This window comes from Nocardia sp., from assembly GCF_025465275.1.
Lineage (GTDB): Bacteria > Actinomycetota > Actinomycetes > Mycobacteriales > Mycobacteriaceae > Nocardia.
Genome location: NZ_JAODNK010000211.1, coordinates 1 through 50,174, shown reverse-complemented (window position 1 = coordinate 50,174; position 50,174 = coordinate 1). Strand labels below are relative to the sequence as shown.

General features: G+C 61.5%; 34 protein-coding genes and 1 pseudogene. 5 read left to right on the top strand and 30 right to left on the bottom strand.

Features of this window, described 5'->3' with window-relative positions; genetic code table 11:
- Positions 1-111: 111 nt before the first annotated feature.
- The 9 genes from JWN03_RS42260 to JWN03_RS42220 all read right to left on the bottom strand — a co-directional run bounded on the left by JWN03_RS42260 (position 112) and on the right by JWN03_RS42220 (position 11,537).
- The gene (locus JWN03_RS42260) at positions 112-939 is read right to left on the bottom strand and encodes an ESX secretion-associated protein EspG (protein WP_297628035.1); all 828 of its coding nucleotides are present in this window, start codon (positions 937-939) and stop codon (positions 112-114) included.
- A 12-nt stretch (positions 940-951) separates the two neighbouring features.
- Positions 952-1,254 carry a hypothetical protein gene (locus tag JWN03_RS42255; RefSeq protein ID WP_297628034.1) on the bottom strand — a complete coding sequence of 101 codons (303 nt, stop codon included), beginning with the start codon at positions 1,252-1,254 and terminating at the stop codon, positions 952-954.
- 33 nt (positions 1,255-1,287) lie between these two features.
- Complete coding sequence (locus tag JWN03_RS42250) at positions 1,288-1,665, bottom strand: WXG100 family type VII secretion target (RefSeq protein ID WP_297628033.1); 378 nt, start codon at positions 1,663-1,665, stop codon at positions 1,288-1,290.
- Positions 1,666-1,697: 32 nt separating this feature from the next.
- Positions 1,698-2,990 carry a PPE family protein gene (locus tag JWN03_RS42245; RefSeq protein WP_297628032.1) on the bottom strand — a complete coding sequence of 431 codons (1,293 nt, stop codon included), beginning with the start codon at positions 2,988-2,990 and terminating at the stop codon, positions 1,698-1,700.
- 65 nt (positions 2,991-3,055) lie between these two features.
- Complete coding sequence (locus JWN03_RS42240; RefSeq protein ID WP_297628031.1) at positions 3,056-3,373, bottom strand: PE domain-containing protein; 318 nt, start codon at positions 3,371-3,373, stop codon at positions 3,056-3,058.
- A 95-nt stretch (positions 3,374-3,468) separates the two neighbouring features.
- Positions 3,469-7,398 (bottom strand): type VII secretion protein EccCa, encoded by a 3,930-nt coding sequence (eccCa, locus tag JWN03_RS42235; protein WP_297628029.1) that lies wholly within the window; start codon positions 7,396-7,398, stop codon positions 3,469-3,471.
- 59 nt (positions 7,399-7,457) lie between these two features.
- Positions 7,458-8,987 (bottom strand): type VII secretion protein EccB, encoded by a 1,530-nt coding sequence (gene eccB, locus JWN03_RS42230; protein WP_297628027.1) that lies wholly within the window; start codon positions 8,985-8,987, stop codon positions 7,458-7,460.
- A 22-nt stretch (positions 8,988-9,009) separates the two neighbouring features.
- Positions 9,010-10,764, bottom strand: coding sequence for a type VII secretion AAA-ATPase EccA (gene eccA, locus JWN03_RS42225; protein WP_297628025.1), 1,755 nt, complete (start codon positions 10,762-10,764; stop codon positions 9,010-9,012).
- 377 nt (positions 10,765-11,141) lie between these two features.
- A complete protein-coding gene (locus JWN03_RS42220) occupies positions 11,142-11,537 on the bottom strand; it encodes a C40 family peptidase (RefSeq protein WP_297628036.1) in 396 nt (131 codons plus the stop codon).
- 42 nt (positions 11,538-11,579) lie between these two features.
- Here JWN03_RS42220 and JWN03_RS42215 point away from each other — a divergent pair, with 42 nt between their 5' ends.
- Positions 11,580-11,873: a hypothetical protein gene (locus tag JWN03_RS42215; protein ID WP_297628038.1), complete on the top strand. Its 294-nt coding sequence runs from the start codon at positions 11,580-11,582 to the stop codon at positions 11,871-11,873.
- A 600-nt stretch (positions 11,874-12,473) separates the two neighbouring features.
- Here JWN03_RS42215 and JWN03_RS42210 read toward each other — a convergent pair.
- The 17 genes and pseudogenes from JWN03_RS42210 to JWN03_RS42135 all read right to left on the bottom strand — a co-directional run bounded on the left by JWN03_RS42210 (position 12,474) and on the right by JWN03_RS42135 (position 36,000).
- On the bottom strand, positions 12,474-14,603 hold the full coding sequence (locus JWN03_RS42210) for a hypothetical protein (protein ID WP_297628024.1): 2,130 nt from the start codon (positions 14,601-14,603) through the stop codon (positions 12,474-12,476).
- 42 nt (positions 14,604-14,645) lie between these two features.
- Complete coding sequence (locus JWN03_RS42205; RefSeq protein ID WP_297628023.1) at positions 14,646-16,472, bottom strand: type VII secretion target; 1,827 nt, start codon at positions 16,470-16,472, stop codon at positions 14,646-14,648.
- A 172-nt stretch (positions 16,473-16,644) separates the two neighbouring features.
- A complete protein-coding gene (locus JWN03_RS42200) occupies positions 16,645-17,007 on the bottom strand; it encodes a hypothetical protein (RefSeq protein ID WP_297628022.1) in 363 nt (120 codons plus the stop codon).
- The gene (locus tag JWN03_RS42195; protein ID WP_297628020.1) at positions 17,007-17,693 is read right to left on the bottom strand and encodes a hypothetical protein; all 687 of its coding nucleotides are present in this window, start codon (positions 17,691-17,693) and stop codon (positions 17,007-17,009) included. Before JWN03_RS42195 ends, JWN03_RS42200 begins: the two co-directional genes overlap by 1 nt.
- The gene (locus JWN03_RS42190; protein WP_297628018.1) at positions 17,690-18,028 is read right to left on the bottom strand and encodes a YbaB/EbfC family nucleoid-associated protein; all 339 of its coding nucleotides are present in this window, start codon (positions 18,026-18,028) and stop codon (positions 17,690-17,692) included. Before JWN03_RS42190 ends, JWN03_RS42195 begins: the two co-directional genes overlap by 4 nt.
- A gap of 8 nt (positions 18,029-18,036) precedes the next feature.
- Positions 18,037-19,497, bottom strand: coding sequence for a PPE domain-containing protein (locus JWN03_RS42185; protein ID WP_297628016.1), 1,461 nt, complete (start codon positions 19,495-19,497; stop codon positions 18,037-18,039).
- A gap of 226 nt (positions 19,498-19,723) precedes the next feature.
- On the bottom strand, positions 19,724-20,863 hold the full coding sequence (locus tag JWN03_RS42180) for a hypothetical protein (RefSeq protein WP_297628014.1): 1,140 nt from the start codon (positions 20,861-20,863) through the stop codon (positions 19,724-19,726).
- Positions 20,864-21,268: 405 nt separating this feature from the next.
- Positions 21,269-21,553, bottom strand: a pseudogene (locus JWN03_RS45700) (type VII secretion target); the annotation flags it as partial.
- A 276-nt stretch (positions 21,554-21,829) separates the two neighbouring features.
- Positions 21,830-23,440: a hypothetical protein gene (locus tag JWN03_RS42175; RefSeq protein WP_297628012.1), complete on the bottom strand. Its 1,611-nt coding sequence runs from the start codon at positions 23,438-23,440 to the stop codon at positions 21,830-21,832.
- Positions 23,441-24,287: 847 nt separating this feature from the next.
- On the bottom strand, positions 24,288-25,595 hold the full coding sequence (locus tag JWN03_RS42170) for a C40 family peptidase (protein ID WP_297628011.1): 1,308 nt from the start codon (positions 25,593-25,595) through the stop codon (positions 24,288-24,290).
- A gap of 1,226 nt (positions 25,596-26,821) precedes the next feature.
- Positions 26,822-29,077 carry a hypothetical protein gene (locus tag JWN03_RS42165; protein ID WP_297628008.1) on the bottom strand — a complete coding sequence of 752 codons (2,256 nt, stop codon included), beginning with the start codon at positions 29,075-29,077 and terminating at the stop codon, positions 26,822-26,824.
- 227 nt (positions 29,078-29,304) lie between these two features.
- Positions 29,305-31,833: an ATP-binding protein gene (locus JWN03_RS42160; RefSeq protein ID WP_297628006.1), complete on the bottom strand. Its 2,529-nt coding sequence runs from the start codon at positions 31,831-31,833 to the stop codon at positions 29,305-29,307.
- On the bottom strand, positions 31,830-32,378 hold the full coding sequence (locus tag JWN03_RS42155; protein ID WP_297628004.1) for a hypothetical protein: 549 nt from the start codon (positions 32,376-32,378) through the stop codon (positions 31,830-31,832). The genes JWN03_RS42160 and JWN03_RS42155 overlap by 4 nt, the downstream gene beginning before the upstream one ends.
- The gene (locus JWN03_RS42150) at positions 32,375-32,641 is read right to left on the bottom strand and encodes a hypothetical protein (RefSeq protein ID WP_297628002.1); all 267 of its coding nucleotides are present in this window, start codon (positions 32,639-32,641) and stop codon (positions 32,375-32,377) included. Before JWN03_RS42150 ends, JWN03_RS42155 begins: the two co-directional genes overlap by 4 nt.
- A 23-nt stretch (positions 32,642-32,664) precedes the next feature.
- Positions 32,665-33,681 carry a conjugal transfer protein gene (locus tag JWN03_RS42145; protein WP_297628000.1) on the bottom strand — a complete coding sequence of 339 codons (1,017 nt, stop codon included), beginning with the start codon at positions 33,679-33,681 and terminating at the stop codon, positions 32,665-32,667.
- Positions 33,682-33,747: 66 nt separating this feature from the next.
- Complete coding sequence (locus tag JWN03_RS42140; protein ID WP_297627998.1) at positions 33,748-34,935, bottom strand: GAF domain-containing protein; 1,188 nt, start codon at positions 34,933-34,935, stop codon at positions 33,748-33,750.
- Positions 34,936-35,109: 174 nt separating this feature from the next.
- Positions 35,110-36,000, bottom strand: coding sequence for an ROK family protein (locus JWN03_RS42135; RefSeq protein WP_297627996.1), 891 nt, complete (start codon positions 35,998-36,000; stop codon positions 35,110-35,112).
- Between the two features lie 817 nt (positions 36,001-36,817).
- Here JWN03_RS42135 and JWN03_RS42130 point away from each other — a divergent pair.
- Positions 36,818-37,504, top strand: a complete 687-nt coding sequence (locus JWN03_RS42130) for a MerR family transcriptional regulator (RefSeq protein ID WP_297627994.1) — start codon at positions 36,818-36,820, stop codon at positions 37,502-37,504.
- A gap of 340 nt (positions 37,505-37,844) precedes the next feature.
- Here the strand turns inward: JWN03_RS42130 and JWN03_RS42125 are convergent, their stop codons facing one another.
- The gene (locus tag JWN03_RS42125; protein WP_297627992.1) at positions 37,845-38,774 is read right to left on the bottom strand and encodes a radical SAM protein; all 930 of its coding nucleotides are present in this window, start codon (positions 38,772-38,774) and stop codon (positions 37,845-37,847) included.
- Between the two features lie 702 nt (positions 38,775-39,476).
- Positions 39,477-40,997 carry a hypothetical protein gene (locus JWN03_RS42120; protein WP_297627990.1) on the bottom strand — a complete coding sequence of 507 codons (1,521 nt, stop codon included), beginning with the start codon at positions 40,995-40,997 and terminating at the stop codon, positions 39,477-39,479.
- A 426-nt stretch (positions 40,998-41,423) separates the two neighbouring features.
- On the opposite strand from JWN03_RS42120, the gene JWN03_RS42115 reads away from it, so the two are divergent.
- The 3 genes from JWN03_RS42115 to JWN03_RS42105 all read left to right on the top strand — a co-directional run bounded on the left by JWN03_RS42115 (position 41,424) and on the right by JWN03_RS42105 (position 44,254).
- Complete coding sequence (locus JWN03_RS42115; protein ID WP_297627988.1) at positions 41,424-42,506, top strand: helix-turn-helix domain-containing protein; 1,083 nt, start codon at positions 41,424-41,426, stop codon at positions 42,504-42,506.
- A 154-nt stretch (positions 42,507-42,660) separates the two neighbouring features.
- Positions 42,661-43,248, top strand: coding sequence for a hypothetical protein (locus JWN03_RS42110; protein WP_297627986.1), 588 nt, complete (start codon positions 42,661-42,663; stop codon positions 43,246-43,248).
- A gap of 196 nt (positions 43,249-43,444) precedes the next feature.
- Positions 43,445-44,254, top strand: coding sequence for a hypothetical protein (locus tag JWN03_RS42105; RefSeq protein WP_297627984.1), 810 nt, complete (start codon positions 43,445-43,447; stop codon positions 44,252-44,254).
- A gap of 101 nt (positions 44,255-44,355) precedes the next feature.
- Here JWN03_RS42105 and JWN03_RS42100 read toward each other — a convergent pair whose 3' ends face one another.
- Together JWN03_RS42100 and JWN03_RS42095 are read right to left on the bottom strand one after the other, a co-directional pair.
- On the bottom strand, positions 44,356-45,405 hold the full coding sequence (locus tag JWN03_RS42100) for a hypothetical protein (RefSeq protein WP_297627982.1): 1,050 nt from the start codon (positions 45,403-45,405) through the stop codon (positions 44,356-44,358).
- A gap of 17 nt (positions 45,406-45,422) precedes the next feature.
- Entirely contained in the window at positions 45,423-46,397 is a 975-nt protein-coding gene (locus JWN03_RS42095) for a hypothetical protein (protein ID WP_297627980.1), read from the bottom strand.
- Positions 46,398-50,174: the final 3,777 nt, after the last annotated feature.

The window sequence follows — 50,174 nt, the reverse complement described above, 5'->3', positions numbered from 1 at the left end:
GACCGGCCGACCGGATCGAAGAAGGCGTCGTAGCCCCGAGCCCGGTCGGACGCCCCGGATTCGCTCGGTGCTGCATCCATTTCTCATCCTCTCGAAATTCCTGCGGAACAATCAGTTCCGGGTCGGACCGAACCAGCTCCGGCCGGGCAACAACTCGACCAGTGCTTGCACACCTGCGCGCAGTGCGCTGTCGTCACCTGGCGCATAGGTCGACCGCACCTCGCCGTCCATCCCGAGCCGCGGTGTCACGACGATGCGTCCCGCGCTCGTGTCGAGCACGACCAAGCCGAGTTCCGGGTTCGCGGTGGCACCGTCGTGATGCTCGATAATCACCACTTCAGCCCTGCGTGTGATCTCGCCCAACGCCCGGCACAGCACTGCCACCGTCCGGGAGGTCGCACCCAATTCCGTGAGCGCCCTTCGCCTTTCGTCCTCTTCTGAGGGCACCTCGGTAAACTGCTCCAGTGTCGCGGTCATCGGCTCGAATCGCGCTGGAGGGCAAGAGCCGAGCGCCACCTTCAACGCGGCGCCGACGGCATTCAACTGGTTGTCTTCCTGATGCACCGACTGAATGACGACCTCGTCGTCGCAGCGCAAAGCGAGTACATGGTCATCTCCGCAACGCACAAGCGCCATCCGCAGCATCGTCTCCGGTATGCCGTCTGCCCTGGTGTCGACAACGCGCGCAGCCATCTCGACATCGGGCCTGTACAAGCACCGAAGCCAGTGTTCTATGGTCGGGTGCACCCTCCCATCGTCGAGGACACCCAGTTGGGTGAGTTGTTCCGCAACGACGGCGTCGACCCGCCCCTGGTCTGCAACCAGAAAGATGTTCGGCATCAGCGCAAGCACCAGCGGATACGAGTCGATGCCGACCAGTCGCAGGAGCAACAGGGCGGCATCGACGTTCAGGTCGACCGATACGGGAGTGCAAACCACCGATCAGCCCTACTAGATCCTAAAGAGGCCAGCCACAGCGTTATCGCCTTCCTGCACCCAGCCATCCGGTCCGCAAACGGTGTAGATGTTCCTGTTGAGAGAGTCGATGCTTTGAACATAGTTCGATATCATGCCTTCCCAATGGGATTGCACATCATCGAAGCCACTTACACCACTGCCCACCATCGTTTCGACGATAGACTGCTTCAAATTCTTAATAACCCCGGCCTCATCGGTCATCGATATCGTAACTGCATATGTTTGCTTACCAAGGTCGGCAACCATCGGATAGTCGTTGTGAATCTGCGAATCCATTATCTGACCCCTTCGATTTAAATATAGAATTGACTACTGCCAGCTATGGTTATCAACGAGCCCCTGCTCGACACCGCGCAGGCCTTGCAGGCTAGATGCCGAATCGGCATTGTCTGCCGCAAGTCGCCCACGGGCTTCCGCCGCGGTGGAATCGTATTGGATACCAGCCCTTTTGAGGCTATTCAAAATGTCCTCCAATTTCGTGGCTACATTATTTCCCGCCAATTCGGCTTTTTCAAAGGAACCCTGGATCGCGTTACCCGTACTTCCGCGTACGGCGCCGTTGAACTCAGCCTTCAACGTCGACAACCTTGTCAGGTGTGTCCTGATTTCAGTGAGGTGTGTGTCTATATTTCCTGCGGTTGTCTGCATAAATACAGTATCAACCTTAGTGATCGGCGTCGATGCCATTTCCGATTCCTTTCATTGGATCCTTCTCGGCCTCAGATATTCGCCGAGGAAGTTTCATAGCTTTCAGCGTCCTCGTATTCGATGACACCGATGACGGGCTGACTTTCGAATGTGGGGATCTCTTCCGGCGCGCCCGGGACGTAAACCTTCGACGGCCGTTTGTTGTCGCCGTTCCGACGGCGCCGCAACATATCCGGTGCACTGGTACCGCTCGCCGGCCCACGGACCACAGGAGCAGGCTCGGGCTCGCCGGCTGCTGCCCCGAACACTCCGCCCGGCCGTCGCGCCCAATTCGCCGGCATTCGGAACCCGTTCGAGGCACCAGACACCGATGCCAGCCCGCCACGACTCATGCCCAGGGCAACCGAGCTACCGACGCCGCCATTCAATCCCGCCAGAGTCGACGAGGACGGCGAGGTTCCGAAGAAGCCCTGGTGACTCCCCTGCCCGTCACTGGACTCATTGGCACCCGCGTCCGCAGGAGCCTGCTGATCGGAAGGACCCTGCGCCGCTTGGGGTTCGGTCTGCGAACCGGGATCCACAGCGCCCGTGCTCGGCAACTGAGAGCCGGGTTGAGCCACCGAGGTGGGTCCGGAAGTCGGTAGAGGCGCCGGAGCTGATGTGGGCGCAGCCGGCATCGGTGTAGCCACCCCCGTCATCGCTCCACCGATCGGATTTCCCACTGGCACAACCGACGTAGTCGCACCGCCCGAACGCGCCAGGTCGGCCAGCACCGCCGGCAGCGACTGGGCCGCGCCCCCCGGACTGGTAATGGAAGGGGCAGGCTGTGGTGACGAAATCGACTGCAGGGCCGTAGAAGTCGCGCCAGCATAGATCATCATGGTGCTGGCGGCCCGCGCCCAGAGGGCCCCGTAGTGGGCCTCGTTGAGAGCCAGGGGTATCGCATTCTGACCCATGTTCGTCGCAAGGAGCGCGGCCTGTGTCACATGATTCACGATCAATTCGGCGGATATCTCGACCATGCTCGCCTGTGCGGCCTGATAGGCACTGGCCGCCTCCTCCGCCGCTTTGGCGGCTTGAGCGGCGACAGCGGCTTGTTCACGAAGCCAGCCGGCATGGAGACGGAACCTTTCCTGCGGTTGTATCCCACTCGGCCATGCGGCCGATAAGACTGTCGTCGACCCATCCAAATTATCGGCTGCGGTCCCAAGCGCCCCGGCCATGGAAGCGTAGGCAACCGCGGTCTGCAGCATCGGCGCCATTCCCGGTCCGTTCAGAACCGAAGCAGCATTCGCCTCCGGTGGGGTGGCGATGAACGTCACAAATTCGACAACATTGGCCAGGAGACTGGTCCGCTTGGCCAATTCGGAGAGCCCTAGATCGAACGCCAACTCCAGCGACGACAGCGGCGCAGGCATGACAAATTCCTTTACGCCAGGACACTGGCAGCTCGGGAGCCGACTTCGGCACCCCCAAGCATATCTGCGGTCAGATAGGTCGCACTGATAGGGCAAAGCACCTGTGCACCTTCGGTCAGATAATCGATCCCGACCGATGTACTCATGTAATAGGGTATCGAATAGAACCCGAATGCCATTGAGGCAGTAGCGCTCACCAGATCCGCGGCCGCCGGGACAGGAACAGATCGAGCCCCGCAGGAGCCTGTCACCGACGCCAGACTTGCCGCGTTCGCAGTCTGATTCGCACTGACACCCGGAAGCTGATCTGGGATGATATCGAGGGCCATGGATCGTCTCCTCCCAAGAGCACGCTCGATGTGAGCGCTACACGAGAAACGCTAGGTTATTCCCAGCACTGGGGGTACCCGTTGATCGTCGTCCATCAGTCCTGAGACGGCAGCAAAGCCGCCTGAACCAAATCGCGGCGCGAAATCATTGGCTCGATGAAAATCCCCCGCCCGACCGGTTGTTTGGTCGGTTTCACATCACCCAGGAGCATCCCATCCGATCTCGACCCATCCATGATCAGACCCGACGAGTTCAGATTCTTCATCTGCCCGAGGACGTTGTCATACAGTGCGCTGTCGGCCTGGGCGATGTTCCGCGCGGCGATGATGTGTAATCCGGTGTCACGCGCATCGACAATGACATCCTTCAACGGTTCCAGAGGGCTCATCATGCTGCGCTGGACCACCATGTGATAGTCATCGATAACCACAAAGATCTCCGGGCCCGTCCACCACGAGCGCTGCTTGAGCTGTTGCGATGTGACACCCATCGGCGCGCGGCGGCTGCGCATCTTGTCCACGAACGACGGTAATCCCTCGGCTACGTCGCGCTCGCTCGTCAGATAACCGATCAACATATCGGCGGGCACGGCGTCCAGATGACGGCGCCGATAGTCGATCAGCAGTACACGGGCCTGATCCTTGTCGAACTGACGGCGAATGGATTCCAGCAAGGATGCCAGCACCGTCGACTTACCGCATCCGGAAGAACCGAGCACGATCATGTGGGTAGAGACTCCGAAATTCATCATGGCGGGGCTGAGGTCGGATTCGCGAATACCGAATGGGACAACCAGGCGTTGCGCCAGAGTCGTCGGCTGGTCTCGGCCGATGCGGATCTCGTCGAGACCGATCCGGTCAGGTAGCAGCTTCACCTCTGGCGCATTGCGACCGGAGAATGAGCGGTTGACCTCATCGATCGCTGCCGCGAGCCCCACACCGGCCGTCTCCGCATCGCGAACCCCATCGATTCGAGGCAACGACACCAACATGTGCAGCGCTTCGGTCGATACGCAACGGCCTGGACGATTCGCCGGAATCGCGGTGACCACACTCCGGTGCGCGGTGAAGACCGTATCGGTGAGGTCGCCCAGTCGCATCTCGACGCGGGTTTGCAGGAGATCTTTGATCGCCGACCGTATCGGGGCCCATCGGGAACTGCTGATCACCAGATGTACCCCATAGTTCAGCCCCTGCAGCGCAATCGACTCCACGACAGGCAGGTATTCGTCGAAAAACGGCCCGGTGACCGCAAACCCGAGGTCCCACCCATCGACTACCAGAAACACATCGCCGTGCCGATCCCCCCGCGCCGTCAGCTCAGCGGACTCGCGCGGTGAACTGCGCCGCCGCCGGAACTCTCGCATGCCATCGATACCCAACTCGGAGAACAAGACTTGGCGATGCGCAATGAGATTGGTGACCAATGCGAATGTGCGCCGGATCCGGTCAACCTCGCGGGCCGCCGCCACCGATCCCACATGAGCGAGGTCCCGCAATCCCGACAGGCCTCCGGAAAAGTCGAGACAGTAGAACTGCAACTGCTCAGGGGTGTGAGTCATTGCCGCAGCCAGAACCAGGGTCTGCAACGCTGTCGATTTCCCCGACTGCGGTCCGCCTACCACCGCGACGTGGCCACCCGCCCCGGACAGATCCACCGACCAGACGTCCTGACGTTGCTGGCGCGGCTTGTCGATGATCGCCAGCGGCACCTGCAACGCACCGGGTGTCACCCCGGGTATCAGCTGATCGAGTGTTGTAGGGGTGTTCAACGGTGGCAACCACATCCGGTGCGCCGGTTTGCCGTGCCCCGCCAGTTGCTGTAGCACCGTCTCCATCACGCTTACCGGTTCGGTCTCCGGAGTATCGGAAACCACCGGATCGGGCTCGGAGACCTCCACCGGCCGCATATCGGCGACCGGAGCGGCCGTGAACTCTTGCGGTGGGCGGTATCCCCCTCCGGCACGACGCGCCCGTGCCGCGCCCAGGGCTGACACCTGCGCCGGTGCGACATACGAAGATCCAACGTAACTTGCCTGGAACCGCTGCAATTCGCCGGATCCTACACGCAAGTATCCGGATCCCGGCTTCTTCGGCAGATGGTAGGCATCGGCGGTCCCGATAGCATCGCGGGAATCACTGGTTTGGTTGGTACGCAACGCAATTCGGTACGAAAGGTGCGCCTCCAGTTCGCCCATTCGGCTGGTCGGCACCTTCTGCGAGGCCAGGAGCAAGTGTATGCGCAGCGACCGGCCCAAGCGCCCGACAGCAACGAACAGCTTGGCGAAGTTCGAGTACTGCTCGAGCAGTTCGGCGAACTCGTCGAGGATGATCAGCAGCGTCGGCAACGGCTCGAACCTCGCGCCCTGTTCACGAGCTCGCTCGTAGTCTGCGACGCTGGCGAAGTTGCCGGCATCGCGCAAAATCCGTTGCCGCCGCGCCATTTCGCCGCTGATCACATCTTCCATGCGGCTGACCAGATCGGCCTCTTCCTCCATATTGGTGACCACGGCCGTGACGTGCGACAGTCGGTCGAACCCCAGGAACGTGGCACCGCCCTTGAAGTCGACGAGCAGCAGATTCAAATAGTCCGGCGCGTGCGTCGCCACGGCCGAGAGCACCAGCGTCCGGAGGAATTCCGACTTCCCGGATCCGGTGGCCCCGATGCACATACCGTGCGGACCCATCCCCTCTTCAGCGGACTCCTTGATGTCGAGATACACCACACCGCCGGCCGGGTCGTGTCCGAACGGAATATTGAGCCGTGTCCGGTCCACATCACGCAGCGGCCGCCACTGGCGGTCCACACGTACAGCGCCGGCATCAGGGATGCGCAGCATCTCTGCCCACGAGACGCCTCCGGCCTGTTCGGCCGCTACCACCTCGACCACACTGGAGAGGCGGTATGGGGAAATACTGCGCGCCAACGCTGTGATCGCCGGGACCGACATGTCATCCGCGACCCCGACCCGTCTCGTTCCACGCTGGGTGATCTCGGACAGAGAAAGATCGCTATCGACGATGAACCGTAATTCCCGTGGCAGGTTCTGCTCCATATGACCCAGCCGCAACCAGGTGCAGCCGTCGACGCCGGAAATATCCCGGTCGCTGGCCGGTCCGTCGACATCGACTATGAGGATGTAGTGCTTGCGATCCAGTGTCGGCTGATTGTTGGGTGAGAAGGGTCCGCGGTTGAGCCCCGCGAGCAGCTTGGTTCGCAATTCGGCAACGGTGCGGTACACCATCCGGCTGGTCCCAATTGCATCGGTATCGCTGGGATGCTGCGTGTGCGGCAACCATTTCAGCCAATTCCATTGCGGTGCATCGGGATCCGTCACGACTGCTGCGACCGCGACCTGATCGGACCCATGCAGGACCGCCACCTCGGCGATCATCGCCCGCACCAGACCTGCCACCACGTCAGCGGGACCGTCGAGACCCACCAGCGGCGCCGACAGCAGATTGATCGCTACCGGCATGCCGCCGACAGTCGAATATGCCTTCGCGAACCGCGTCAGTTCGACCACACCCACGGGGTCCAGATCCGAAAGCGGCGCCGCCTCCGGCACTATGACCCGCACCTGGTTCGCGATCCGGCCCCGGCCCACCCTTACCCGCAGAAATTGCTGGCTGGCGACCTGCACCTCCCACATCCGTTTGCCACCAACCAATCTCGCGAGTTCCGCGGGACCGGGGTGGGTGTGCCGAAGGTAGGCGTGGAGCTCGTTTTCCGACTTGTGCACGGTTTTGCGGTTCTCGGAGATGCTGCGCAGATAGTCTTTGCGCTCCTCGTTGAGCGCCGCGGCACCCGCACCGCCGAAAGCCCCGCCCACCATGCTGAACACCGAGACCAGCATCATCACCGGAAAAAACAGCATGGTCGGTGAAACCGACCCGCTTCGGAACATCAGCACCATCATCCCGGCCATGCCCGCGAACATCACCACCGGCATGATCATTTTCAGCCGCGAAGCGGGAACCGGCTTGGGCAGCTCGGTCGGGGGCTGCAGTCGTAGCTCGGTCACCGCAGGTGCCTTGGGCCCCTTCACCATTCGCGCCGGGCGTAGGAAACGCCGCATCACCGTCACGACCCACCACCCAACCCCGCGACAACCTTGTCCGGAGGAAGGCCGTCGTGCGCGACACGTGCCTCTCGCTGTGAGAGGGTCGGACCTATGGCGAACAGCGAAACGATGCTCCAGGGCGCGGTGATCGGCGCTTGTAGTGCCAATGCGGTCAATGTGCTGTCACTGCCAGATTGAGGTTGCGCATCGAGCCCGTACCGCACACCGCTGTCGGAGATCCAATACAGCGACTCCCGCAGCGGAGAACCCGGGTCCGTACCTGTGACCTGAACGAACCGGCCGGTATTACGAACCACGAAAGCCGAGTCGGCAGTATTTCCCTGCGAGGTCGCCGCGGTTACCAGATTCACGACCTGGCGCTGCTCCTGGCCGGTCAACGGTAGTTGCCGGCCGACCACGAGTCCCGTGAGCGCGCGGTGCTCGCCGCCGCTCGCCCACGTATAACAGGTGACGCCGAGCGCGTCGGGATTCACGATTCGAACCCCTCGCGTCGGGTAGGTCGCGGTTCCGGGCCAGTTGCCCGGGCGCAGATTCGCCGCGATCACGTCCGGCTCCACAGACGTCGCCGAAGTCGCTCCGTGGGAGTCGGCGTTGCGGAATATGGCTGCCAGCAACGGACTCACCTGCACGAACCCCGATTTCGATACCACATAGTAGGACTCGCCGCGATCGGGTGCGGTCGCAGTGAGCACCCCGCCGACCGCGACGGACAACCCTGATGCCACAGTGATCGCCGATCCGGCATCAGGAACGTCGGGCACATGAATCGGCGGCGCCTCGGGGATCGCATCGAGCAAGCCCTTGGAGGCTTGGACAACGGGTGCGGTGGCGTCGATACCCAGCGCGAGGATGACGGCCGAATCCCCCAGATTGACTGCGGCACGGACGATCCCCCCGTCATGTTCGGCGTAGACGAGCCACGTGGCGGTGTCGTCGCGCAGGAGCCGGGCCTCACCCTCAGCGAGCGGTCGCGTCGCGTCGCCGTCGATGGTCAGTGGGCTCCCGATCACGGTTGTCGATACCGCCGGATTGACCTTGGTCGGCAGCCCTGTCTGGGGATTCAACGGGGCGGTCGCGCCCGTTCGAGCGGTGTCACACACAGCCCACGACGAATTGCGGTCACCGGACTCGACGATCGCTCCGGGCGCCCCGGGTATCCCCACCAGCGGCCCGCGCGGATATTTCGCCAGCTCGTCACTCGACACCGGCACCGGATTGTCGGGGGAGCCGACGATCAATCGCGCCGAGGTCAGATTCAACGCCGGATACAAGCGGTCGCCGAGATGTACGTAGAGCGCTCCAGTGTCTTTCTCGGCGACGATTCGCGTTTCACCGATCTGCTTGGCCGGCTTGAAGAATGCCAGCACGGCGGCCCCCGCGAGAACCAGACAGGCCAGCGCGAGGCCGACCGACAGCGCAGTGGATCTTCCTCGCTGCGGATCGTCGATCATCGAGGCATCGCGGTGCACCACGGCATGCTCGATCCGCCGGAGCAGAAATCGCCACCCGGAGATCTGGTGTTTGGTCACAACCCGGAAGCGCGCCACAGCATTACGCCATCGGCGTCAGGCCCGCCAACGCGGCAGTCAGATCTGCCGCGGAGAGGGTCATCAGCTCTTCATCTGTCAACTGTGTGAGGTCGGCGTCTTCTCGGGTGAATCTGTAATCGCGTTCTGCCTCTGCGGCCTCGATCACGTTACGCACGAACCGTCCGTTGCCGACCAGATCGATCAGCCGACGACCATCACGGGACTGCTCTAGTAACTCGGCGCAGCGGGCGCGGAGCACCTCGATGGCCGATTCGGAAAGGATCGAATCCTTCTTGCCGGCAATATGATCGGCGATCTGCACCAGTTCGTCGGCGTTGTAGCTGGAGAACCGGACCCGTTTGGTGAACCTGGACGCCAGCCCGTCGTTCGAAGTCAGGAAGCGATCGATCTGATCCTCGTAGCCCGCGATGATGACCACCAACTTGTGGCGGTCGTTCTCCATGCGCGCCAACAGGGTGTCGACTGCTTCCTTACCGAAGGCATCCCCGCCCCCCAAGCCCTCCTGAATCAAGGTGTAGGCCTCATCGATGAACAGGACCCCGCCCAACGCGCTGTCGATCAGCGCATTGGTCTTCGGCGCGGTGTGACCCAGGTGAGTGCCCACCAGGTCGGTGCGAGACACCTCGACGACCTCGGCATTCTCCACGACACCGAGTCCCGCGAAGATCTTGGCGATCACCCGGGCAATGGTGGTCTTGCCCGTGCCCGGTGGTCCCGAGAAGATGAGATGGTGTGAACGCGAATCCACTGCCAGCCCACGCTGGGCCCGTACCTGATCCATGAGTACGCCCGATTTCAGGCGATCGATCTGCTCCTTGACCGACTCCATGCCGATCTGCGATCGAAGCAACTCGGATGCCTCCGCGAGGAGTGACTCGCGGCCGACGCGGGCGGCCGACGCGGCGGCCTCCGTCGGATCGTCGCCGGATCCGGGGTTCCATTGGTCGGTGCGTGAGGCGAGGATCGCGGCAGTAGTGATTTCGAGCCGATACGTCCGGTCTCGAACCGCACTCTGCCATTCCTCGCGCTGCGACCACAACGCCGAGCCCTGCAAGCCCGTCAAGATCCGGTCCGCCCCCTCCTGATCCCCGGTGTGCCGCAACAGCATTCCGAGCAAGAAGTGCGCATCGGCCCAGATATAGGAGAGATTCCCTGACGACGAGTCATCGACGATCCGCCGCGTAGTCGGCAGAGCTTCGTCGAAGCGCCCCAGGTGCGCCAACGAACGAGCCGCCATCAATTCGGCGGCGATGTCGAGCAGTCCGTCGGCGAGCACCGGCTTCGCGCCGCGAGCGGCGAGCACCTCGAACCATCGCTTGGTCCGGAAGAACAACGACATCCGAACGAACTCGGCTACATCATCGCGCGGTATCTGATCGAGAACCGCGACAGCCTCCTGCCATTCGCCGCCGTCGGCATACTGACATGCCTGGGCCACGGCGATCTGGTCGCGATCGGCCATGGTGACCCGCAACCCGTAGATGCCGATCTCGGCCTGAGACCACAGGGACCGGTCGACCAGTCCGGCACGCTGCTGGTCTCGATACAGGTTGTGCATCGACCGATAGGCCCCGTAGATCACCTCGCCGGTGACCTCACCCGCCATCGCCCGGCCCAACCACGCATCGCACATATCAGGATCCAGATCGGTCGCCGCACGAAACCCCGCCAGCGCATGCCGCTCGTTCCGTACTCCTCCAACGATCAATCCGAGACTTTGCACCCCGGTATAGAACGCGTCCTCGGCCGCTGACAACTCGGGCTTTCCTTCCGCCGATCTCGCCTGACGGAACGATAGACAGCGGCAGCAGGTCACTGACACAACGGTGTTCCCATCATTGGGGAACCGATTGCTGTCCGCAAGAAGACACCTCCAATTTGCCGCCAATTGTCGAGCCTCTCTTGAAAGAGCCGCTATCTAGCGTTACGTTACATACGGGTCGCCGGTCTCCTCATCCCGACAGCCCAACCCCACTGGCGGCGGTCACCGAGGTAAGCGGTACCCGCTGCCGCATCTAGCGAGCTGCGATCATCAGTGGTCACCGCGGTCACTCTGCGTGGTTCCGTGAAAAGTGGCCGGTGCTGTGCCATGCACCGGTCACTTTTCGATGCAACGAGAACAACCTCGAGCGCTCACAACACCCGCACCACAACTGCTTTGGCAGGCATAGGCGTCCACCGCACGGTCGCACCAGAATGCGGCGACTCGATGACCATGCCATGGCCGGCGGCGAGCTGGACATGCTCAGGCCCCCGGGCACTGAATGAACCGGCCGGGAACACCAGATCCCCGGGACGTACGTCTTGTATCGGCACCCGGATGCCGCTGTGGAGTTGATCGTAGGTAGTGCGAGGAAGTACTACACGGCCATCTGATGCTTGAGCGACCGCGTACTGAGTGAGTCCGGAGCAGTCGAAGCCACCACCGCTCGGACCGTGCGCTCCGCCGCCACCCCAGACATAGGGGCTACCGAGCCATGAGCTCGCAGCCTGAACAGCCTGACCGCCCGCAGTTCCGTCCGACGGCATTCGAAATCGGCGACGCGACTGGCTTCTACGGGGGGAGGCGACGTGTGCGATCGGTCGGATCGACTGTCGCACCTGGGCTACGGGCACGATCTGCGCCGCTCGCTGCCTCGATGCCATCGTGTCCGCATCGACCTGCCTGGTCGCGTTCGAGATCGCATTCCGGGCCGCATCCAACAGAGCACGCCCGCTGAATCGGGTATCAGCGATCGCGCCGATAGCCTGCGCACGCGTTTGAAAATCGGCGAGTTGATCGGCCATGAGCTTGCGGCCGGCCAGCACCCCTCCACCGGCCTCGGCTACGACCCCGTGCACGAGAACATCTCTGCCCGAATGTGATTCGGCGATCGATGCCTGCATGGAGCGTGCGTCACCGTAGCCATTCGTGGCGAACCCGCTGAGGCCGGGGAGAGTATCGGCGACCGTAGGGACCGTGGCCGGGGTGTGGACGGCATCGGGCAACCCTTCCCCATATAGTCCGAGAAGAGCCACGAGCACACCCCGCAAATTGTCCGTCACAATCGATGACATCCGATCGACCCCATCATTAGTTCACCACGCGTGCCATTCATCCAACTGCGTTCTATTACTCCGAAACACATCGACTATGCCGCAACGGCAAAGCGGCTGAACCGTACACTTCCCAGTCCGGGGAAGATTAGAAGATCGGGTACGAGAGCCAGAGGGCGGCAGTAATGGTCAGTGATTCCGCTGCCGGTAACGACAGCAATGCCGGGGAACCATTGACCGTACCGCCGGGTGCATCTCCCGCTCTGAAGATTTGCATCGGGCTGGCGCAAAGTTAAATTCGAACCGCGGTGGACCTATTGGAACGTGGAGTACCCATGCTGCCATCGAATGTCGACGACCCGCTGCAACCGATCGTGTACGAAGCCCTCAGTCAGAGCCAGGCCACCGCCGAATGCCAGCAGACGCTGATCAGGCCACAACGGACGCAGCGGAGTTCGGTGGCGGTGGCGACACCAGGGTGTTGTCGGTGAGGTCGGCGCCGGTGGGATGGCGGTAGCCCTGGAATGCGCCGTAGGAGCCATTGGGCGGGTTGTTCGGGTCCAGCGGAAGCAGATTTCCCTGGTAGATGATCCGTACACCGGTGTCGTCACAGATCACCAACGCTGAGCCCTTCGCCCACTGAACCACGTCACCGGTATGAAGTTGGTCTTGGCCGATCCAGGTCCATGGCTTACTGCCGGGCGATTCTGCACCGGCCGTGCCTCTGTAGGCGTCCACGGCATTCGATCCGTTCGAGTCGTTCCATTCCTTTTGACAAGCTTGGTTAACAGCCAGCGAAACGCGTTGCGTTCGTTTGACCGCACCGTCCTGGTAGGACATGTCGACTCCTGGCTTGGACCCAGTGGCCGGTTGAGGCGTCGGGTTGTCGGCCGACACGGCGTTGGGTGCATCGGGCTGAGTAGGCGTGCCGGCCTGCTGCGCCCCTGGGTCGGGTTGCTGTGCATTGTCGTTACGATTATCGGGCTTGTTCGGGTTGCCATTTTCGTTCGACGGCTGTTCGAGAGCCTTCGTCAATCCCGAGACGATCTGCGGCAGGATCATCGCCCCCATCATAAGAATCTGCGAAATTCCTGAATCCCCCGACGCTCCACTGTTGCTTGCAGTCGTACCACTCGAGCCGGTATTCGCTGCGCTTGTGCCACCACTGGTAGCCGCTCCGTTCGAGGGCGTGGCGCTAATTTTGTCCGCAAGCGATTGGAACACCGATGCGATGTCGCTCGCGGTTACTGGACTTGCACCGGAACTATCGGGACTAAGCCCGAGATCACCGGGTTGGAAAACAGGGCTCCCGTCGGCGGGCGGCGTAGGAGGCGTCGGCGTAGGAGGCGTCGGCGGCGTAGGAGGCGACGGCGGCGTAGGAGGCGACGGCGGCGTAGGAGGCGTAGGAGGCGACGGCGGCGTAGGAGGAGTCGGCGGCGTAGGAGGCGTAGCTTGTGCCGCGGCATGAATCCTCGCCATGAGTGCATTGACTTTGCTCTCGGTGTCCACCAGAAGCTTGCCAACGCCCTCGATCAAGTTGGTCTCGACAGCGGGCGGAAGCAGATTGTCCCATGTTTCGTTTCCTGTGTTCCCTACGGATTGATATTTCGGATGAACACTTGTCAATTGAGAAACCGTCAGGACTATGTTAAGGAGTGATCTCTGGAGATCAATTAACCCCACCGTTTTCCCTATATCGTCTCCAACGTTTTTCGCAGTAATAGCTACCAATTTGTTGTTATGTTGAATCTGGAGGACTACAGCCTTTATTGACGGTTCACTATCCTTGTAGCTATTCAGCATCACCGAATGGTCGTCCGGATTGAACATCCCCGCCGCCGTCAACATTTCTACGGGATTGGTAGCCGGCGTGTCTGGATTGACTGGAGGAGCCTCGGGGTCCTTCATCCTCAGCGGATGGATCATTTTGGCGCCCACGGCCTCCGCTGAGTGGATGATGAACCGCAGATTCTGGCTTGCCCCCAGCGGGGCAACGAGGTAAAAGTCCGTGGATTCTGGGTACTTCGAAGGATCATTGAGATATGAACCGGCATAACTTTCGCTGGGGTCGACAAGGACGTGACCGTCTTGCATGAGCGTTATACCTGGCGTCGTCGTCGGCGGCGAGCTTCCGTCCGCGTCTATCGGGTCTTTTAATGCCGGGTAGAAATCGGTCAGAATCGTAGCGATGTTGCTGCCATCCATTGTGCCCAGAATGCTGCCGTCCCTGCCGGCGATATAGAGCCGGCCCGCGGGATCGACGCGCAGTTCGCTGGCGTTACGGCCAAGAGCGGCGAAGTCTTTCTCGGATGCCAGTGTCGGTGTCCACGTTTGCAGGACCCCCCGATCGTTGCTCGATAACACCAACTGCCCCGATGGGTAGTAGGTCAATCTGTAGTCACCATTTTTCAGCCACTGCCCGGCGGCGAGCGATTGACCTGGTTGCAAGACCGAAGCGCCGGAAGCTGGATGCGTCTGCGCGTGCGAACCGAAGAACGGAACGGGCTCCGGATCAACGGGGGGCCATGGCATCGGATCCGGCGAATTCATCTCCGCCACTCACGTACTTGCCTCGATGGCATGATCGGATTCCTCACTCTTTCACCGTGACACGGTGCCTGGGTCCTCATTCGGTGAGATGGCCTTCTGCACCCCGTCGGCGGGCATCGCACCGAGCGGCGCAGACACCGCGCGGACACCAGAGACTGGCGGCGGCGCCGCGGCGGCGGAAACGCTCGGCGGTGCAGCCACGAACGCCGGGTGTCCTGTCACCTGGTCGTAGGCATAAACCGCATCGCGCAAACTCTGGCGCGTCGATTCTTCCTCCAGTGCCAGAACCAGTTCGTTGCAGCGTCGTTCGAAGACCAGTCCTCGCAATCTCGCCGCCTCGTCATTCGTGCGGACTACGCCGAGTTCGACCCGGCCCACGTCGACGCGAAGAGCGATCATCGCAGCGGCGAGTAGACCATCCGCGTCTCGTAGTTGTTCCCACATGTCCCCCGGAACCGTTTGACCCGCCTGCAAAATCGCCAAGACCCGCTCACGCAGCACGCGAGCGGCTGCCACTTCCGCTGACGCCGGCACCGATCGTGCCAATTGTGCGTGCGCGTCGGCGGCCAACTCCGAACAACGGGATTGAACTGCCGTGTCTTCAGTTGCCGCAAGGGATTCCAACTCCGCATTCGATCCAGCGAGCCCCAGCCGGTCGACGGTCCCGGGTGTGTGTACCCGCAGATCGACGTCGAAAGACGGTTCTACCAGCCCTTCCATCGCTACCTCCGGCAGTGCCGCTCGTAGACTGGGATCGATGGGACCCGACGACACCAAGGCAGTCAGCTTCGCATTGGCTTTTGGTCCCCAGGCCACTCCGAACTCGGCCAAGATGCGGGCCGGGTCGGAGATACCCTCCCAGGGTGTTCCTGCCTCCCCCACACCGAGCAGGTCATCCCACAGCCACGGCGTCGATACCTGGCGCGGCAGGAACAGCCCGGCCGGCAGCCACCCCCGGCCTTCATTCGACGTAATGAAGACTCCCGCGCCGTCCGGGCCACGCATGGTGCAGACCGCCCACGCCATCCCGATCGGTGAATCCGCAGCCGCGAGCGCACTTGCCAATAGTGTGCGAACGAGCACCAGATCACCGTTCACCTCGCCGCCGACGACATAGGCCGGCGGCGCGGCCTTCTCGGCAGCCGCGGCGACAGCCGCGGCAAATGGCAACGGTGCATTTTCCGACATTGGCGCGCTGTCCTCAGGCGACGTGGGTCCGCTCGCGGGAATCTGTCCGGCTCCCGCAGGTGGAACGATCCCGATGCTGGTTGCGGTTCCTAGGTCCGGGGCAGCAGGTGGGGGCACGAACATGGCACCCGAATCATTGTGTGAATCAGGCGATCTGGGGATAGCAGAAGTATCCGGTCCTCCGCCCGGTGCGGTCGGCCCGGTGGGCCCACCCCCGGGTCCGCCGCCCGATCCACTTCCGGGTCCGCCGCCCGATCCACCGCCGGGTCCGCCGCCTGAAACGACCAATGGGGGGTGCTGTGGCGCCGCCGTAGGGTTCGTGTGGCGCGAAGTCGGTTCTGACGGCAACCCACCGGACGCCGCGCCCGAATTTTGGATTGTATTGCCGGCATTGTTCAGAACCCTCGCACCGTCGTGATCGGTCTGCTGATATGCGGCCGCAGCTTTGTGCAACGAGTCGTGAGTATCGAGATGGTGTTGACGCAGCGCGTCACCAGCCTGCCGCCGTGCATCGTAGTAGCCCAGGAGGGCGTCATGCACCGGCTTCGCGATCGTGCCATAGGATGACAAAAAGTTGTCCAGCCACTCCTGCGGTGGTTTCGACCATTCCGCGACATCGCCTGCGATTTTCTTGTGTTGCTGCGCAAGCAATAACAGTTCCTCGGGGTTGATATCAATCCCGTCAGGCATCGCCGCGTCCTTTCCACCTCTTACGTGACTATTGTCGATCCTTCCCAGCATTGGGAATTCATCGCAGACACCGATTTGGCCGTCGCCCTACCGGAGTTTCGCTCGTCAGGTGGTCATTCCGGCTAGTCGACCTCGGGCTGCGCGGCCAAGGTCCACTCCGGTTCCGGGTCCATCAAGCGCCGGGCGAACCGAATTCAGAGGCTTCGATAGCCCGGTAGGAAGCGTCGGTGGGCAGGTCGAAGGAGTCGACGGTATAGGAGTGGCTGCCCTTCTGCTCCATTTCGGTTCGCAACCCAACCCGGGACTTGAGGTTCGCGAGGCGCGCGAGCCGGACGATTTCGGCGGCCAGCCAGGTGTCACCGTTGTCACGGGCGTCATCAGTGATATGCAGGCCCACTACCTCACCGTCCCGGTTGCACGCGACACCCACGCTGTGATCCGGGTTGAACACGTCGTAGGTGAGCTGCCGCCAGTCGGGCTCAACTTGCTGCTGATGGTCGAACTCATCAGGTAGCTGGGATTCCCTGTCAGTCATCAGTCGCCCTCCACTGCGTACTCGGCATCGGGCGGGGTCGCCATATCCGCTGCAAGTGCCGTCCAGGTGTCGTCGTCTACTCTCAATGCCCGGCGTAGCGCCCAGAAGCGTGTGCCGACATACATCTCGCCTGTACCGTCCGCAGCGAGATCGAGGCGATCCGGTCGATCATCGACAGGGTTGAACGCGATAGTGGCGACCGGTGGCCGCGTGTCGTCGACGGTGACGGTTGTGCCCCCACCGGGAATGAATGTGTGCCGAAAGCGCGGCTCATCGGCAATTGCCAATTGCGCACTATTGGTGGTGATGGTGACCTCCGGATTGAGTAATAGTTGTAGCGCCCAGGCGCGAGCCGCGAATTCCGGCCGATCACCATTGATCGCCATGACGTTCGCGATCGAGAGATCCACGACCAGAACGGATTCAGCAACAGTGACACCGACCACCACCAGGCGTTCGGCAGTTCCCTCCGGGTCTGGCAGTTCGTCGGCGACCACAGTCAGCGCATGCGATGAGGTGCCGGATGCGCTGACCTGGTACGCAGTCACGGTGCCGGTGGCGATATCCACGGCATACGCGGCGACTGGATTCGACTGCCGCCCGGCAAGGCCGGCCAAGCGGATCAAACCCTCGTCGTGCAGCCACTGCACCACGTCGACAACTGTTACGTCGAAGGTTTCGTTCATGGTGCGTGCTCAACGTCAGCTGATGGCGTGACTGAGTCCAACGATGCTTGATCCATGAATGTGCGGTATTGACTTGCGGCGCTTTCGGTACTCTCCCGTATAGCGGCCATGATTTCAGCCATCAATTTCATGTTGTCGAACCGTGCCGCCGTACCGGGTGCCAAATAGAGGTCAGTAAGCCGACCCAACGCGTCTACCTCGGGGATAACGGCCCCGCTGGGGGAGGGTCGGCGGGCTCTTATGCCGTCGATACGCTCACGAAGATCGGCGATCTTGTTGCGGAGCTCACGAGCAGCGTCGAGGGCTGCCTGCACATCGGGGTGGATATCGCTCATGCGGATCCTCAAGATTGGGCCGGCGTTTGCGGCACCGACGTAGCGGGTGTTGTGAGGGGTGTGATCGTCGGCTTCTCTCCGATGACTGCCTCGGTATGTGGTGTGTCATCGACATACATCAGACGGTCGGGGTGCCAGGCGACAACTCTGGCCCGGTCACTGCCACCGCCCGACGCACCCGCGCCGGGCGTCGTCGGCATGTACGGCATATAGGGCGAACCCGCGGCGGAGCGGCCGGCCGACGCAGCTACCGCCGATGTCGAGAGTGGCTCGATCACTGAGGAACTGGGCAACGAGGTGCTGGCAGTCGCTGCGGCGGCAATCATCGGCATGGGGCCCACGGCTACCGACTGTGCGGAATCTGCCGTCGGCAGACCGCCGGGATCTGCAAGTGGCGTGCCCCCACCACCACCGGAGTCCAATGGCGTAAGACTGTTCGGGTCGATGTAGTCGCTGGGAAGGTAGTCACTCGGACTGCCAACGGTTTGATTCGAATTCTGGTTGAGCGACCCGAGCCCGCTGCTGCTCATTGCGCTTATCAGCGAGGGCAGCATCTGCTCCATCATGCTGAGATCGTTTCCGCTGCTGGCACTGTTTCCGCTGCTGGCACCGGTGCTTTGAGTAGGCGCCGTAGAATTCTTCGTGTTGACCGTCGCCGTGTACTGGCCGATCGTCTCTGACGAGCGGCTTTGCTGCTCCCGGAACTTCGCCAGTGCATCCTGCATCGCAAACTGATTCTTAGAACGCATGGCCGCCGACAGTTCCTGGCGCGTAGCGGTAATCTCCTGCGGTGTCGGATGTTTCGCCTTCGCAGTGGCGAAGGCCTGGCTGTAGGTTTCGATCCTGCCGATCAAATCTGTCAGGTTCGTTCCCAGCTCATCGAGCTGGCCCCGGTATACGCCCAGCTCGTCAGCTACGGCACCGCCGACCGGTGTCCACTGCTGAACAGCCGCTATCGCGTTGTCGATCCCCGTGGTGGCCGTGTTATGGGGACCACTGAGGAAACCGCGGACGGCCGTGGCGAACTCGTTTGCAGGGCCGGGTCCTGGGCCTGTGTGCAATTGTCGAGCGAATACCAGCGGATCGACCGCCCCACCAACGGAGGGGAGGGTCGATATCGGCGCCTGCAGCAACACCGGCTGTTGGGGCGGCTCGACAGGATTGACGACCGAATCGCCGCTGCTCCCATTGATCATCCGGGCACCGATCTCATCTGCCGCACTGTAGGCAGCAGCCGAAGCACCGGTTCTATAGGCGGTCTGATGCGTCAGCGCCATAATGCCGTGAAACTGGTTGAACAATGCGGCCGTCTGGGCGTTCAGATCGGGCACGGTTTCGGCCGAGATCGGGTCCGCGCCTGCAGGCACAACCCACCCGCTCGGCAGCGCTCGCGCAGTGTTGCGTGCCAAACCGACCAGTCCAGTCGCGACTTCGACGACCGCCTGCGGGTCAACGTTCAGCGCCACCATGCTCTCACCTCATCAACCGGCCGAAATCGCCTGCCATCTCGGATATCTGGGGGGCGAATGGTTGCAGCTTGCCATCGACGACAACATCCATAGTGCCCCCGTTACCGGGCCAGATGACAACGGCGGCCGTAATCTGTGCGGATGGCGCCGGGTCCTGCCGGTCCGAATTCATCGCTGACGCCTACACCTTTCTGACCTTGTTCGCGTGATCGAATTCCTCACTCTGTCATCGTGATTCGAATCCCGTGTCTGCGTCGGGTGAGTCCGCCTTCTCCCGCAATCTCTCGACCGGCCTCGCGTAATCGGCCGACACCGTGACCGAGCCGTCACCGGTAACCGGCGCGGGCACATGCGCCGAGACAGACACCGGAGCGGCCACGAACGCGGGATGGGCTACTACCTGTTCGTGGGCATAGACCGCATCGCGCAAACTCTGCCGATTCGATTCGCCGGCCAATCCCAGGACCAATTCGTTACACCGTCGGTCGAACACCACTCCACGCAGTCTCGCCGCAGCATCGTCGGCGTGAATCTCGCCGAGACCGACCCCACCGACGTCGGTACGGAGCGAAATCATTGCCGCGGCAAGAAGATCGTCGGCATCTCGTAGCTGTCGCCACAGCGCGTCGGTGACCGGTTCACCTGCTCGCAGGGTCGCGACGATCCGGTCACGCAGTACGCGCCCACGGGTCGCCGCGGCCGAGACCGGCACCGAACGTGCGACTTGGGCGTGCGCGTCTGCCGCCAGGTCCAAACAATGCGATCGGATTGCCGAATCGCCCACTGTCACAAGTGATTTTAGAGCATCGATCGAACCAGTCAGCCCGAGCCGGTCGGTGGTTCCGGGTATCTGCGTCCGCAGATCGAGATCGGACGAGGGGTTCACCAGCCCCTCCATCGCCACGTCGGGAAGTGAGGCTCGCATACCGGGGTCGATCGGACCGGAGGACACCACCGCTGTTATCCGCGCGTTCGCCTTGGAGCCCCATGCCGTTCCGAACTCGGAGAGTATGCGCGCTGGGTCGGCGATACCCTCCCATGGCGAGCCGGTCTTCTGCACACCGAGCAAGTCATCCCACAGCCACGGTGTCGACATCTCACGGGGCAGGAACAACCCGGCGGGCAACCACCCTCGACCCTCGTTCGACGTCATGAAGAGGCCCGCTCCGGCGGGACCACGCAGCACACACACAGCCCACGCTATCCCGACAAGTGATTCCGTTGCCGCCAGCACACCTCCGAGCAACGTTCGAGCCAGCATCAGATCACCGTTCACGTCATCGCCGACGACATCAACCGGACGGGCGGCCTTCCCGGCCGCTGCGGCCACAGCCGCGGCGAATGGCGCGGACCCGGCACTCGACACGTCGGCACCGTTCTCAGGTGCTATATGCCCGGGCGGTGGAGCCTGCGGCGGCCGGTCCTCAGAAGGCCCGCCTGCGAACGATCCGCCACCGCCACTCCCGCCGGCATCGGCGGGCGGCGCGATTCCTACGCCGGGCGTGGTTCCATGCTCCACGGTGTGCAGCGGCTGAACCGGGGGGCTGTCCGGGTTGTCTTGTGAATTAGCTTGTGACCCAGGCGATTCGAGCATGGGGACCGGGCCGGGTCCGCCGTTGGGTCTGCCCGGTCCTCCAGGACCGCCACCCGGTCCTCCAGGATGCTGCGCGGAAGCCGCCGGGACTGAGTGCAGTGGAGGCGACCCAGAGGGCAGCCCGCCCGGCCTCGCATCCGGGATCTGGAACCGATCGCCGATATTGTTCAGAGCTCTCGCACCGTCGTGGTCTGTCTGCTGGTACGCCGCTGAAGCCTTACGCAACCCGTAGGCGGTGTTCAGATGCTGTTGGCGCAGTGCATCAGCGGCATGTGTCCGAGCGGCGTAATAACCCTGGAGCGCCTTGTACACCCCATTGGCGACCGTTCCGTATGCGGAGGGAAAGTTGTCCAGCCACTCTTGAGGCGGCTTCGCCCATTCAACGATGTCGGCTGCGACACTATCGTGTCGCCGGGCCAACAACTCCAGCGACTCGGGGTCAATATCTATCCCCTCAGACATATCGCCGCGTCCTTTCCACCTCTGGCTTGCACCCCATTGTCGATCCTTCCCAATGGTGGAGACGTACGCACAGAACGCTCGACTGCGAACCATCCTCACTCTGTCGGAACTCACGCGATGGGCCACTCCTGCACTACGGACGGCTGCTTCACCGGCAGCGGCCTCAAGCCGATCGCGCCGTGTCGACTTCACAAATTGAAGTCGTTAGCCAGCCCACGCGACGTCAGCGAGCATCTGCGGATCGACATTCAGCGCTACCACGGTCTCCTCGCCTCATCAATTGGCCGGAACCGGAGCCATGGTAGGCCCCGCCGCTGCGCCGACCTGATCGCCCGGGATGGGCGCGTCGGCAGGTAGAGCGGTGGCACTCTTGTCATCCATCGGATTGACCCCGTGGGGACGCACAAACCCGCCGAATTGCCCGAAATCGCCTGCTTTGCCGGACATCTGGGGCGAAAATGGTTGTAGCTTTCCATCGACGACGAGATCCAGGCTGCCGCCGTTGTCCGGCCAGGGGACAACAATGGCCGTGTAGTTATCGAAGATGGCCACGCAGCCGGTGAACAGTTGAGACGGATCGACCGAGTCTCCGGCGTGCTTACTGTCCGTCCACTTCGCTGACGTCGCCGCGTACGCCTTCTGCGCATCGGTGATGTCGGCGCCACCCGAGAACGCCGCCTGCAATGCCTGCCATACCACCGGCCAAACCTGCTTTGTCCGTCCATCCGGGAAGGTGAACGGTACGAGTCCGTCGGGTCCCGGCGTTGGGACCGATGGGCCACCGGCGGGCTGCGTCGATGACGGGCCTTGCGCAGGAGTCGCAGACGCTGGCGTTTGCGAATCCGACACGGATTTCATCGGTTCGTTCGTTCCAGGTGGTGCTGCGACCGCCGGAACCATAGTCGCCGGTTGCGGACCACGGTCGAAATACGGTGCCGGCGTGTCCTGATTGTGCGGGCTGTTCAACCCCGGGTCGGCGTTCGACCGATCCAAAGCATTGCTGAGGAGCGACGGCATGATGGAACCGAGCGAGGAATCGAGGCCGCCCGCATTGGCCGCCGGGTTTTGAATTCCCGCATTTACTGGATTCTGGGCATTCGTTGGATTCTGGGCATTCGTTTGGTTGCCCAGCGAGGTCTGAAGGTCGCTGATCGCCTTCTGGATCTGGGCGGCGTCGCTGTTCGACGCAGTATCGGAAGTAGCGCTCGGCGCCAAGGAACTCGAAGAATCCCAAGGCCAACTGGAACCAGGCGGCGTAGTATTCCCGCCACTGGCAACCAATTGATTGACCACATTTGTAAGGTTGGCCAGCTTGGTCTCGATATCCTGGAGTTCCGTAGTTGAAGCGGCCACTTGACCACCCGTCAAGTTCAAATTAGCGGTCGCGTTAGCGACGATACTGGCCCCTTGATGCAATCCTGCTACTAAATAGTTCATTATGTGATGGTTCTCATCACCCTCATCGCCGGTAGGGGGGTATGATGCTTGCACACCAAGGTTTCGGATCAAGTCCCCCACCAGATTCTGCCCAGCAATCCTTTGATCATCGGCCCCCTTGACCAGGGCCTGCAATTTCACTTCAGATGTTTGCATCGAGTCGTATGCTTGCCGTAGCTGCTCCGCAACCGGCAGATAATTCGCGAATAGCGCCGATCCCCCGCCGGTACCCCTGACCTGGCTCATATCGACTTGGGGAACAGATCCGCTTGAGGGCGGCGGTGTCGTGGCCCCCTTCCCAAAACTCTCCCAATTGATCCGCATACCCCCATTGAGGCCATCCTTCGTATCGAGGTCCAGCCAATCTTCCATGGGACCGGAGATAGACAGGGAGTTTGGCCACGCAGCCTTGTTGTATTTGTCGGGTACCAGAAGCACAGGCATCGTCACGCCGATACCGTCCCGGTTCCGAGATGATTACCGGTGGAATCGAGCGGTATCACCGAAGTCGAATCGACATTTCTGTACTGCACACCTGCAGGACGAGTTGGAAGGGAAGCCGGAATGGGCGGGGGCGTTTGCGTCTTTCCTGGAGCAGTGCCAGTAGGGGAACTACCGGATCTGGAGCTGGGAGCGAAATGGTCCGCAATCATACCGCCGATTCCACCGAATATACCTTGTCCGATAGCCTCCCTACCCATCATCCCCCCCACCGTCATGCCGCCGAATACGCCAGCACCAACCATTGCCGCGGCCTTGAAAGCTTCACCCGGACTGCCGGTTTGTATCAATGTCGTCACCCCTCCGACCGCAGCTCCGATCAGCGGAGCAGCAAGTCTGAGTGGGATCTGAAGCTCCGGAAAGGCCAAGTTCAGACCCACTGTGCCAGCGACTGTAACTACTCCGACAGCCAAATCTTTGAACCAGCCCATATGACCACGTACTCCACTCCGTGCGGTTTCGCGGTCGTGCTATTCCGGACTCCCATCACGGAAAATGATCGACCACAGTCGACTCCATTCTCGATGATTCCCACCAATGGGAACTGGCATCTGGGGACCGCACGTCGAGATTATGTGATCCGTGTGGAGCGGCGGGAGGCTGCATGGTGGGATACCTGAGATCAGATCATCGACCAGCCCCGGCAAACCGCATGGAGCTGCCGACCGGTCCAGGCCACCAGAACATATGGAACCCGGCCGACGACCTCTTTCGCCGCGGTTCGCTACGCCATCGCTCGCGATGATCTCGTCGTTGATCCGCATGACCCATGCGGCACAATGCAATACAAGCAGTGTCAGGCCCAGCGAGCTGCCTTGTAACCACCCGGCGGCAGAGGAACCACCCCGACCGGTACCGACGGATTGGATGCCGCGATGCACTGTCCATTTCCGAGGTAGATCATGACGTGATTTACGTAGCCGGTGGAATCGATTTCGTCGGAGGGGAAGATGAGATCTCCTCGACGGATATCTGCCGGACGGATAGCGGAGGGATCGACTTTGGGAAACATGTTGAACTGATCGGTCGCACCGTGCGGGACTTGAACACCAGCAGCCGCCAAGGCGTACTGGACAAGTCCGGAGCAGTCGAAGTTGTCAGGCCCTGCCCCACCCCAAACATAAGGTTTGCCGATTTGTGCCTCCGCAACCGAAATCGCCTTCTCCACAGCAGGACTCGAAGATGTTGAACCAGTGCTACTTTTTCCGGCAAGAGTGTTGAGGAATTGGTGGGTGAGGGTATTGATGTCGGCAGCGTGCGCTTGTGTGATCATGTGGGTGTTACCGGCAGTTTTGGCGGCCGTGGTAAGCGCACTGTAGAGCAGGTCGTGGACCTTTTGCTGACCGGCGGGGGTATAGACCTGGGTGCCGAGGCTTTTGATGGCGGTTTGCACCTGTTCGACGGTGTTGATGATGGTGGTGCGGTCGGTGGATGCGATACCGGCCATGCTGACGAGGTCGGTGGCGAGCTGGTCGTCGAGTGCGGTGAAAGCCTTGGCCGCGTTCTGCTGGTATACCTGCTGGGCGGTGAGGGCAGTGGCGCCATTGCCGGTGTAGCCGGTGACGGGGATGCCCAGTTGTTGACGAAGGGCGGCGACAGCGGGGTCACTGGTGGCACCGGTGCCGTAGGCAGCGGCGAGCAGCTTCAGGACTTGGATGGCCTTCTGGGCTTGCGGGGACAGCCCTGCCCCCGAGACGGGAGCGACGGCACCGTTGCCACCAGTACTGCTGGTGGGGTCGGTAGCCGGTGGTCGGGTTGATGGTGCGCCGCCCAGGCCGCTCAAAGCTTGGGCCAGCATGGGCAGGGCACCGAGTGCCGCAGCTCCGGTCCCGGCGGCTACCGGCGCCCATTGCGCCACCACCTGCGGGTCCACCAATCCACCCAGCACCCCCGACGACGACAGAGAATGCGCCGCGGTCGCGGAATCGGGCGCGGTGGTGGACGCCCGGTTGCTCTCCGGACCCCATTGGCTTTCCGCAGGAGCCTGCTGCCTTGCCACGGGAAAAGGATTCCCCGACGCTGAGTTCGCCGCCGAGCCTCGTGCGAAATCCGTCACGGCCACATTCGCGCCCGATTTCAGATCGCCGCCGGATCCTCCGGTCACAGAATTCTGCGATCCTGGCCGCGCTGACAGCCCCGAAATGCCAGCACTCTCCGAGGTTTCAGATGGCGATCTGCGAGACCGCTGCTGCGGAGACCACGGTGTCTGTGCGTCTGCCGAGCTGTCGGCTACCTGGCCGCCGTCGGTCTCTGTGGCGACCTTCGCTTCCACGACGCCCCCTACTTGTTCTGTCATGAGCCACCGCTCAGAACCCGCTTTACCCGCACGTCAGGGCCGGTCGGCATGGGTCTCGCGACTACACGTCCGGAGGACGGATCGGCTGTGACGATCTGTGCGGGGCCAACGACGATACCGCCGCTGGTGGCCGCCCCGTTGGAGTAGTTCCAAAAGATGAGGTCGCCCGGGGAGGCGGCGCGAATATCAACCCGCTGGCCGCAGAGCCCTTGTCCTGCTAGGAAGTTCGGAAGCAGCGCGGCTGGGTTCCCAGGGCCGGAGGCTGCGCCCGGGACCCGAGCGCATGAGCCAGGATCAGCGGGCATCAGATCCGATGCCGACAGCCGCGGGCTTGTCGCCGAGCCAGGGTTCGTACCTCCAGGCTCTCCGCAATGTCCACTCGCTGTTGCCGACGATGCTTCGAATATCACGTATCTCTGCAAGTCTGCGCTATCCAAGGGGTTGTCAGCAGCGTCGGGGGAACCTGCTACGCCGCCAGGACTTCCCGCAACCAACTGGTTCACCTGCGCCAGAGCAAGGGATCGCGCACAGTCAGCCGCAAAACCTGCGTTGACGGTCTGCAGCGGAGGCAGCTGGTAGGGCGCTGATTTCAAGGCCGATACACATCCACGTTGGTAGCTGGAGATGCCCGTATCGTCGGGGTCGAGTGTGAGGGACGCATATGGATTCTCGGTAGGCACATCCACCGCCCAATCGGAACCCACACCGGCGTTGCTGGTCGGCACAACCGACGTCGTCTGGGCACCCGACGGATCCGCACCGACCTGGCTGTCGCATTGGTACTGGAGATCGCTCGACACCCACCCCGACATCGTCGCACCGAAGATCGAGGACCCCACCAGCAGCGCAACTCCGACACCGCCCAGGGTTATTGCCGCTGCCAAAGCCCCGACCGGTACGACCGCGAGGCCGGTGATGCGACCGCGCATCGAGATCCCTCCTTACAGTCTGTGAACGTGTGTCGAAAAGTTACGCCAACGCATTAAAACCACGCAATTGCCGCACCCATTGCCTGCCGCAATTTCGATGTGCCCTTAAGGGGAGATTTTATTGGCAGAAAACGACCGCCGCCACCACGGGTTGACGGGCTTTGAAAAGTCTGGCGGGTGAGGCGAGTGGAACGGAACCCTATTGGTGCCCGACGCCCACGCATCCGTATTTAGAGCGCCATTGACCGATTTTCTCAATAGCCGCCACTTTTGATTGTCACCGGCGTCATCAACGACAGCTTCCGCTGCTCCGGCCACTTCCTTCCGATGTGAGTTCGCAATCCAAGTCGTCATTCGCGCCGCGGTATCCCTGTCGATGTTCAAAGGTTTATTGCGAATGTTCAGAACTTCATCGTTGACAATTCTGCCGTAAAGATAGTCCGTTTCAACCAGTGGGTCTCCATTTTCCAGTTTCTGTATGCTCAAGTATAGATGTTTACTCGGTTCGCGCATGTATTCCCGAGCCAATGACAGACCTTGACCCTCAAGATGGATTTCTTCTTCGTTCCATCGTTGAAACCGGTATGCCGATGCCTGCAGGGTTGCAATATCCGTTTCGACAACCCTTCCGTTTTCATCCCCTCTTATCATTCGAAGGAAACTGTTTTCAGCCTGCGTAAATGCCGAAGCCACCTGACCGAGACCTTTGTACTTCAACGTCTCGTCCTCGCTATGCTCCTTGGCCCAATTCCACGATCGCACAGCGTAATGAACCATCTCTTTATTTTTGACAAGGCCACCGCCGTATAGGACACCGTATGCGGCCTCAGCCTCTCCACCCGCGTCGACAATGGCTTGGACGCCCGCTGAAATTCCCAGAGCCGACTTGTTGCCGCCGTGCTTCTTGATCGCCTTGCGGGCTGCATATCCATAGAGCTCGCGATTCATCATGGATTGAACATAGATGCCGCCGGCTCCGCCGAATCCTTCCTTCGTCCATACCCCCACTTGCGATTCCGCCATTCTTCGCTGCTTAATAGACATGTTACCCAAAGGGCGCTGTCGACGAAAGAATGCTTCAGCGACCGGAGAGGTGTTGATAGCAGCCACCACGGCGGCACCCCTGGTGAGCATTCCGAGACCGTGCCCGTTGGCGCCTGCGGTACCCATACCCAGCGCGGTTCCACCTCCAGAACCACCACCGGAGCCACCACTGGGACCGAATCCGAAGTGAATCCCGTTCCGACCCGCGAGAGCGAAACCATTGACGAACCAGGAATCGGCGCTGCCCCAAGCTCGAAGCAATCTCCGGTATCGAATGACTGCGACGAGTTCGAATATCGCCGCAACAATCGCGATCTGGATCGTATTACCTTGCGCCTGCTGGTACAGATCTCCCATGAACAGCTGATACGCACCGACTAGACCTATTAAACCGCCCATTTTGACGGCGGAGTAGGCTCCATGAAAAAAGCCTTGGAACGCAACGGTCTGAGGCGGCCCGGGCAGATACGCACTGGAAATGAGACTCACCATTGCCACGAGTGCCCAATAGACAGCAGTCAGCCCCGTCCCGATTATCGAAATCATGAAGGCCGAGTTGAACCCAAGATTAATGATCATCGTAATCAACAGAAGGACGCCGGTAGCGATCTGCCCAGCACTCGGATTGTCGGCGGAATGATGGGCTGCAGGGTCACACGTCTTCAAAGAACTCATGACCTTGTCTTCATCCTGGGCATTCATGCCCGCAACCCACTCGTCAGCACACGCACCCTTGAGGACGTGTCCAAAATTCCACACTTGAACGACGTCGCTAAACTCGTTGGTTACCGCCGTCGCTTCCATGGATTTATTCAGCTGGGCTGGATCGGGGTTGTTGTCACCGTTCAGACTCAAAGCCACGATGTCCCCGACATCCCCCGCCTCCGCTAAGATACCGGTCGATGAGACAATATCATCCACCGGACTACTAAGAGGCTTCGTCCCCAACAACATGAGCGCGAAAAAGAACATGAATAGCAATTGTGTCATTCCCTTCGCAACCATTCCCCTCGCGATGCATATTGCCGCAAAGAGGGCTCCGACGGTGACGCACAACGTCATGATCAGCGATATGGGTAGCTGGCTGGTCAATGCGTGAGCTACTCCCCGAACGGGTTCTGCCATGAGATTCATCCACTGCAACCCCGGGCCGTATCCGAGCGCGTAAATGGCCAGTGCGGTACCCATCGACCAGACTGCGAATATGAGGAGGATAGGCACCGACATCCCTGCCTTATCCAGATGCAACGGGCTGCCGTGATTGGTGACGAACATTACGTTCGCCATCAATACACCGTTGTTGTCGCGCTTACCCATGACCCCTGCGGCACTGTTCCCGAATCCTGATCCAGTACTACCGGATTGAGCAAAGGCAATCGCGGTCAGCGGCCCCGGAAAGATGAAAAGTGCGAAGAGGATTGCAGTGATCGAGAAGATTCGCCGACGCCGACGACTCGCCCGCACCCACTGGAAGAATCGTGCAAGAGCGGTTCGCGGTTCCCATCGGTAGGGATCGTGCAGGACGGCTGACACTGCCCTGGTAATCATGTGGCTGTCTGCCGTGAAAGCGCCTTCTGGCCACTTGCGCCAGCTGCGGAGGGTGTGCTTGTCATCGCTGCCGCGCGGTCCGCTCGCGCCGGGCCGAGCACCTTTCCACGCCCGATACGATTCAACGCATCACGCATGAACATCTCGCCGCGGCGCTCCTCGGGAATCTGACGGCCCGGCCCTACCGGCGGCGAGGTCTCCTCCCGCAGAATCTGCAGCAAGAACGGTGTTTCCTCCAGATCGACTCCGAGCCATTCCAGACTGTTGCGCGCGAGAGTCTCATCGCGCTGGCGGAAGACGAACCTGTTGGGCACCAGATTGTGCGCGGCTCCCTGGAAATCGGTTGCCGGATCGTGGGACGCCAATCCGATTGCAGCCAAGTGCTTTCGGCCGTCCCGGCTGAAGTCGGAGGTTACCGCCGAACCAACCTGGGTCTGGGTGAAGTGATGCGCCTCGTCCCCGACCAGCAATCCGAAACGACCGTTGTCGGTCAGAAACGCCTCCCGGGCGGCAACACCGACGAGCTCGTAGAGGGCGGTACCGAGCCGTTTGGTCAACGGCAATCGGTTGTACAGATGCGGGGTTGTCAATTCCTCCGCCGTCGGAAGCGCCACCCCATGGCTGCGGATCACGGTCGCGGCGGCATCCAGACGCAGTGTGGGGAGATTCGGATCGAACAGCACAGGCATCCGCTCCACCACCGTACCGAGGCGCGCTGCCAGGTCCGCGTATTCCTCGCCGTTTCCCTGCTGATCCCGCAGCCGGCGAACAGTATGGAACATGTCGAGCATGCTCCGAATACCGTGTTCGGCAAGGCCTCTGGGGCTCAACAGACTCCCCACTACAGCACCGGCACCGAACGTCGGTGACAGATCCAGCAGCGGTAGAATCGTGTCCAGCGTGCGCTCGCCGGCCACCCGTGGATCGAACAACCGCAAGGGGTCCAGCGAAACACTCGGGTTCGCCAGATCGATGATGACCGCATCGTCGATCGCTGCCGCGAAATGTTCCCATTCCCCGACCTGGCTGCGGTCGATCGCGAGGAACTGCCCGCCCATATCGTGCACCAGAACCGCGACAAGTTTCAAAAAATACGATTTGCCGGAGCCGAGCTCACCGGTCACTGCGAACGACGCCGACAAATCGTGCAGCGCGGCCTCCATGATCCCGAAATGGATCGGCTCGAAGTTTCCGGACAACAGATTCACCCCGATGATCGGACCACTGTCGTCACCGATCTGACTCGTTGTGAAGGGCACGAACGCAGCCCACATGTCCGAGGGCACGATGTGCGCATAGTCGTCGAAAGCTCGCCGGGGCGGGCTACCGGGAATGAGCATCGACCATAGGTCGACCTGCGCTCCGACCGGCGTGGTCATCTCCACCTGGAAACGCTTGTATCGGCGTTTGAGCGCGTTGACCGCGTCCAGGGTTGCCTCGTGGGAATGCCCGGCAACGGCGACGACGGTGGTGAACGATACCTCCGACTCGCCACTGTTGACCTCGAAGTGTTGGTTGTACTCGCCCAGCATCTGGGCCTTGGAGGTCAGCGTGCTGTGAGCGAAGGAGACTTCCTGGTCGCGCTGGTCCATCTGCTCGCCCAGCCGCCGCAGCCGCAACTCATTGTTTTTGGTGACCTGGTCGGCCGGCTTGGTCGAGATCCGCATACCCCAGTCGACGGTGACATCGCCCAATCCCTCGAGAACGCTGAGGAATTCGCTGCCACCGGGGAACGCCATCCCTGTGTAGGGGAACGAATGCGGCGTGAGCATCGTCTGATATGACGGGAGATACGGAGAGTCCGGCTGCACAACCTTGATCACCGGGACAAACGATGGCCGAAGGCGCCGGCTGTTGTCGGCCTGCGCACCCTCATCGAGCGCTGCCGAACGAAAAACCGCGGAAGTCACATCATCCAGGGCGCCCGGACGCGTCGGCGCCGAGGGTTCACCGAAGGCACCCCGCGACAGGTAGTGTTCCCACAGCCACTGAAACATGGCGGCTGGTACGGGAACTGGATCGAAATCACCTCCGATACGGGAGAGGATTTCGTCGGCCTTCTGATCGTAGGTGTCCAGATCCGCCCGCCCGATTGCGGTGGCGTCGATGGTCGTGGTGCTGCCCCGCCATATTCGGGACAAGCCGGACACGGCCGAGTTCGTGGCGCCGACGGGTATGGACAACAGAAAGATGCGGGTGTGGGGCATAATCGCGCATACCCGCTCGTAGGACGAGACTACCTCTGCCGCGTAGTCTTCGCAATACGCCAGATCCACACCCTCCACCATTTTGGTCAACACGTCGACGGTATTGAGCCGGGCCTGGATACCCAGCAGCAGAGAGCCGTTGGGGAGGCTGTTGATCAGGGCATGGTGTGCGAGTTTGACGTCGAATTTGTCACTGGCCTTGCGTAATCCGTAACCGAGCGGGTTGATGAAGTAGGTCGCGGTCACCAACCCGGCATGGGTGAATTGCAGATTCCCACGGATCGCGGCGGTGGGCTGGATGTCTCGTCCGAAAATCATTCGAGCGACCTTTCGGACGAGAGGAGATAGTTCATCTCGGTATCCGGATCCACGATGCCGATTCCATCGTCGAGTGCTGCGGCGATCCGACCAGCGGCAATCGTCCCCCTCGGTGAACCGACGCCTACCACATTGCCTCGGATAGACCGACTTTCGGGAAGAACAACGACGAGACTCTCCTCGATGAACAGGACGTGCCTGGTCGAATCGACGTCGATGGGCACACCTGAGGCGTGCACCGGTTTGCGTCGGACGATCATGCGCCCGATCCAGAGCACCCGGGATGTCATTCGTACGCCCGTGTAGGGAACCAGCCCGAGCGCGAAAACAGCCAGCACGGTGAACACCGCTCCTGTCACGAAGGTCACGGCTGGATTGATAGGGAAGTTCATCGTGCACACCGACGTGATGAGAATCAGCACCACAGCCCCTCCCACCTGGTGAAGGGTGTAGGGCCCGAACGGCAGCTTCTGCCCGTTCTGTGCCTTGCCGATCATGGTGGGCACGCGCTTGATCGGCGTAAACACCTTGACCAACTGGGTCATCGGCCGCCATATCCCCCGCTGGGTACGTACGGAGCAACACTGTTGACAGTGCCGCCCACGTCGCTGATCACGGTAGGTATCAGCCAGAACAATGCTGCCCCGAGCAGTCCGGAGGCACCTACGGCGATCATTCTGCCCGGCGACAGCCTGGACTGCGCTGCAGCGGAGATGAACACGACCATGGTGATGACAATGATGACCAGAGGGCCTGCCCAGCGGAGGAAATATATCGCCCATTGGATCAGTGAGGTGAAATTCGACATTTGGGTGCCTCTTCTCGTATTACTTACTTCTGTGTCGCCGAAGGGATCGGCACCGCTGGTGCTGACACCGAAGACGGCAGCGTCGAGGAGGAAGTGCTCGCGGTGCCACCGTGGTTGCCCACGCCGACCACGGTGGCGAGGGGGTTCTTCAGTAGCGGAACGGAATCGATCGACCGCACTTGCCATTGTCCTTCGGTGCGGACCATGGTCAGTGGGTATGCCAGCGAAGCGACCGCGGTGCCATCAGCCTTCGGCGTGATGGTCGCCAGGATCAAAGCCGATCCATTTCCGGCCCCGCAATTCGTGTCGTCGGAGCTGACCGAGACCGAACCTATGTCACCGAACGGAGGTGGCTGCAAAGCGACGATCCCGGCCTCCGCAGTCGTGTATCGGGTGATGTCGCCCGAGCCGGTGAGCAGTGCCGCCAGGAATCCCGAGGCCACTTGTGCGAGTGGCGAATCCGCTCCGCAGGGGGCGGAATACCCGAGCGCGAGGTCGCTTCCTCGACTCGGCGGCGACACCACCGCTGGGAGCGACAATGCGCGCAGCCGACCACCGCTCACCGACACAGCAACCCGGTAGTACTGCCGTATATTGGGCGCTGCCGCACTGTTTTTGCTCACCTGAACCGAAACCGTCACCGACCACACATCGAGCGTGCCGTTCGACACGGACCGCGATAGGTATACAACCTGCGGATTCACGACCTGCCGACCGGTTGAAGGTAAGGCCATCTGTTGATCGACGGAGACGAATTGTCCTACCTGATCTTGCTGCCCTGCACTGGAAGTCAGATAGGTCACGACGAACTGTTCGGCGAACGATCCAGCCAGTTGTGCCCTGCCCACAGCCGACACACTGGCATCGTCGGTCGTGGTCGTCGTGTTCGAAGAAAACATGCTGACGATGGCATGGCCACCGCCCAGGACAGCCAGCACAGCCAGCACCACGATCACAGCGTTGTCGCGGCGGCGTCGTGCGACCATCCGGCGGAGCAACGCATCGCCGGAATCGACCGTTTGGCCGGAAGCTGTCCTCACATCTGAAATGGTAGAGAGCGCACTGAATTCCACCTACACGATTATCCCCACCATTGGGAAGAGAAATCAGTTCAGCGGATTGCGTTCCACTTGACTTGCCAACCTATGACGCAATTGATCGTCATAACCGATCGGCGCTGACATATTCCAGTGCTCCAGTGCATTCGGCATCGGTTCGAGCATCGGAACGTCGTCGGCAACCCGGACCAGCTGAGCAATGGCCAGATGCCTGCTCGAATATCCAGGATAGGGGTAGAGCAGCAGCGACGTCGGCGTGTAGCCGCCGGCATAATTCAACACCCGGACAGTCACCCCGACCGTATCCCCGGCGCGCAACCTCTCGCCGATTTCCAGCAGGCGCGCGCGGTCCTCGGCATGGAATACGTCGACAGGCCGGTACAGGTAGTCCCACCGTATCCACGGCGCCGGGTCGGTGAGCCAGTGGGAGATGGTGGCATGATCGAGTTGGACAACAGCCAGATGAGTCCCGGCCCGCCGATGCGCCTCTCTCAACCCCACGCGTTCGAGGGTCGGCCATCGATCCACCACCTGATCAGAAGTGATGTCCTCGATCAGCCACCACGCGCCGCGGGTGCGCTCATCATCACGGGCCCGGATGCTGAACCGCCAGTGCCTCGCCCTTCGAAGTCCATCGGTGACGGTGGCCTCGAATTGCAGTGCCTCACCAGGTTTCGGGTCGTAGAGCAGATCGAGCACCTCGGCGTGACGATCGAAAACCGACACCTGATGGAACAATTCCGCAATGGAGATTCTCGGCACGTACTCTTCAGCAGAGGCGCCGGTCAAAGCGGTGATACCGCCTGGAAGTTGAATCGTCTGCGTAGCGAGATCCCAGATGACGCCGATCGCCGGCGTCAGTGCAGGCACCGCAGCTGCAACCGGACCTGCCCACAGCCGAATCGCGTGCACATCGCCGGTCGGGCCGAATACCGGCCGCATGCGCAGTATGTGCGGGCCCGCGCCGGTATCGACCGGCAGATCGTGTCCCTCGGCCAAATCCCGTGCACGTTCGACGGCTTCGGCGATGCCGACAGTAGTGAGACTGTCGTATAACGCACGGGTGCGCGACAACTGCCGTTGCAGAACACGTTGCCACGGGGCGAACTCGCGCGCGATCTGACCTACCGACACGACCGAGAGCGCGGCCGGCGACAACGTCTCGATGGTCACCCAGGGAATCACGGCATCACTGCGTACCGCCTTCGCATGAGCCGGAAGTGCCTCGGACTTCACACCCAACCTCGATCCACCTGTTCAACGTACCGCTATATAACGGCTCATTCAATGGTTGGGGTCGATCTGGATCATCAGCACCAGCGCCGAGACACCATCGACCTCGATCGAGTCTTCCGGACAGCATGGACCGAGACATCGGCCATAGGACGCACAAACACCGAGAGAACGAGCTCAGCCCTCACCAGTCAAGGCCAGTACACCCGCACCAGCGAGGATGGCTACCTGGCCCAGTTCCGATGGCACAACGCGAAGTCCAGAGAGATAGCCGAGACGGCCGTGAGTGGTGACGGCCGCACCGAGCGGCTGCCACAGCACCGGACCTGCGCCAGCGAGCGTGCCGCCGACCACCACGGTGCTGATATCCAGCAACGCCGCCACCGACGCGATCGCGCGGCCCAGCGCCACACCGGCCCGCCCGAGCGCAGCTGAGGCGATCTCGTCACCAGACCGAGCCGCCTCGACCAAAGAACTCACCGAGGTCCCCGACCAGCCCTGAGCACGCGCCCAGCGCAGTACCGATGCCCCTCCGGCCACCGCCTCCAGACAGCCACGTCCGCCACAGACACAGCGTTCGTCGAAACCGGGCACCAGCATATGGCCGATACTCCCGGCATTTCCGGTGCGCCCCACTACTGTGAAGCCACCCACCATCATTCCGCCCGCGATCCGGTCCGACACGGTGATCGCCAGCGAGTCGAGGACGGAGCGCGTGGCACCGAAGTTTCGTTCCGCGAGGGCAAGGCAGACTCCGTCGAGGGCCAACCGTACCGAGGCAACCGGGAACTCCTTCTGTGCCGCCTCGATGATGCCGAAACCCGCTCGCCACTCGGCGATTTCGTCTGGGGCCACGACACCGGCCGCCATATCGATCGGCCCCGCGCAAGCGATACCCAGTGACGTGACCTCCACACCTGCGGCAGCTTCGCGGAGCAGATCCACACAGGTCTTCCAGACACCGCGCGCCGGTATCGGAGCCCTGCGGATCCCCTCCTCCCCCACGTCGTCGGCGATCACGCTTGCCGCGAATTGCTCCGACCCGATTTCCAACGCCAACGCGGTCATGAAAGTACCTATTCTCCAACCGGATTCGACGATAACAAATCAGGCACTTTCTCTGCTGGTCGACCGCAATACACGGCTGCCGAGCACGAGGTGCCGGTGCGGCGCCCTCGGTACCGAATCGGTGCGCGCCGGTCGGGGTCCGAAGTGGACGATGCGGACCGGGCGCCTTTCGTCGATCGAAGTGTTGCGGTAGCGCTCCAGCTTCTCGATCACACGACCGGTATCGTCGTACGCCACGCCCGCCCATACCGATGCCCGCGGCCCAGCGCCTCGTTCGATCAGCGTTTGCGCCAGCTCAGCACATCTCGTCAGCAGGTCACAAGTGCCGCAGATCCGAACAGCGGCCTGCCAGGTGTCAGGTGTACCAGCGTCCAGATCCCAGTCGCCGGGCCGATCCGCACATGGCGGCCGCAGCGCGGTCCTCGAGTGAACTGGCGAAATCGCCGAGAGCGCAATGAATCCCGCCACATGTGAACGGGATGGAGTGAATTTCATGACCGTCTCCGGAAAGCCTTGGGCGCGCCAACCGATGCGCGCCCAGTTGTCAGGCGGACATCGGGGCTGCTCCACAGACCCCGGAAAACCGGCGAGGAAACGCCAGCTTCCGCACGGTAACCCACTGTTGGCCTGACGGCAACTACCTCCACCGAGGCTTAACCAGACATTGATTCCCACGTCACATGACGTTCCGACAATTAACGGTACATCAATCATGCCCCAGCTATCGGGGAGTATGCGCCGAATCTGACCACCAATGGACGGACCGATCAGTGATGGCACGTGATTTCTAGGGTCAATCTGTGCTTTCCTAGAGTGTATGGAGGTGGAGACCGAGTACACGATCGACGAGCTGGCACGGGCCGGCGAGACCACCGTGCGCAGCGTCCGCGTGTACCACGAACGAGGTCTGCTCCCCTCCCCCGAGTTGCGCGGACGGGTCGGGTACTACAGGACGGATCACCTCACTCGGCTGCATACCATCAGCCGGCTGCTCAACCGCGGCATGAAGCTGAACGGAATCAGGGAGCTGTTCGACGCATGGGACCGTGGTGACGGATTGGCCGACGTCCTCGGCGTTACCGGCAACGGCATCGCGGATGCGCGCGACGCCACCATGGACGCCCCCGCCGACTCGCCCCCCGCGCGCATCGAGGCAAGCACTCTTGATGGAGGCGACCTCCTCGACGAATACCGCCTCACCAACCCGCGCTGCTACCACCTTGCCACCCACCTCATCGGTGCGGGGTTGTCGGTCCCTGCTGCCGAGCAACTGGTCGAGCAACTGCGTACCGACTGCGAACGAATCGCCGAACGCTATGCGTCACAATTATTCCGGGGCCCGGCCGACCAGGGCCGCGAGTCCACACACTCACCGCAGGACCAGGCGAGCTTGGAGTCGGACAGGGCGATTGCCCTGCTCCTCGTCACTGCCGCAGTCTCCGATCTCCTCGATCAGGCTTTCACCCGATTCGCCGTCATGCCAGTACCCGAACCCGCCGACTGATCGTTGCCGTTCTCAGCTTGTTGGCGGATGTCTCGATGACCAGCGCCCAGCGAAACTCTTGATACCGGCCATGTACGCAGGGTCGCTATGAACCAGATCGCGGTAGTCCCAGGGGAATTCGACTGCTACTGCGCTCCCTGTTTCGAAACAACCAACCCGCGTGTCGTCGGTGTGGCGGGCCGTTGCTCGGTCACTGACTTCGTTGAGTTCTACGCAGGTCCGCGTCGCCGATGACGTAAGCCGGTCACCCATCGTCGATCTCGCGGCACCGATTGCGGACCATGGTGCGACCATCAGCCTCCGTGGTGGCGTCGTCATCGAAACCAGGCTGGAGCGACGATCACAGCTCAGCCCGCTGCGGAAACCGGACCTCGATCACGGGGACTCCGAGACCGAACTTCCCTGGCACGGTGCGCGGACCGTAGGACCCACTGGCACGCGAGTGGCAATGTCCCCGAACGCCGGCGTCAGCGACCACGTGATGCTGTGCGGCACCGGTAATCTGAACCGTCACGATTTCGCCTACTCGAATCGGGCCGCCTCGAGCAGGCTGCAAATGTGCAAGCCTGCCGTCACGCGTCCGGCCACACATCCACCTCGACCCCGTATCCGACTTGTCCAGGCCACCGGTGACCAGCAACTCGACCGTCGATCCGAGGAGTGCCTGATTACCCTCGAGTGAGATCTGCTCCTGCGCCGCCGTAAGCCGGGCCATTCGCTCCCGCGCGACAGCTCGAGTCACCTGATCGCAAGCGGCCACCGTCGTCGGCCCTGACCGGATGGCGTACCGATACGTAAACGCGGTGGCGAACCGCACCTCACGGACCAGACTCAAAGTCTGCTGGAAGTCCGCCTCTGACTCACCGGGAAACCCGACGATGACGTCGGTGGAAATGGATGCATAAGGCATGGCAGCCCGCACCTTCTCGACGCAGCGTACGAAGTCCGCCCGGCGGTAGGCGCGACGCATGTCTGCGAGCACACGGTCGGATCCCGACCGCAATGACAGATGCACCTGCGGGCAGATGTTCGGAGTCGCTGCCATAGCTTCGACGACCTCGTCGGTGAAGTCTGCGAGATCCGCCGAAACGAGCCGCACTCGCTCCAAACCTTCGATCGTGCGGCAGGCACGCAATAGGTCGAGGAGCGCACTGCGGCTGGAGGATTCACAATGCTCGGCGCAATGGGCGGCGCGCGAGCCGACATTCCGCCCGAGCAACGTCACTTCCAGCACTCCTCGTTCGACCAGCGCGCAGACCTCGGCCAGCATGTCCCCTGGGCAGCCTCCGAGTGCGCCAGCGCTCGGTAACGGCGCATCGAAGACAGTGCCTGCATTGTGCCGCTCCCGAACCGACACCCTGCCGGCGTAGGACGACGGACGCCGGGCAGACAACGTGGATGCCCACGGCACGTGTGAAGCGTCGAGGAGATCCGCAAGATAATCAGAATTGTTGAGGTTCTTCAGACCACCGTGAGTACGGATTACATGGGTAGTTGGCACCACCGTGACACACTCCTGATTCCGATCCCCCTTACCTGGATCCCGTCTCCAGGTTTTCGAGGTGCGTAGCCACTGGCTCTCGGTAAATCATGTCGAGCATCTCAAGGTACGGCGTACCCACTCTGAACAAATCCGCCAAAATGCCGAGAACGGAGGCCGCCCCCACTGCCGATCATTCCCATGATTGGGAATGATCTCGCCGCTTTGCACAGATCAAAGCCGCTACAGTCTCAAATTTGGCAGGTCGGCACTCAGCTCGACGAAGCCGAGCACTCGTAAATGGTGACTCGAGCCAGCTGGTCGACTGGCTTTAGTTCTGTTCGACACGTATGTCTGACAGCTGTGCACCCTGTCCGGGGTGTAGCCCTCGAGCACAAATGATCGTATGGTCATCAACACGAGTTCGTTCGTGAGATATCCCCGGATTCGCTGTCCATGAAGGAAATTTGCATCCGGGGATTCTGTTACGCCTCAAACTGTGAGACCCTGCCGCTGGCGATATCGCTGAGCAAAACCGGAGGCATACGAAGTCGGCCCGATCGAGGAGGTCGAATGCTCAAGGATACCGTCGTCGGCGACATAGAAAACTGCCCGTCCCGCAGCGACCTGACCAGATCGCACCGGTACATGAACCATCCAGCCGCAACTTATGCGGTCCGCTGTCAAGAGCTCCAACGGGTAGCCCGTGGTGTCATAACCTCGACCTCGGATGTACTCCTGCACACGGGAAATCGCCTCTTCAGCGACGATCGGTTCCACCGTCATCGCGAGCAGACCGGCAAGGCCGAATTGGTACAGCGCGCCGTCGATATCGAAGTCGCCCGAGTCTCCGAAGATCTCGCGGACAGCCTCACGCGTCACCCCTCCAGCCTGCGCCAGCCTCACCAATGAGACTACGGCCTGGAGCAATCCGTCACCGTTTCGATTTTCGATCAGGCCAGCGACGATTCCGCCGACCGCCTCGATGGTCCACACTCCAGGGACCGCCTCTGCGCATTGCTCCGCCGACGGCGATTCCCCTCGATGCCAGCGCCCAGCATCCCACCAGTAACAGAAAGAGAGCAGCCCGACGCCGACACGCCGATTCAGAACTGGATTCGCAATCCAATCCGGTGCGCCCGCATAGTAATCGGGCAACACCGCGCCATCGTTGTATGCCGCATCCAAGGCCGGCGCGTTCCACACACCACCAGACAGCACCGCCCGCCCACCCGGCAAGGCATACAATGTCGATCCGCTACGCCGTGAGCTCTCGAACCATGCGAACGACGGCAACATCCGAGGACCACGGGTCGACCGCACCGCAGTGAAGACCGCAGCGATCGACGCCCAGCGCGCCCACATCACCGGAAGGTCCGGAAACTCATTCTCCACCAGCTCAGGCCGTCGCCGAGCGGTGTGATACGCGCGCGCTTCGGCCGCGGCCTGCTCAGGGGTCCGCAATTGCCTGTCGCCATGACCGAGATAGGCGGCCAGCCACACGGGCAACCGCCCGCGCGGGAACTCACGAAGATCAGCGAGATACGCTTCGGGAGGCAGCAACTCGTCCGGAGGTTGTTCGCCGTAGTCGTAGACGACATCGCGCTCCCCGCTCGCGTCGACACGTAAACGCAACCCCCACCACGGCCCCTGATGCTCTTGCGGCGAAAACACACGTAACCGACGGGCAACCTCGCACATCGTCTCCGGCGCGTCGATCGATAGAAGTCGCTCGCCGACGAGGTAGACGCATCGGCCGCGGCAGAGTTCGACCGTTACGGTGAGGTCGACATCTGCGGAACGCCAGCCACCCGGTCCTGCCGCAACAATCTCACGAACCAACTGGGCCTCGAGCTCCGCACTCTGATCGTGGCCTGTGCCGAGAAGTCCGCTGGCGGGTACCTGCAAGGTCAGTGAATCAGACTGCCCCAGCGTGAAACTCACATCAGCATCTGCCTCTGACCCGATGCCTTCTTCCTCTGCGGCGAAGACATTGCCAGCCTCCCCACTCACGAGTTTTCCCAAAGACTTGGTAGATCGACGCCCGGGCCACCAGTCGACGTGCTCCAACCCAACAACATTTCGCCACTCACACGGCGGCTCCTTATCCCCTGCGACAAAGGCATATAGCGGACGCTAGACCCCCAGCTACCGCATTCTCGATGACCTGGAGGGCACTGCGGCCGCGCCGAGACCCCACAATCAAAGCCGCGACACCGTGTTGACTACTTAGCAACATCTTTCGCAGTGGCATCCATTACCTGAGGGATGATCGCATGATTGCCTACGAACAACATCCGCCACATGCCCGATATCGGCCAACTCCCGGCACTGGGAACCACTCGACGGCCGTTGGCAGCATCGTCACGAGAACATGGACGCCATGATGTCGTTGCATGCGATTGGACTTGCGCAAGCACTGCACGCAGGTGATCAGTCATGATGAAACTGACCGGCCAACAGCTGAGCGAGCTTCACGATCTCGTCGAGTGTCCTGACGTTCCTACCGTTGTCGGCAAGCGCGCTCAAATGATGCTGTGGTACGACCAGAATCGGTCCAAAGCCGAGATCGCCACTCTGGCAGGTGTTTCGTGGATGACGGTCGATAGGTGGCTGTCACGGTACCTGACCGAAGGGATTGCCGGCCTGCTCGACCACCGGCAGAGCCCCGCCCACAAGCCGGTTCCCGCGGGGATTCGCAGCAAGATTCTCGTTGCGACGCACAGTGCTCCGCCAAACGGTCTGCCGCGCTGGTCTTCTCGGGAAATGGCCAAGTTCATTGCCCGGACGGAGGGTGTCGCTGTGTCACACAACTATGTCGCCGCCCTTTGGCGCAAGTGCGGATTGAAGCCCCTTCCGCACGGAACGCTCGAACCCACGATGCGAACAGCCGATATTGTCGGCATCTATCTAGCCCCACCCGGTGGGGCCGTCGTCCTGTGTTCCGACGAGGTGAGACACACTGAGGCCGTAGACGAGGTAGTGCCGCTCATACCGATCCACGTCGCCCCCCTGCACGGAATCGTGGGCCGGGGACGGCCCGGCCGGGCAAGTAGCGGGTTTCTGAGTTTCCTGTGCAACGCGGCGAAGCCTCACGCGGGCAAGGATATTCAAGTCGTAGTCGACAATCTGTCAACTCGAACCACACCCGACGCACGGATCTGGCTGGCCGCGAACCCGCAGATCCGGGTTCGCTTCGCTCTCGCCGGCTCGACCCGGTTGACCGAGATCGAAGAGTGGGTGTCCATCGCTGCCGAACAGTCGATCCAACGCGGCAACGCCGATTCGGTCCGGAGCGTCACCGACCGACTCCGCAACTACATCAAGCACCCCGGTGCGAATTCGAGTCCCTTCATCTGGGCCGCAAACCCAAACGAGATCCTCGCTTCGGCCACGCTGATACAGACCAACGTACGCAGAGTCATCCGGCGAAGAGCGACCACCGCGCCACCGGATCCTCAAGGTGGAACAACAGTCCGCAACGTGAACTCCAGCCACCAACGCAGGTTGCGCTCCGTTTGACTAGGTCCTCGCCGACACCAGGAGATCAGTACCGCATCGAGCCCAACCCAATCAGTTGTCAGCACAACGCGCCGCAGCCCGCGTCGGCGAAGACCGTAACAGCAGTTGCTCCACCAGTCCTGTGATTCTCACCAGTGGGAACAGTGCAGCTCGCGTGACTGATATTAATGAAAGTGACTTCCATTTCAATTTCCGGTCGGCGGTCATGCTGCCACCGATAGAGGAGCCCGAAAACGTGAACATCTCCCGTGCGCTCATCGCGCTGACTCTGACAATCTCCGGTGTCGGGCTTGCAGCTGGTTATGCCACCGCCGAATCGGTCGAACCACACGCCGTGGCAAACCCAGCACCAAACACCTCACCGATCGATCAATCGAACGCGCCCCTGCAAATCGATGATGCGCACGACCCGCAAACCGATTTCAACAACGCAATCGGTGTTGCGGCCAATCAGGTCGGCCTGGCCGCGACCGCCGGCGCAATTGCCGGGACAGCTGTCGGTGTCGCGATCGGCTGCCCCCTCGGAGCAGTGACCGCCGGCTTCACCGCACTGCCCACCGGCCCGATCGCGCTACCGGCGGCGGCATTGGGATGCGTCGCCGGCGCGAGCATCGGTATCGGCATCGGTGCCGCAATCGGCACCGCTGTAGTCGCCGGGCCGGTGGGTGTTGCCAGTGCCGTTCAGGTCTACAACACCCTGCATGCGGCGGGTGACATCGCCGGCCCAGTTCCGTCCTACTGAGCCACAATTCGGCATCGACAACAGGCTCGTCGCCTCGACATAGCAACACGTACCGGTACGGCGAAGCACACCGCTGTCCGACACTCTGCCGCTGCAACGACGTCGTCGGTGATGGTGGGGGCCACCTGAATGGCGGCTTCCCACCATCGGCGAGTGCATCCGCGTCCGGCACGAAGCTGGGTTCTACGCTCATAACATGGTTCAGCCCACGCCATGGCAAGCGCGGCTCCAAACCCCGCAGCAAAAAGGCAAACCGCTTGTTCGACACGCCAGCCGGACGTTGCGCCACCTCGTGGGCGCGAGCATATTCCTGCCTCGGTTTCATGCCATGCTGGTGCAGCTGATCACAGCCACGGGCTGCGTCCTACTCCTATTGGTGCTGTTCCAGCCATGGATCGCGGCGTCCGGGGTGGACGGCAAGGTCGATTCCAACGCGTTCGGCACCCTCCACATCACGACCTCGCTGGTGTCGTTATGGTCGAGCTCGCCACCACATCGGGCGGCGATCTCGGGCACGTGGGGAATTCTGACCGGGCTCTCCGCACTGGGGGGCCTGTGCACCATATTGGCCAACTTGCGCACACAGCGTGCACTCGGATCGTATGCGGTAGCGACGCTTACAGCTGCCGCAGCGATATTCTCCTCGGCCACTTTGTTGTATCTCAACAGCAAAAGTGGTGACCTGAAGAGCATGCTCGGGTCAGGTCCAGCGCTCGACCTGGGCACGCAAGCCGGCCTGATCATCCGATGGATGTCAGGCAATGGCGACTACCCGGTACCAGGGCTACACAAGGTGTCGTACAGCACCGCCAGGCTCACCGGATGGGCGATGCTGGCCGCGACGGTATCGATACTAACGGCAGCTACATCGATCAATCGGCCCCTTCGAAACGACCTGTTCGAGCGAATCCGCTCGATTCGATACAGCCTGGCACCCGCGATACAGTCGCCATCACGCCTGGATAGCGACATAACTCACGAGCAGGACCCCGACCATCCGATGTGACAGGCTCACGAAGTCGTGACAACCCAACTGCCGCGACCAAGACCCCCCCCCGTTCTTTGGTGGATTTGAAGCGCAATCACTTTGTGCGCCAGTAACTCTCGTCAGAGCCCTTCATCCGACGCGAGCGCCACACGGATAATGTCGGAGGTCCGATCCAAGAGCGCCTCCAAACGAGCGACCGCATCATCGAGCAGATCCGGTATGTCGGAAAGAATCTCATGATCGCGGCGACGCGCTGCGGTGCCCTTGGAGTAGTAGTCAGGACTCAACTCCAGATCACCGGCAGATTCCGTTGTGATCTCTCCCAGCGGATATTTTGCCGATTCCTGTTGGCGTATAAAGTATTTCGGCAGATCGCCAGTCAGGTGCCTGTTCACGACTGCGGCGACGGCCTCGGCCGAGAGTCCAGGCAGCACCGGCGCATCACCTGAGCGATCGATCCGCGGCATCGGCGCATAGCCGTGCCGATCGAGCATGACGAACAGGGGCTGATCACCGGCGACGGTGTCAGCCGAAACCCTTGGCAAGGCGCGAGATTTGAGCGCGTCCTCGAGCAAACTATGGCCGTTATAGCGCTGTAGGGCAGGACGTACCGCCAGCCAACCGTGCACTGCCCCAGAAGGGCAGCGATGCGGGTCTCCGGTCGCACTGACCGCGGCCAGCGGCTGCGCGCCGAAATAGACCGTCTCTGCGTCGATTCGCACATCGCCGCAGGTCAGACGTGCGATATCGGCGTAGGACAGGCCGGCTGCGGCCAGCACGAGCAGGGCGGCGTTTCGTCTCCCTGCCAACCCTCCGGGCCATCCCCACACCGGAATGCGCGGCAACAGCAGATCGACAGCGTGTCGCCACCGCGCCGACCGTGCGGCGCGAGCCTCGTCGAGCGCCTGCCTCAGCGCCTCGGCGCGCCCGGGAGCACGCAGCCCTGTGAGCCGGTGGGCATGGTTGATCGCGGCGACCCGTCCAGCCTGGGTTGCCGGACGACCCGGGTGATCGGCGAGATATTCCAGCACCGTCAGTGGCGCGGCAGGCAGCGCGCTGACCTCGACCGCCGCACACCAGATCGCGAAATGCCGCCAATCGCGGCGATAGCGCACTGCCAGCCCCAGCGGCGCGGCGGTACAACCGAATTCGCTGTCATCAAGGTCCACTCGCGCTCGCTCCTTCACTAAAGGCCCAGGTGATCAGCGGTGGAGACCCCGCTCCCCGGCTCACGGCGGTCGTAACCCATCACGGTGCGAACGTCACGGTGGCGCATATGCCGAGCGACGGTGTACGGATTCGCCCCGTTGGCCAGAGCCTGGACCACCGCGCCTGCCGGCGCCGAATGCCCGCGTAGCCCGTCGACGACCTCGGGATCGAACCCGGCCTCAGCAGCGCGGCGTTTCAGGATGTTCGGCACCGAGCGGGCGGTCAGGGCCTGCTCATGCGGCAACCCGTCGCGGTCGAGTGGACGGAAGAGCGGAGCTCCCGCCCGCCGGAAGTAGGGCCAATCGCGCTCGCATATATGCAGCTCAGCGGAAGAAACGTCCCGCCGCAGCAGACGCTGAACGGCCATTTGCCCAGCAGCGACTGAGTCGTCGGCAACCGTCGCAACCGCCCGGTCGAATGCAGCGAGAACTACCAGCCATCGAAGTAACGCACACCACGGGCAGGTCCGGGCATCGATTCCACGGCCCACCAGCACTTGCTCGGCACCTGCGGGCGACCCGCCGTTGGCTCGAACACCAACGAGCAGAAACCGATCCTCGGGATCCCGCATACGACTCACGTCTGCGATCGACAACCCCACCAACTCGCCCCGCCGCAGGCCGGCGGCGTATTGAACGACGAGCAATGCAATATCTCGGCGCGCAGCAACGTGTCCCCTCCAGCCATTCGCACACTCGCCGATACTGGCCACCAGGCGTGCCAGCATTGGAGCCAACAGCGGTACCGCCGTATCAGGCTCGAACCCGCCCTCTTCGCGGCGGCCGCGGATATCTTCCAGGGTGCCGGTGACCACCGCCGAGCTGACGGGGTTGGGAAGCCCCGCCTCGGAGTAGTAATAGGCGATTGCGGTACACCACGCTCCTATAGTCGCCGCGGCGTACGACGGCTTCCCGGCGTCAGTGATCGCATCAGCGGCTTCGGCCAGATACACCGCCAGGCCCTCCTCGTAGGACACCATCATCCCTGGGTGCGGCGGCAGCGGCGGCCCTCCCCGAGCATCGCACCAGGAGGCGAAACGGCGCCACGACGCCGCGTAGGCTGCAAGCGTCGCTGGCGACCTTGCCTTCTCATGACGTCGTGGAACTGGGACGTCATCGGTAGCAGCATGCAATTCCGTCCCCGAAACGACCGCTCCCGTCGACAGCGGGACAAGGTCGGCGACCTGGCCCTGCCGTGTATCGCCGAGGAAGCTCAATCGGGCACGGTCGGCAACGGTGAGTGCGAGCGCATGGCCGGTCATCACCATGCCGCCTTCCAGCCCAGAAGCCTCCCAAGGGAACCCGACGTGCAGTCCACTGTGATCACGGTGACAACCGTATCATGGAAAACATGCCTTTCACCTGGTCATTTCCTCATTGGGGTTCCGATATTTGCATCTAACTGAATCCCGAACAATTGAATACAGGGTGAGTACGCTCACGACCTCAAAGATCTCGGATTCGACCGTCACCGCAGGGTTCGCCAAGACTCCTCGAACCCGCGCCTCCCAGGTGGGCCACACCTGGCAATTCTACGTCATACCGTCCCCACCTGCGGATTTCCACGCTTGGGGTGTCCTCTCCGACGCGGCCAAAAACCGAAACCGGGGTGGCCAACCGACTGAACGAGTCGCGGACGAAACTCCGATTGCCGGGGTGGGTTCGCACATGAAGTCCATCCCACGCGAGGTACACGCCAAACCTGACTCCAGCTCGATTCCGAACGCCTTTACCCCAGGTCGCGCACGGAATACCCGCTGATCAGAGTATTGAACCCGCCAGATCTAACGCTGACGGCCTGTTCCACCCAAAGGTGTGGTCGAGTTCCATATGTGGGTACAAGTCGCCCTGCGGGTCGACTAGGTGGGTTTTTGGCAGTTGCCCCGTTGCGGACTGGCGAAAACACACGGAAAACGGGCATTCGAACGCTGCAATAGCAATTGTCTGGCTATCCAACCTCGGCGCTACCCCACTCCCCCTGCACACCGTCAGAGTCTGCTGTCTGTTCTGGCTTTCGGCGCAAGCGCGCTTGCACTAAGGATGCCCGTTGGCCACAGCCGTACATGTTCCAAGGATGTGAATCTGCCGATCCTGTGATGATCATTCGCTCCTCAACAGGCGTGGCTTTAGGGCTTTCGAAGCACTCCAGTGGTCTACAACCTGGGAGAGCCTGCTCGAGCCTGGCCCCGGCGAGGCAATGACACTAAGGAAGTCACTCTCCCACTAGCTCAGCGCATCGAACGACCCGCGTTTGGCTCATCGGTTCTCGTTGCCCAGCACACGAGTCCTGGGCAGCCAGCGGACGATGGATCGCGGACCTGCCGACGCAACGGCAGCCAGGGACGCATTCGAAGTCGTGGTGACACCAGCCGACAAGAACAATCAGTCCCCGGGCTGACTCGCACGACGACCCCTTCATTGCTCAAACCACGAACCGTTCGAACTACGACCGAGGATCCGACGTGCTGTCGATCAAGGCCGCCGTATCGGCAGATAGAGGGCGCCGACTTCCCCTGGCCGGCGAGAGTGAGTGTTGTGTCAATCGACCAAGCACAGAGTGCGACCGCGGATTGCGAGATGTGTTTGCTTCCCAACCGCCGCTGCCGGTCGCCACATAAGGCCAAGGCGGTGCTATCTCAGAGGAAGTTCTGCCTGCGGCACCCCAACCACGGCGCCAATTTGGGCTCGCCCGGAAGAGGTAGATCGATGTCCTCTACTGCGAAAAAGTCCGTGTCCGACTAAGTGAGCGTTCAGTCAGCGTAAGTGATCACGCCGACACACCTGTTACTGCACAGAGCCGACGACACGGATCGAGACTATGGCGCGGAACGACACCGTCACCAACCCCCGCCGTAGCAGTCCCGTTCGCTCTCGTGGATGTTTCGGTGACGGGTAGATCGACATCCATTCAGCAGAGATCAAAGCTGCCAGGATCCACGAAGGGTTCCTGTTCGCCAAGTATCACTGACAGGGGTACGGGTTCCAGACGCTCCCCAGTCACGCACCAGAGAAGATGGTTCCGAAAACTGTGCCAGGATCTGCGGTGTCACGACGACGCGTATGCCACAGCTCTTCATCGATACCGCCTAACCGGATACACTCGCAGAGCAGAATGACCGGAGTCGGAGACCACTCCAGTTCGAGAGAGCCGAGAGGGGGAAGTGAATGATTCAACCGCAGCGGTTGCGACGACAGATTGCCCCTCGTCCATCTCGACATATTGAAGTCAATGGAACCGTCCACGACCACCATCTTGGTATGGTTCCTCGCCGGACATGGGCAACGAATTACCAGCCTTACCTGCCAATTTACCGATATGCCACTTCACTGGCGATGCCATATGCCAGCCGCCGGGACGGTGCTAACGTCTTATATGCGACACACTCTACGACTCTCCATCGTATCAACCATGCGACTGTCCATAAGACGGTCGATAAGACGTTAGCACTGATGGTGGATCAGACCAGCCCACATGGCTCTGAGAGAGTCGGATTTTCGACTGCCTGCACGGTGGTCTGTCGGGTTGATATCACGCGCATACGATTGCCCTCCGTATGCACCCTTCTATTAACACATCCACAGTCCACTGCAACAGCCTCCACGAAGACGTCCAGCAAGGACGTGGTAGCAACCCTTCGCTCAACCTTCTACTTGATAGAAGCCGTGGCATATAAATCCGCCTTATTCATTGCATATACTAGGATAAGTTCAAGTACACCGAAAACGGGTTGGAGAAGAGTCGGTGCATGGGTCATTAAGCTCGGCTTAAAATCGGCCGATACCACCGGCGCAGCAATGACGCTCAGACAGGCAACTTGCTCGTCACATACTATGGACACTGACATTGGCATCTGTTTGGCCGCACACCTACCAGTAGCAGAGATACGTGGTTTTGCTATGTATAGGGTTCGATCAGCTGGCGATGCACAAGTCTTTGCTCGCTCCATGAGACGAGTATCAGAACAAGCCGCTTCAATGAGGTCCACTACAACCGTTACAGCGCGCTCAATGTCTCCCTGTGTTAGTGCTCATACCTCGACAATCAGACCGAGCGTACGGTCGGCCCGGATCTTGATCCCGAAGAAGAGTGTTTCTTCTGTACGGTCTCTGCTACGTGGCCAAGTCGCCCAACAGGACGATCCTTCACCGTCACCTCTGATACATCTCATGATCCGTCAGACAGTCGGTACCAAACCTGTCCTTGGTGCACTTTCCTATGGTTCATCAGAGGACCTTGTTCAGATGTGTCCAAGTGCCATCAGCTGGAGCGTGCATAAGAGCAGATATGCGCGCCGAAGAAGCGTCGTGCAAATGAGGTCCGAATCCATCGTGACATTGGCGCACCATAAGAACTGAGGACTTGACTCCGCATCTGCTCCGGCAGAGACACTTGGAAGGTGTGCCTTTGCTACAAGACGTTGGACTGTGTTGATAGCGTCGGCACAGGTACGCCTGCGAGCAGGAGATCCTGCCGAAGGCGTCGTCGTACACACACCCGGTCTCCGGGCAGTCGCTCAGAAACACTGTCAGGCAGGCGCTTTGACTTCACCGCGTGAAAAGTCCGCTACCACTCTCCTGCCCACGACACACCCCCTCGAGATGGTTGGTCCTGTCGGTTGACCTCCGGTAGTGTTCCGGGCGTGACGAGTTCGCGTTTGCTGTCAGATGTCCGCGCCGTGAGACGAACGATTTTGGTGGCCAACCAAAAGGGGGGAGTGGGGAAGTCGTCG

Coding starts and splice junctions, on each gene's coding strand:
- JWN03_RS42255 (WP_297628034.1), bottom strand. CDS start 1,254: ATGGATTCGCAGATTCACAACGACTATCCGATGGTTGCCGACCTTGGT.
- JWN03_RS42190 (WP_297628018.1), bottom strand. CDS start 18,028: ATGAGCGATATCCACCCCGATGTGCAGGCAGCCCTCGACGCTGCTCGT.
- JWN03_RS42185 (WP_297628016.1), bottom strand. CDS start 19,497: ATGGTGGCGCTGAACGTTGACCCGCAGGCGGTCGTCGAAGTCGCGACT.
- JWN03_RS42205 (WP_297628023.1), bottom strand. CDS start 16,472: ATGCCTGACGGGATTGATATCAACCCCGAGGAACTGTTATTGCTTGCG.
- JWN03_RS42160 (WP_297628006.1), bottom strand. CDS start 31,833: ATGATTTTCGGACGAGACATCCAGCCCACCGCCGCGATCCGTGGGAAT.
- JWN03_RS42250 (WP_297628033.1), bottom strand. CDS start 1,665: ATGGCATCGACGCCGATCACTAAGGTTGATACTGTATTTATGCAGACA.
- JWN03_RS42135 (WP_297627996.1), bottom strand. CDS start 36,000: ATGACCGCGTTGGCGTTGGAAATCGGGTCGGAGCAATTCGCGGCAAGC.
- JWN03_RS42105 (WP_297627984.1), top strand. CDS start 43,445: ATGGTTCAGCCCACGCCATGGCAAGCGCGGCTCCAAACCCCGCAGCAA.
- JWN03_RS42240 (WP_297628031.1), bottom strand. CDS start 3,373: ATGGCCCTCGATATCATCCCAGATCAGCTTCCGGGTGTCAGTGCGAAT.
- JWN03_RS42200 (WP_297628022.1), bottom strand. CDS start 17,007: ATGACTGACAGGGAATCCCAGCTACCTGATGAGTTCGACCATCAGCAG.
- JWN03_RS42130 (WP_297627994.1), top strand. CDS start 36,818: ATGGAGGTGGAGACCGAGTACACGATCGACGAGCTGGCACGGGCCGGC.
- JWN03_RS42150 (WP_297628002.1), bottom strand. CDS start 32,641: ATGTCGAATTTCACCTCACTGATCCAATGGGCGATATATTTCCTCCGC.
- JWN03_RS42195 (WP_297628020.1), bottom strand. CDS start 17,693: ATGAACGAAACCTTCGACGTAACAGTTGTCGACGTGGTGCAGTGGCTG.
- JWN03_RS42220 (WP_297628036.1), bottom strand. CDS start 11,537: ATGCCGTCGGACGGAACTGCGGGCGGTCAGGCTGTTCAGGCTGCGAGC.
- JWN03_RS42155 (WP_297628004.1), bottom strand. CDS start 32,378: ATGACCCAGTTGGTCAAGGTGTTTACGCCGATCAAGCGCGTGCCCACC.
- JWN03_RS42115 (WP_297627988.1), top strand. CDS start 41,424: ATGATGAAACTGACCGGCCAACAGCTGAGCGAGCTTCACGATCTCGTC.
- JWN03_RS42165 (WP_297628008.1), bottom strand. CDS start 29,077: ATGGGTAAGCGCGACAACAACGGTGTATTGATGGCGAACGTAATGTTC.
- JWN03_RS42125 (WP_297627992.1), bottom strand. CDS start 38,774: ATGCTGGCCGAGGTCTGCGCGCTGGTCGAACGAGGAGTGCTGGAAGTG.